Genomic DNA, 55,367 nt, shown 5'->3' on the forward strand with positions numbered 1-55,367 from the left:
CAAGTTCGGCGCAACGTTGACCGAGTTCACCGGAGAAACCGACCACGTCCACCTACTGATCCACTACCCACCCACCGTGCAACTCTCCACCCTGATCAACAGCCTCAAGGGCGTCTCCGCTCGACACCTGCGCCAAGAGTTCCCCGACCACATCCAGAAATACCTGCGGGGCAACCACTTCTGGTCACCGACCTACTTCGCCGCCTCCGCCGGCGGAGCCCCACTCGCCACCATCGCCGACTACATCACCACCCAACAACGACCCGAACCCACACCAGAAACCGACCCCGCTACCCGCGATCGCGCAATACAGAATCAGCTTCCTCCCGGCCCCCAAGGGCCAGGCTTCCTCTGATTAATCCGGTGAACTGATGCAAATTTTCGCATTGCGCCACCGGCATTCCGGGGTAGTTCGGCTGTTTACTGCAGGTGCCGGTAGAGCCGTCCGTGGTTGCTGAACCAGGCGACATTCCCATCCGGTCCCCGAACGAAGTTGGATCGGGTGCCGGTGGGTTCGAGGTCGGGGCCAAGGTCGAGCCCATAGTCGGTCTTGTACAGCGCAAGACCGAGATTCGGGACTGTCTGCTCATCCGGCAGGTAGGTGCCATCCGGGGCGTCGCTCATGTTGCCGACGAGCTGGCCGTCTTTGCTGCGGAAGTGGATCACGACGGTCCCCAGGGTGCCCGATTGATCGATGTCGTCAGTGGCATACGCCCCCTCGTAGGGCGCCAACTCGGCCGTGCTCAACTTCTGGGGCGTCGCGGGCAGGTTACTGATTCCGGCGAAGCGGCGAAGCGACCAGTCCTCGGCGAACAGTTCGTTGAGCAGTTTCCCGCCCCCATCGGAATTGGTGAGCACGGTCATGGCGAAGTTACGGCTGGGCACCATGAAGAACCCGGATCGTTGACCCGCCCAGGTCCCGCCATGCTGGACGATCGCCTCGTTCTCCGCGGACGGCCGCAGCATCCATGACACTCCCATACCGGTGAGTTCGACCTGAAGCGTGCCGCCGACGCCGGGATTCGAACGCATGGCGATGAGCGAGTCCTTGCTCATCAACCGATCTCCCGTGGGTGTCGTGCCGTCGCCGAGGTGGAAGCGCGCGTAGCGCACCTGATCCCGCACGCTGGAAATCAACGATCCGGTCGGGTTGCAACTGCGCGAGAAGAACCAGAAGCCCGGATCCACAACGGCTTTTCCGTCGTCGACGGTGTGCGAGGCGGCGATATTGTGGCCGATTATCTGGTCCGAGAAGAAGCGGGTGTGACGTAACTCGAGCGGGTCCAGCAGCATCTTTTGCACGGCGTCCTCGTAGACCGATCCAGTCACGACCTCGACGATCCGCCCCGCCACCACCAACCCCGCATTGTTGTAGGCGAAGACCGTGCCCGGCGGGGTCTTCTGTGGGAGCCGGGTCATCGACGCCACGAACTTGGTTATCGCGTCGTCACCTCGACCGAAGTCCTGGAGATCGTCACCGAGCCAACCCGACGTGTGGTTGAGCAGTTGTCGCACCGTCGCCGTGGCGCTGGCGTCGGGATCGGCGACCGCGAAATCGGGCAGATACTGGCGTATCGGTGCCTCCAGATCGACCTTGCCCTCGTCGACGAGGCGCATCACGGTCGTTCCGGTGAACGTCTTCGTCGTGGAGCCGATCCGGAACAGGGTGTCGCCGTCCACCGGGGTCGGGTGGTCGACATTCGTGACCCCGTACCCCTTCACGTACTCCTCACCGTCGGCAATGACGCCCACCGCAACCCCGGGGACCGCGTAGTCCCGCATCGCCTTGTCGATCTTGGCGTCGAGCTCGTCGAACGCTTCCTTCGCGTCAGCCGGGACGCTCGTAGCCGTGGTGGTCGACTCCGTCGACGAACATGCCGGCGACACGAGCACCGCCAACCCGGCGACCGCCCCGCCAAGCACCGCCCGGCGCGACAACTCGGTCGTCATCAGCGTGGCGGGAGAATGTCGTATGCCGGCAGTGGTGTCGTGTCCGTGCAGGATGTGTCCGGCTTCTCCGGATTGTCGAAAAACGACGCGATGATCTCGGCTCCGCACGGTGGCTCTGCATACACACCGTGCGCAGCTCCGGGCACTACCGCGACTGTGGATTGCGAGAGATCCTTCGCGATGTAGTCGCCCCACACCGCTCCGGTCTGCCCGTCGTAGGTACCCGACAGCACAAGCGAAGGGATGTCACTGACCGTGATGTCTCGGATCGAGTCAGGGGCCGTCGGCACGTCCCACACCTCGCAGGCGTCGCGCAGGAACGGCAGCTGTGGCGCTTGGGCCCGAACGGACTCCGGGAGTTCAGGGAATTCCTTTTCCGCCTGTTGCATCGACTGCTCGACGGTCTCGAACGGGATCCATTCACGGCACCAAATACTCAGGGTGAGGCCCCACTGGAGGGCACCCCTCTCCGGATGCCCCCACACCTCGGCCCACCGCGACGCAATGGGCTGCGCATTCCCGTGGGCGAGCTCATCGACCGTTGATGGGAACTCTTTCGGTAGATGGGTAGCCACGGGGACAAACCAGTTCAGCAGCATTCCGCCGTCGACGACAACCTTCGTCTCTCCTACACCCTCAACGTTGACCGTCGTGGTGATGGGCTTCGCTTCAAGCTCATTGACCAGCCGGATGAACGTTGCCCCCAGGTCGGGATAGCGCTCGTTGCATGCCGGCTGGTCCTCGCACGCCGTGACCATGTTGTCGAATGCTTGGCGGGCGCTGGCCCAGGTCCACCCCAAGGCACCAGCCGATGGAGGCGTCACTCCGTCGAACACGATCGACTCGACAGCGTCGGCGTCTTGACGCATGTAAATCAGCGCAAGGTCGGTACCGTACGAGTGGGAGAACACATTCCACTTCTCGAGGCCGAGTGCCTTGCGTAAATCAATCAGGTCATAGGTGCTCTCGGTCGAATTGAACGCCGAGAGGTCAACGGTGGGAGCCAGGCGGTCGTGGCACTGCTGCACCGCTTCTACGTACGCATCCCGTGTGGACTCAGCGTTCCACGCCATTCCGATCCTGTGGGCGAAGAACTCGAAAATCTCCGGGCAGGACAACGGCGAGCTGGACGTGATGTTGCCGCGCTGTCCCATCAGGATCAGATCGCGATCACGGTTCAGCGGCACGTCCGGGTTGACCGGGGGATCGGTGACCGCGTCCTGACCGGGCCCGCCCATGAGAAAGACGATCGGAGCCTTGGCCGGCGGCTGCGTTTCCGACGGAACGATCGCAACTGCCAAGCGCAAGGATCCGCTGTCTTCTCTGGTGCGGTTCACCGGTACCACCAATTCCCCGCAGCGAGCATTCTCCAGCAGTGGGACCGGATTTGGCGTCTTCGCGCATGGACCCTCGACAAACTCCGACGGCGGATGAGCCACAGTCGTCGGTGGCGAACCGGACGGATCGGAAGTGCTGCCACACGCCGAGCTGACGAGAATCGAGACAAACGCAATCGCCGTTATCTGGTTCACAAACCGCATGTCAACCACCCTGAATGGCGACCGCCCGAACCTTGTGTCCGGGCTCGGCCGAGGATCTACTCGGATGAATCCTGGCACACACACCCATAGCAATACCGGAAGTTATGAGAACCGATGAAATCCAGCGATCCTTGTGCAGACGCTCGGTGACGAATCGTGCAGACGGCCAAGTAGGTCGAGAACGCATTCCATAGGCGGCGCGGCCGAGTGCGCCCGGTTCGTGATTGAGCCGGTACTCCTCCCGTGTGAACGGATAATGGTCCACATGTCCGGGTTCACCATCCGCCCGATATACCCCTTGTAACCGGACCCGACCAACCGTTTCGTCGACGCATCCCCGGTCTCCACCGACCTTGTGAGGTTGCCCCTCGAGGGTGGACACCTAATTTCATGCGGCGACTGTCCGAGTAGCCGATGCGGTCAATCGGTGTCCGAACTCGATCGGCGCCAGGTACCCCAACGCGGAATGACGCCGCCGCCTGCTGTAGTACGACATCCACTCGAACAAGTCCAGACGCGTTCGCGCCTTCGATACCACGGCACACCCGTGCAACCATTCACACTTCAGATTCTGAAAGAACGACTCGGCCAGCGCATTGTCGTAACTTGACCCCACACGTCCCCGGCTTTGCCGGATCCCATGTGCAGTACAGAACTCCGCGAAAACGGCCGACGTGTACTGACCAGGTTCAACCGGTGGAAGCAACACCTCGAAAATGGAGGGCGGAATGGGACGACCACCAGTGTGGACGGCAGCGTTGACGGGGCGGGCGGTGATGCGGTCACCGGGACGGCCGCCTGTACGCAGGGACCTCGAGCGGGCGTTCTGGGCGCGGATCGCCGAAGGCCTCACCACCGAGGAACCAGCGACCGCGTGCGGCGTGTCGGGGCCGGTGGCGACGCGGTGGTTCCGCCACGCTGGAGGGATGCCACCGATCGAGTTGACCCCCGCCTCGGGGAGGTACCTGTCGTTCACCGAACGTGAGGATATCGCGCTGTTGCGAGCCAAGGGCATGAGTATGCGCGACGTCGCTGCCCGACTCGGACGGTTCCCGTCGACGATCTCGCGGGAGTTGCGGCGCAACGCCGCCACCCGCGGCGGAAAGCTCAGGGGGCAACCTCAGTGCTTCGTCCGACGTATCGAGGCCGCCCCTCCCACTACCCTGGGTGGAGCTACCGGGGCAGTGGGAGGAGTCGAGTCGCCACCTCTTCGGGGCTGTCGCGGCAGCCGATCAGCAAGCGAACCTTCCTGCTCGCGGCCGCGAGCCTCGAATTCAGGTCGGGCACCCAAGCTACTGACAAAGCCGCCCTCCTGATCCAGAGTTTTCGACGTCCCGGAGGACGAAACGTCGCGTCGCGTGTGTCCGGTTAGAGATGCTTTCGGATGCGCCCAAAATGGCAGCTGTACAAAGCATTTTACCGACGAGACCGGATCGGGGAGGGGCGGACGGTCTGAGCCAAGACTGTGCCCGATGACGGAGATCTATAATTTTCCCAATGAGCGCCGTTCGGTTCGTGCACCCGCTCAGGACAGGTATTCGTCGACCTTGCGACTCCATTCCGCGAGCACATCGGCGGGGTACCTCTCCGATTTGAGCATCTCCATGCCCGTCTGCGGGATGACGCCGGGAATGTCGGTGCGCCCGGATATTCCGAGTCCGTCGCCGTTGAGAGCCTGCTGGCCGTGCTGCGACATCATGAAGTCGATGAATACTCGGGCGGCGTTCGGGTGCTCAGAGCCGTCGATGGCGGCTGCACCCCACTCGATTGCATAGGTGTGCGGAGGAATGACGGCGTCGATCGGTGCGCCCAATTCCTGGAGTTCTTTCACGATCGAAGGTGTTGTCGTGTTGGCCACGCCGATCTCGCCGGAGGCTACTGCCTGAGTCATGGGTACGACCGAGGGGTAGAACTTGGGTTCTTGCGCGCCAAGTGCGGGAAGGTACGTAGGCCCCATGGTCCTCTCCAGAAAGTCGAGATAGCCTGCGTAAGAGGGCGTTACGTCGGATCGGGTACCGAATTTCCCCTTGACTGATGGATCCAGTAGATCGTCCCAGTTTTCAAAGCCGACGGGGAAGAGGTCGGTATTCCATACGATCATTCCGAACGGATACGCCGACGGGACGATTGCTCTGCCTTTGACCCTCCACACCTGTTCCGGCCAGCTTTCGGTCTCGGGCCCTTCCAATGTCATCAGATGATCAGCGTTCTTGGTGAACCAGTTCGGGTCGCTGAACAGAAGGACGTCGGCGCCCTTCGAGCTGGATTGAATTTCCGCGGAGACTCGGGACGGTAGCTCACCGCCACCCCTGAGGACCCGCACTTTGATATCCGGATACTCACTGTTGAATTCCTTGACCAATCGCACGTTCTGCAGTTCGGGGGCGACAGAATAGAAGTTCACAACGCCCTCGTCTTCGGCCCCGTCCACGACGGCCTCCCAGGAGCGATCCTCCGGCGTCGTCGTGGGCGGTTCGTCGGTTCCGCATGCCGTGAGACCGACCGTGGCGAGCACGATGGCGGCGACGATGGCGATCCGGCGTCTCCATCGTTGTGCAGCGACGCCCTGGTTCGATGGGGCCGTCACGTTGCTCGGGTCGCCGCTGTAGACGGGTCGCAACGATGCCCGGCGCGCATCTGCTTTGTGCGTCATCACGCGACTCCGACCCGTACATGTTCGGTCGGTGTCAACGCACCGTCTTCGCCGTAACAGTGCGTCGAGGCGTGTGGAAGTCCGACGTCGACAGCACTTCCGATGCGGAAACCGATTCCGCTGACCGGGATTTCGACGTAAAGGACGCTGTCAGCGAGTTCAATGATGTACTCGGTTCGGTCGGCGCCGGGAAGGATCTCCACGACAGTTCCGCCGCTCAACCATGTGATGTGGTCGTCATGCCCGCGGTCGGTCGGTCGCCGCAGTTGGACATGGGCGGGCCGAATCCGCATGAGGTAGTCCCCCGGCAACGACGGAGCGGCGGAATCTGGGATGCGGCAACCCGCCATGGCGGCGCCCGAGCTGTCGACGACCATCGGAATCGAGTTCCGAGCGCCGAGGAAGTCCGCCACTCGTTCGCTTGCCGGATTGCGGTAGACCTCCTGTGGCGCGCCGATCTGTTCGATGCGTCCGTCGTTCATCACGGCCACCCGGGTGCCGAGTGACAGCGCTTCCTCCTGGTCGTGGGTGACGTACACGCCGGTGAAACCCAAGGATCTGTGCAGGCGACGGATTTGCGCGCGCATGTCGAGGCGGAGAAGTGCGTCGAGGTTGCTGAGCGGCTCGTCGAACAAGAGAACGGCCGGTTGCGGGGCGAGAGCACGGGCCAGCGAAACACGCTGCTGCTGACCGCCGCTGAGTTCTGGCGGGTAGCGGTCGGCCAGGTGGCCGCACTGAACGATGTCGAGTACCTCTCCCACTCTGCCACCCGCGAGTGCGCTCTTGAGCTTTCGCGCCTTCAGCGGGTAGGCCACATTCTGCGAGACCTTCATATGCGGCCAGAGTGCGTAGTTCTGGAACACCATGCCGACGTTGCGTCGGTTCGGGGGTGTGAAGATTCCCTTCCCCGGATCGGCGACCAGCTCGCCGCCGAGTTCGATCTGTCCCTCGCCCGGTCGTTCGAGGCCGACCAGGCATCGAAGGAGCGTGGTCTTTCCACATCCGCTCGGTCCGAGGAGGACGAGCAACTCCCCTTTTCGGACTTCGAGGTCGACCTCCTTCAGAACATGGACGTTCTCGCGTCGCCGCTGGAAGGCCTTGCTCAACCCGGAAACGCGCACTTCGACGTCAGGAGCCGAGTGCTTGTGCTCGGATCCGGTCATTTCGGTGGTCACGGTCGATTCGTTCACAGTCGCTCCATAGCTTTGGTTCCGCCGAAGGCAAGCGCCGCGACGACGCCGCCGGCGGTGATGACAGTCATGACGAGGGCCACGACGGCCACCCGTGGGTAGGACCCGGTGCTGAACTCCTCGTACAGCACCACCGACATCACGGTGCTTTCCGGTGACCGGAGAAGCAACGAGACACCGAACTCGTGGATGAGCAAAACAAACATCACCGCTGCCGACGCGGCCATTCCGGCACGGGACAGCGGAAAGACGATCCGGGTGAAGGTGCGCAGCGGTCCGGCGCCGCTCACCCGGGATGACTCCATGGTCTGCGGACCGAGCGCAATCAAGGTCGTCAACTGGTATCGGACGGCGTACGGCAACATAATCGCTAGGTAGGCGATCAGCAGTGCTGTTTTCGTTCCGTACAGTCCGGTATTTGTCGACGAGAACGCGAAGAGGAAGCCGAAACCGATCAGGGCCGCGGGAACGGCGAGCGGTAGCGCTGCCGCCACGTCCAACACGATCGAGACCGGCCGCCAGATGCGGTCCCTATTCGTGACCGCGAGGGCGACGAGCAGGCCGATCGGCATCGCCAGAATGACGCCGGCGAGTGTCACGGTGAGGCTGGTGGTGATCGATTCCTGCACCCGGGCGTCCGAGAGTGTCCGAACAAAGTGGGCTGTGGTGAAGTGTTCTCCGCTCAGTTTTCCGGACCAGTACGGGGACAACGCCACGAACGTCAGCGCGAGCAGCGGCAGTATTGCGGAGATTGCGACAAAGGCAGCGATGAAGGCAGTGGCCGCCGCAGTGGTCCAGGGGCGGGTGGGTGCTTTTGCCATGCTCATTGCGCCTCGGCCCACGTAACGCTTCTGGTCGCCGAGCAGTCGCCGCTGGACGAACATCAGGAAGAACGCGAGGACCAGCAGCGGGGTGCCCAGCGAGGCGACCAGCGCGAAGTGGATCGGATACTCGGTGGTGAGGACGAACATTCTGGTGGTGAGGACGTCGAGCCCTTCGCGCCGCCCCAGGATCAGAGGTCCGGTGAACTGGCCGAGCGCCAGCAGGAACACGATCATTCCCGAGTACACGAAGACCGGCCGCAGCATCGGCAGGGTGACGGTGCGCAGGATCCGGAGGCCACCGGCGCCGTTCGCCTGGGCGGCGAGACCGTAGTCCTCGCCCAGTGCTTGTAGTCCGCTGTAGACGAAGAGGTACACGAATGCGGAGAGGTGGATGCCGGTGTAGACGATGATCCAGAACGGCGTGTAGACCTTGATCGGACCTGACGCATCGTCATCGAACAGGGGTGTAGCCCTCAGCAGGGTGTTCGCGTACCCGTTCTCGGGTGAAAACAGGAACACGAATCCGACGACGTGCGCGACCGCGGGAATGATGATTGGCAGCACCGGAGCGAACGACAGGGCGCTGCGCAGCCTCGGTGGCAGCGAATGGACGGATAACGCCAGGCCCGTGCCGAGCACCAGTCCGACGATCGTCGCTCCGATCCCGAGGTACAGGGTGTTGACCAGTACCGACCCCAGACCTCGCATTTCCCCGAGTTCTTTCAGGCCGGCGCCCCCGTCTGCAAATACCTTGCTTTGCAGGGGGACGATGGGAATGAGCACGAGGATCGCGACCAGTGCGGTCAGAGCGATCCACGGCCCCTGCCGGCCCAGCTCTCTTCGGTGGCGCTGCATCGGAAACGACGCTGTTGATTGTCCGCTCATGTGGGACTCCTTGCGTGAACTCGATCACTGAAAGTCGATAATATATGGTGCGTCACAGAATGAGTTTGGGCAAGGCTTTACCCAAAGATTGGTGGATTTTGTTGCACCGTCAGGCAGACTGTCTTGTGCACCGCGCGACTTATCGCCCTGCTCACCGGGACACCGGCACGTTGTCGAACATTGTTGTCCTACACCATTATTCGGTGTCGAACTGAAGGCGCTCACTCGTGCGCCGCGCCTCTCGACGCTTGTTCCAGTCAGCCCGCATCGTCGGCGCGTCTCGAAGGAATCCTTCTCCGCGGCCGAGCTTTCCACTGAACGCGTCTACGTCGACACGGCTGGCATCACCGCGCATACCGTTTCCCCCGATCGATCGGAACGCGTACGCCGAATCTCCGATCACGCAGGCTGTGTGATCGGAGATTCGACTGGGGCAGAAGACGATGACGTATTGTGACGCAGTGAGCGGCTGGCATTTCCGCTGATTTGTGGGTGCATGTTTGCGCCGTGGTCTGCACCTGGTGGGCCGGACGCAGTCTGGCGCCTGCGCACGTTCAAGGCGACGTGCGTTGCTTGTCCGATCGACTGTCAGGCCTGGCCCGGGAGGCTGGCGTGTTCCGCGTAGAGCGGATCCCTAGTGTCCCGAAGCCCCCAGTACGGACCGTCCGTTCGGATTCCGTCGATCGCCACTGCGGCGAAGCGTGCGTCGATGACGACTCGCCGGTACGCGACCCGCCACACGCCCTCACGACGTTCGAACCGGTCCAGATAGCGTCCCCACGCTTGTCGGCAGAGGGCGTCGCCGGCCGATGTATGAGCAGCAGCGGCGCCGGTCGGCGGGATCAGGCGAGAACTGACGAAGTAGGTCTCCACCGATGCGTAGTCAGCTGCGGTCTGCTCGACAAGACTGTTACCCAGGAAGTGCATCGAGTTGTCGACGCCGGCGAAGCGATCGTCCAACCATTCGAGTAGCCCCTCGATGTTCCCCTGGTAGTCGACATGATCGTCGTACGCGTCGGGGTGGTAGGTCGATCGGACGAGTTCCCAGTCGCCGCGATCGACCCCTCGGGCATAGCGACACAACACGTCGTGAATGTCTTGACGATCAAGGATGCGCTGCAGCGCGGACGCCGCTTCTCTGTCGTTCATGCCATCACTCCTCGGGCGCTTGGGTAACGGGTACATCGTTGCGGTGCTGCGTTCACATCGTAGAAACGGTGGCCGGTAGGCCCGACTCGGTATGACGGAGGTCAATCCGCGTGGCGCCTTCCTCGGCCGATCATTGCCAGCGGGATCAGGCTGAGTGCGGCCGCCGTTGCCACGTAGACAGACACGGAGATGGTGGTGTGTGTGGTTTCGAGGAGGGCGACCATGATCAGGGGGGCGAGACCGCCTCCGACGATGTTCGCGCCCTGGGTTCCCATGGATGCTCCGGCATACCGCACGCTCGGTGGGAACATCTCGGCGAACAATGCAACGACCGGCCCTTGCATGGCGCCGACAGCGAGCAGTCCGACGAGCGCCGCCAGAACGACCAGTCCGAAGCTGCGGGTCTGCACGAGCGGAAAGATCGCGAACGCCCATATACCGGTGAAGATCGCGCCGCCGGCGAAGACCGCGCGCCGACCGACGATGTCTGACAGCCAGGCGAACCCGAGCGTACCGACCGTCCAGCCCACCATGGAGATCAGCACGGCGGTGAGCAGGGCGCTCTTGCTCATTCCGAGATCGCGCGTGCCGTAGTCGAGCATCCCCGTGTTGATGACGTAGAAGGCGATGGTGGCGGGCACAAACGTGCCGGCTGCAAGCAGTAGCTGCCGGGGTCGCCGCAGGACCTCGAAGACCGAGGAGCGCTGGGCTGCGCTCGACCGCGCCGCCAATGCGTCATCTGCTTTCTGGAACGCGGGGGTGTCCTCGATGAATCGGTGGATGTAGTACGCGATGGGGAACATCATGATGCTGAGCAGGAACGGGACCCGCCATCCCCAGGCGGAGAATTGATCGGCGTCGAGGACCTGGTTGAGGACCAGGAACAGCAGGGTGCCGGTGATCATTCCGACCGGGACGCCAAGCTGTGGAATGGCGCCGAAGAGGCCGCGACGGTTCGGCGGCGCGTGTTCGATGGCCATAAGTGCAGCACCGCCCCACTGGCCACCCACTGCAGCACCCTGTGCACACCGCAGAACGGTCAACGCGATCGGTGCTGCGATACCGATCGTCGCGTAGGTCGGCAGGACTCCGATGAGGGTAGAGGCAATCGCCATCAGCAGCATCGCGCCCAGGAGCGCCGGCTTGCGCCCGAACTTGTCACCGAAGTGGCCGAAGACCGCAGCGCCGACCGGGCGTGCCGCGAAGCCGACAGCGAACGTCGCGAAGGACGCCAGGACACCGGCGGTGGGGTTGATCGACGGAAAGAAATGACTGTTGAAGATCAGGGACGCTGCGGTGCCGTAGATCATGAAGTCGTAGTATTCGATCGACGATGCCGCGACCGACGCCACCAACACCTTGCCGGGTCGCGTGCCGGTCGGCTGCGCGGCTCGGGAGGTCAGTCCGTGAGTGCTCATTTCTGTCTCATTTCCGATGATATGACCCGTTGCCAGGCTGGTTCAATGCCGAGCGCGGGAATCGAGTCTGTCGATGTTGAACCGCATACGCAATTGGCGGTCTGCCTGCCGTGGGTGCCGTGTGTGCCACAAGTCGACGCTTGGATGCCACCAAACGGAAAGCACCTCGCTCTGCCCAGCATCGCCACCGCCTTACACCTTACCTCGATGATATATGATCGATCACATTTGGCAATAGGCGTGATGTCGGCCACGAATGGCCGACATCACGGATATGATCCGTCGATTTGTTCTTTCAGCCAGGAGATTTCGCACTCGCAGTGGGTACGTCCATCAACCGGCCAACAAGCTTTGGCCACCGTCGACGACCAATGAGGCTCCGGTGATGAAAGCCGCCTCCTCCGAGGCCAGAAAGAGTGCTGCCTGCGCAACATCCCAGGCGGTTCCCTGCCTGTTACGCAACGGCACACGCGCATTTCGTTCGGCGGCAACCTGCTCGCGGGTTGCGCCCCCTCGCCCGACTCGCTGTTCGATCGCCATCGGCGTATCCATCAGCCCAGGAAGGATGGTGTTGGCCCGGATTCCGTACTGCGCCTCCGTGATTGCGATGTGTTCGGTCAGTGCAACCACGCCCGCCTTGGAGGTCTTGTAGGCAACGTTCGGGTAATTGATCAGCACGGCATTGGAGGAGACGTTCGTGATCACTCCGCCGGCCTGCTCACGCATCACGGGGATGACGTGTTTGCAGGCCACAGTCATGCCCTGCAGATTGATGGCCACGATACGCGCGAAGGCGTCGGCATCGATGTCGCTGACCGCGGCGTCACCGGAGGATCTTCCGCCGATCCCGACGTTGTTGTGCAGGATGTCGATGCGCCCCCACCTTTCCGTGCAGGTGGCCGTCATCTCCGCGATGTCCTTCTCGCGTGTGATATCCGTGCGGACCGCGACCGCCTCGCCACCTTCGGCGACGATCTGGCGCACGGTTTCCTCCGCTGACGCCAGGTCGCGGTCAACGGCGAGCACGTTCGCGCCTTCGCGTGCCAGCAGCAGGGCTGCGGCGCGTCCGTTACCGACGGTGCGTCCCTCGACCTGCCCTGCCCCCACTACGATCGCAACCTTGCCCGCTACGCGCTGCCCCATGACATGACTCCTTCTTCGCACTGCCGCGGACGATACCGCCGTCAGATTCTCTTATCGATATGTGCCCGCGGTCGCGGTCGGCCGCATCGGCGCTGGTTACCCGGCTTCATGGCAGTAGTCCGGGTGTTGGCGCTGTCCGATTCGTCGCTCAGCCGGCCGTTGGTGCCGTCGCGTGTCGGAGACTGTGTTCGACGAGGTAGCTGAGTACCCGGACGGCGCGCCCCGGTTCGGAGTAGGTCGGAATCCCGGACTCGAGCAGTTGCCGACGTGGTCTGCCGCTGCCGCCGGTCCACGCGACGAAGAAGGGTTTCGACGTCTCGGCATAGGCGCGTCGGAGCGCGTCGACCATGGCGTCGGCTCCGGCGTCGGAGTTTCCGAGAACCACGAGCACCGCATCGGTGTCGTCGTTGTCGCAGGCTACTTGCAGGGTCCGGGTCAAGATGCCGACATCGTTGATCAGCGAACCGGTCGCGTCGATCGGGTTCGCTGTGGATGCGAAGTACGGCAGATGTGACGCAAGCAGTTCGCGGTCCTCGGACTGCCACGGTTCCACGACGAGGCCGAGTTCGACGGCTGTGTCAGCGGCGAGGGCGCCGGCGCCGCCACTCTGGGTGACGACGGTCAACCGTCGCCCGGCGGCGGGGCGCCCGGCCACGAAGGCGAGTGCCGCATCGGCCATCGCTTCCATGCTGTGCACCCGCACCGCGCCGTAGGTGGCCGCGGCCCGCTCGAACGCGTCGTCGTCCCCGGCCACACTCGCGGTATGGGCCGCGACGGCCCGTGAGCCCGCCGGTGTGCGTCCGGCCTTGAGCAGGACGAGAGGCTTGCCGCGGTCGGCCGCCGAATGCATCAACTCCTCGAGTGCGGTGAAGTCCTGGACTCCCTCGATGTGGCCGAGCAGCACGCTCACATCCGGTGCATCGACCAGACCGGCCAGCAACTCGACCACTGTCACGTCGGCCTCGTTGCCGGTGTTGGCGAAGTACCGCACCCCGAGTCCGAGCGAATTCATCGTGCTGTAGGTGAAGGTGCCGACCGCGCCGCTCTGCGACACGAGCGCGATCGGTGAGTCGGGCCGTTCGCCCTCGTCGTCGAAGGCGGTGGAAAAGGTTGCGAAGGCCCGGTCCGCCGCTGAGAAACTGCCGAGACAATTCGGGCCGACCACGCGCATGCCGGTGCGCCGCGCGATGGCGGTGATCCGGTCCTGGATCGCCGTGCCCGGGTCACCGATCTCGGCGAACCCGGAGGCGAAGATGATCGCGGCACCGACGCCGGCGTTCGCGCAGCGCTCCACCGCCTCCACCACCGCTGCGGCCGGGACGACGATGATCGCCAGGTCGACGGGTGCGTCGATCTGGGACAGGTCGGCGTAGGCCGGGACACCCTGGACCTGAGTGCGGTGTGGATTGATCGCGTAGATGCCGCCCGCGTATCCGAATTTCGTCAGGTAGGCCAAGGGCCGCCCGGACAGCTTGGCGGGGTCCGACGAGGCCCCGTAGACGACGACATTGCGCGGCCGAAAGAGCAGGTCGGCCACCGCCGCGGTCACGACGACGTCTCCGTCCGGAACGACGGTGCGCGGCGCTCACGGTGTGATGCGACTCCTTCGACGACGTCGGGTCCACCGAAGCCCAGGAATTCGAGGCCCAGCGCGGCGTCGAACAGCGGGCCTTGCTGGCGGTACCACTGATTGAGCGAGTACTTGGTCCAGCGGATCGCTTCCTGGGCGCCGGCGCTCATCTGGCCGGCGATCTCGCGGGCGGTGTCCAGAAGTTCCGCCGGGTCGACGGAGAGCGATACCAGGCCCGCGCGCTCGGCGTCCTCACCGGAGATCTCCCGGCACGTTAACAGCAGGTATTTCGCTTTCGCCATGCCGCACAGCAGCGGCCAGACCATCGACGCGTGGTCGCCGGCGGCGACCCCGAGTCTGGTGTGTCCGTCGATGATGCGCGCGTTCTTCGCGGCGATCGAGATGTCGGCCATCAAGGCGACGACGAGTCCGGCTCCGACGGCCGGGCCGTGGATGGCGGAGATGATCGGCTTGTTGCAGTTGACGATGTTGTAGAACAGGTCACGCGATTCACGCATCACGCGCATCCGCACGTCGTAGTCCCTGATTTGTGCGTCGATGAGGTCGAAACTGCCGCCGGCGGAGAAGGCCTTGCCGGCGCCTCGGACGACGACCGCCCGGACCTCGGGGTCCTGGTCGATCACCGACCAGATTTGCGGGATGTCGCTGTGGGTGGCTTCGTCGACGGCGTTGAGGTTCGGGCCGTCGAAGATCACCTCCAGGACCCCTGGCTGGTTGTTCTCGAAGGAGATGCTGGTGAACTCCTTGTACTTGTCGATCATGACGTTGTCCTTTCCTGGTGGGGCGGATCGGCGGGTGAGGGTGCCGGGGATCGCGTATCCCATGACGCGAGAACGGTCTCGACGTCGACGGTCCCCTCGTTCGGTGTGCTGACAGTTCGTGCGGGGGTTCGGCTGAACCGGGGTGCGGGAGTGGGATGGAGTGCTCCGTCGAGGCGCTGAAAGAGGCCGCGTTCGAGGTTGTGTGGGTGGTTCGCGGCTTCGTCGAAGGTGAGCACGGGGGTGACACAGGCATCGGTGCCCTGGTAGACCGTGGTCCACTGCGCTTGGGTCTTGGATCCGATCTGCGCAGCGATCAGTTCACGCAGTTGGGTCCAGCGCGCCCGATCGTCCTGATCCGGCCACTCGGAGACGTCGGCGTCCAGGCGCGCGACGAACTCGCGGTAGAAGTCCGGTTCGAGCGCGCCTACCGCGAGGTATCGACCGTCGGCGCACCGGTAGGTGTCGTAGAAGGGGGCCCCGGAGTCGATCCAGTTGGTTCCGGGTTCGTCCGAGAAGAGACCGGCGGCGCGTAGACCTTGGATCTTCGCGGTCAGGAGCGCGACCCCGTCGACCATGGCGGCGTCGACGACCTGCCCCTGACCGGATGTGCGGGCTTCGAACAACGCACACACGATGCCAAAGGCGCTGATGGCGGCACCGCCGGCATAGTCACCGAGTAGGTTCATCGGGGGTCGCGGCGCTTCACCGGACCGTGCCAGTGCGTGCAGAACTCCCGACTGCGCAACGTAATTGATGTCGTGCCCGGCGCACTGTGCGAGCGGCCCGGTTTGGCCGTACCCGGTCAGCCGGGCATACACCACCGCCGGGTTCCGGTCGAGGACGACCGCGGGGCCGAGGCCGAGCCTGTCGGCCACCCCCGGCCGGTAGCCCTCGAGGAAGATGTCGGCCGCCGCTGCCAGTCGCAATACGGTCGCGACACCGTCCTCGCTCTTGAGGTCCACGGCCACGGTCTCGACCCCGCGGTTGACCAGGTCGCACCCCTCCCGCAGGCCGTCGGTAGAGCTCAGCGCCCTGGCCGGTCGGTGGGCGGGGCGCGCGACGCGCACCACGCGTGCGCCCATGTCGGCGAGCATCATGGCCGTGACCGGCACCGGTCCCATCCCTGCCAGGACGACGACCCGGACCCCGGCGAGTGGTCCCCTCGATATGCCAACTACAGGTGCTGCCGCGTCCTCACAGCAGTCCGTCGGCGTTGCGGTCACATCCACCTCCTCTACAGCTCTGGATCATTCGCAAATCGGTTGCTGATCAAGCGTTTTCGGGTTGTCGTTCAGGGTCGTTCGAAGATGGCAGTCAGTCCCTGCCCGCCGCCGATGCACATCGTTTCGAGTGCGTAGCGGCCCTGGCGGCGTTCGAGCTCTCGCAGCATCGTGGCGAGAATGCGCACCCCGGTCGCCCCGACGGGGTGGCCCAGCGAAATGCCCGAACCGTTGACGTTGAGCCGGTCGAAGTCGTCCTCCCCGAGCTTCCACGCCGCCGTCACGGCGAGCGCCTGGGCGGCGAACGCCTCGTTGAGCTCGATCAGGTCCATGTCCTTCAGTTCGAGCCCGGCACGAGCGAGCGCGGTCTCCGTCGACGGCACCGGTCCGATTCCCATACGGGCCGGTTCGACCCCGGCCGCCGCCCAGGTCACCAGTCGGGCCAGCGGACGCAGCCCGAGTTCCTCCGCCCGCTCGCGGGTGGTGACGATGCAGGCCGCGGCGCCGTCGTTCTGCCCGGAGGCATTTCCGGCCGTCACGGTCGCGTCGGGATCGGCGGACCGCCGGACCGGCTTCAACGCGGCCAGGCTCTCGAGAGATACATCGGCCCGCGGATGCTCGTCCGTGCCGACCGTCACCTCGCCCCTGCGGGTGGACACGGTGACCGGGACGATCTCGTCGGCGAAACGGCCCTCCTGCTGAGCAGCCACGGCCCGCTGGTGCGAGGCAAAGGCCAGGCGGTCCTGCGCCTGCCGGCTGATGCTGTACTCCTTGCGGAGGTTCTCCGCGGTTTCGAGCATGCCGCCCGGCACCAGATGGTGCTTGCCGCCGGCGGTGACGCGTCCCCGTCCGATGCGGTCCGACAGGGGGGTGGAATCGCCACGGAACCCGAACCGCAATCCCAGTGCGTAGTGCTCGGCCTGGCTCATGCTTTCGGCGCCGCCGGCGATCACGAGGTCACAGATTCCGGTCTGTACGCGCATGGCCGCATCGATCACCGCCTGCAGACCCGAGCCGCAGCGACGGTCGATCTGCAGCCCGGGCACCGTCACCGGAAGTCCGGCGTCGAGCGCAGCGACTCGCCCGATCGCCGGGGCCTCACCGTTCGGATAGCACTGCCCGAACAGAACGTCGTCGACGTCCGAGCCCTCGATGCCGGTTCGCCTGATCAGTTCAGCCAGGACGGTGGCGGCCAGATCGGCAGCAGACACATCCTTGAACGTGCCGCCGTACCGGCCGACCGGGGTGCGTAGCGGTTCGCAGATCACTGCATCGCGCATGTCTTCCTTCTTTCTTCTCTGCTGGCGGTGCCGGGCAGGCTCAGATACCTCGGCCGCCGGTCACCTCGAGCACGGCTCCGTTGACGTAGGACGCGAGCGGGGATGCCAGGAAGATGACCGCTCCGGCAACCTCCTCGGGCAGACCCGCTCGCCCCAGCGGCACTTCTGCTTCCTTGGCCGCGAAGATTTCCGGTTTCATCGCCAAGGTCATTGCGGTGCGCACCAGGCCCGGCTGGATTGCGTTGGCGCGCACCCCGGACGGTCCGAGTTCCTTCGCCGATGCCTTGGTCAGTCCGATCAGCCCTGCCTTGGCCGCGCTGTAATTCGTCTGCCCCGGGTTGCCGATCTTCCCCGACAGCGAGGAGACATTGACGATGGCCCCGCTGCCCTGCGATCGCATGAGTGGGGCGACGGCCCGCGTCCCGAGCCACGCCCCCTTCAGGCTCACGTCGAGGACGAGATCGAAATCGGATTCGCTGAGCTTCGAGATGTACCCGTCTCGGGTGACACCGGCGTTGTTGACGAGGACATCGACCCGGCCGAACCGGTCCAGGCACGCCTGGACCAGCCCGGTTTGCTCTGCCTCGGAGGTGACGTCGCACTGATGCGCTGCGATATCGGCACCGGCGGCCACCAAAGGGGCGATCGCCTCCCGTGCCTTGTCCCCGTCGATATCGGCGACGAGGACCCGCGCGCCGTGGTCCGTCAACGCTTCCCCGATCGCGAGGCCGATGCCTTGACCGCCTCCGGTCACGATAACCACCTGTTTGTCGAGCAACCGTGCCGGGAGAGCGTGATTCAGTGCGCTCATCAGTACGACTTCGGCAGGCCGAGGACCTTGGTGGAGATGTAGTTGAGCACCATCTCCTGCGACACCGGCGCCACCTTGAGGAGCCGGGACTCACGCCAGAACCGCTCGACGTGGTATTCCTTCGCGTAGGAGTAGCCGCCGAGGGTCTGCATCGCCCGGTCACACGCCTGGAAACCCGCCTCGCTGCCCAGGAACTTCGCCGCGTTGGCCTCCGCTCCGCACTTTTGATGCGAGTCGAAGAGCGCGGCCGCGTTCATCGCGGTGAGTTCGGCGGCCTGCAGACGGATCCAGGAGTCGGCCAGCGGGTGAGCCACCGCCTGGTTCTTGCCGATCGGGCGGTCGAAGACCACGCGCTCGTTGGCGTACTTGGTCGCGACCTCCAGGGCGGCACGGCCGAGTCCCACCTGCTCCATGCTGACCACGATGCGCTCGGGGTTGAGGCCGTCGAGCAGGTAGTAGAAGCCCTTTCCGACCTCTCCGACGACCTCGTCCTCGCTGACCTCGAGGTTGTCGATGAACAGCTCGTTCGAGTCGACCGCCGAGCGACCGAGCTTCTCGATCTCTCGGACGGTGATCCGCTCGCGGTTGAGATCGGTGAAGAACAGGGTCATCCCGTCGAGGGGGTTCTCCTCGGTCCGTGGCGACGTGCGGGTGAGCAGCAGGATCTTATGGGCGTTCTGCGCGTTGGTGATCCACACCTTGTGTCCGTTGACGACCCAGCCGTTGTCGGTCTTGGTGGCCTTGGTGGTGATGCGTGAGGTATCAACGCCTGCGGTCGGTTCGGTGACACCGAACGCCATCAGCAGCTCACCCGCGGCGATCTTCGGCAGGAACTTGCGCTTCATCTGTTCCGACCCGTGGCGCAGGATCGGGCCCGGCGGGAAGATGTAGAAGTGGATCGCCGACGCGCCGGCCGTGCCGGCGCCCGAGGCTGCCACCTCGTGAAGCATGATCGCCGATTCGGTCAGCCCCAGTCCGAGTCCGCCGTATTCTTCCGGGATCATCGCGCCGAGCCAACCGCCGTCGGCGAACGCCTTGACGAATTCCCAAGGGTATTCGCCCTTCTTGTCCTTCTCCCGCCAGTATTCGAGATCGAATTTGCGGGCCAGTTCCCGAGTTGTCTGGCGAATCAGTTCCAGATCGCTCTGCTCGGTTGCGGTTGCGGTTGCGGTTGCGGTTGCGGTCATGCCTGCACTCCTGCTTGTTGATGGGTGGGGATGTCGTCGATGGGGGTGGCCGGATCCAGTGAGGAGAGGTCACCCTGCGATTCGCCGAGGTGACGGGCGCGTATGGCACGCCGCATCACTTTGCCGTTCTTGGTTTTCGGTACTGTGGCCACGACGTGCAGGGTGGGCGCGAACGAGCGGCCCACGTGGTGCACTGCCGTCTGTGTCAGGTCGTCGAGATCGAGGTCCCCGGGGCGGGCGACGACGAACGCGACCACCCGTTGGCCGCGCTGTTCGTCGGGCGCCCCGATGACCGCGGCTTCTACGATGCGGGGGTCTTTGAGCACCGCTGCTTCGATCTCGGCGGGACCGACGCGCCGCCCGGACACCTTGATGGTGTCATCAGACCGGCCGTGGATCCGCCAGTTGCCCTGGGTGTCGACGCTGGCCAAATCTCCGTGCAACCAGACTCCCTCCCAGCGCTTCCAGTACGTCTGCAGATACCGTTCGCGGTCATGCCAGAAGGCGTGGGTCATCCCTGGCCAGGTGTTGTGCACCGTCAACTCGCCCACCTCACCGGTCACCGGGTCGCCGGCAGCGTTGCGCACGGCCACATCCATACCGGGCAGTGGGCCGTTGAAGCAGGCCGGTTCCATGGGCAGGAACGGGTAGCTGACCAGGATTCCTCCACCGGTTTCGGTGCCGCCGCTGTAGTTCACGATCGGTCGCCGGGATCGGCCCACCGTCTCGAAGAGCCACCGCCACGTCGGCTCGTCCCATGCCTCGCCGGTCGACGCGAAAGCGCGGATCGAACCGAGATCACCGAAATCACCATCGCTACTTGACATCACCGCGCGCGCGGCGGTCGGGGCGATGCCTTGGAAGGTGACTCCGTTGCGTTCGGCGATGTCCCACAATCGGCGCGAGGACGGGTAGTCCGGTACTCCCTCGGTGAGCACGATCGTCGCACCCAACTGAAGGCCGCCCATGATCAGCAACGGCCCCAGCATCCATCCCATGTCGGCAATCCAGGCGATGACGTCGTCCTCGTGGATGTCGAAGCCGTATGCGAAGTCGACGGCAGCCTTGACTGCGAAGCCCGCATGAGAGTGGACGATGCCCTTCGGCGCACCCGTCGTGCCGGAGGTGTAGATGATTGTGAGTGGGTCGTTGGCGTCGGTGGCGACGGTGGCGGCCGGTTCGGGATCATGGTCGAGTTGATCCCAGTAGATGTCGCGCCCGCTGTGTATGTCGACGCCGTCGGCGAGGTGTCGCACGACGACGACGTGGCGGACCGACGGTGCGGATTCGAGTGCCTCGTCCGCGGTCTGCTTGAGGGGGATCCGCTTGCCGCGCCGTGTCGTGCCGTCGGCGGTGACCAGGACGACCGCTTCGGCGTCGCGCAGTCGGGTGGCGAGGGCTTCGGCGCCGTAGCCGGTGAAGGCAGGGACCGAGATGGCTCCGATCATGGCGCACCCGAGGTATGCGATCACCGCCTCGGGCACCACCGGGAGGAACAGGACCACCCGGTCTCCCCGCACGACCCCGAGCCGGAGCAGGTTGGCGGCGAATCGCCGCACCTCGCGGTCGAGCTCGGTATAGGTCAGAGATCGTCGCTGGCCGCTGTCGCCCTCGTAGACCACGGCCTCTTTGCCGGCGATCGGGCCGCCGGCGTGGCGGTGTGCGCACAGCATGGCCGCATTGAGCGAGCCTCCGACGAACCAGCGGGGGAAGGGTTTGCCCTCGCTGTCGTCGCGGACCCGTTCGAACGGTGTGTCGAAGGTGATGTCGAGGTCGTCGACCACGGCGCGCCAGAACCATTCCGGGTCGTCGACCGAGGTCCTGTGCAGTGCGTCGAGATCCGTAGATCCCCACCGCTGCATCGCCGCAAGCAGTCGACTGCGCTTGCGGTCGACCTCCTCCGGCACCCACGCGGGGGCGCCCGAATCACCGACCGGGCCGGCTTCACGCATCGCTACTCCTCCATCTCGTGTAGTGCCGGACCGTCAGGAGACGGCGACGGGCTTCTCGGCGGCCGAGCGCTTGAGCATCAGTCCGGCGCGGGCACAGTCGCAGACCACCTCGTCGCGCTGGTTGATGCCGTAGTGGCGGAAGAAGACGATGCCGGAGTCGTCGCGGCTCTTGGACTCGCGCTTGCTCACGATTTCGGTGCGCACTCGGATGGTGTCGCCGTGGAAGACCGGCTTGGGGAAGGTGACTTCCTGGAAGCCGAGGTTGCCCAGGGTGGTGCCCTGGGTGGTGTCGGGCACCGTGATCCCGGTGACCAGTCCGAGGATGAAGAGGCTGTTGACGAGCCGCTGCCCGTAGATGCTGTCCTTGCTGTATTCCGCGTCGAGATGCAGGGGTGCGAGGTTCAGCGTCATGGAGCAGAAGAGGACGTTGTCGGTTTCGGTGACGGTGCGCCGGGTGGCGTGTTCGATTACCGCACCGGGTTCGAGTTCTTCGAAGTAGAGACCAGGCATGAGAAGGGCCTTCCGGGGTTTACTTGGCGACGGCCAGGTCGGCCTGGCTGTCGGAACGGTTGTCGAGGAGGCGGCTGTACTCGAGCACCTCACGTGCGGTTTTGATGTGCGCGTAGTCGATGTGCATGCCCTCGTACAGGACGGCGGCCGCCCCGGCGGCTTCGGCTTCTTCGAAGGCGGTGATCATGCCGGCGTAGAAGTCGACTTCGAACTTCGAGGGGCTGAACACCTCGTTCGCGACCGCGACGTGGGAGGGGTGGATGAGGACCTGTCCGCGGAAGCCGAGCTCGCGGTTCTGTATTGCGAAGGTGCGTGCCCCTTCCGGATCGGCGAGATCCTGCCACACACCCACCAGTGGGAATTCGAGACCGTGGGCGCGGGCCGCCAGCAGCGCCCGGCTCCGCAGGTACAGGGTCTCCTGACCGCCGGGAGTGAACTGGAAGCCGATCGAGCGGGACACGTCCGCATCGCGGGCGGTCCCGGCGAACAGGGTCGCCACCCGCGGTGATGCGACCGCGATCTTCTCGCAGTTCTCATATGCTTCGGCGGTTTCCAATGAGCAGATGAACTCGATGGTCCCGGCATCGACGCCGTTGCGCGCCTCGAAATGCGTGACCAATGCATCGAATCGAACAATGTCATCGGGGCCGAACGTCTTGGGCAGCACGAATCCGTCGAGCCCGGGAATGGCGACGGCCTCGATGTCGTCTCCGGTCAGTCCGGTGTCCAGCGAGTTGAGCCGGACGTACACCGCCGGCCGATCACCGGACTCGGCAAGACGGGTGATCGATCGGGAGGCCGCCGCCCGACCCTCCGCCTTCAGATGAGACGGAACGGAATCCTCCAGGTCCAAGATCAGCCCGTCCACACCGGACGCCACCGCCTTGTCCACCCAGTTTTCCCGGTGACCGGGCACGAACAGCAGAGAACGTAGTGGTCTCATGAATCCTCCTCAGTGACTGAGCAAACCATATATTATGTGAGAACCTAATGCAAGGATTTACGATAATCGATAATCGTGCTACTTCCTGTTCATGACATCGCTTCACGAGATGCTCTCAATCGCTAGTGCACCTTGGCTTTTCGGACGCCATCCGACTCTTGGCACTGAAGCAGCCATCGGCGCCGGCGCGGATCAGTCCACCATCCAGCTCCGCGTACGCCTGTCAGACGAGGCCGGCCGGCCAGTCGGGAAGATGGACACCCGAGTGTCCAATGGATTGAACACCGGCAAACGCCACGGGAAGCGTTGCGCTATCCGAAGAGAGGTGGGGGACGCGGCGGCTGGGCGTCTCGATTGCTCCACTGATGGCCACCGTGTGTAGGCCGCCGTTCAATTACGGCTCCGGGCACCGGAAACCCGGTCAAGGGCGACGTGACTCGAGGGTGCCTCGATCGGTGCGGCGCCGTGCGATAACGCGCGACCGCAGCCGTCGGCGGTCGTAGGTGCCGATCCCCCACCGGCCATCACCGCCCGGCGTCCGCAGTCCCGGTGAGAACTGCTGCGTCGACGAGGCCCGAGCGCCCCATTTGCTGCTCGACGGCTGACCGCGCCGGTACAGAAGCCTGGCCGGAAGCGACAACGTCACTCCACAACCAAGCCGAACACGCCGGCGGCCGCGCAGTGGGTCGCACCTCCGGCGGGAGATCGACTGGTTGCGGACTCTCGTCGCGCAGCGCGATAGAGGGGCGCAGGACGGGCCGCCGTCGCCCCCGCTACCCCGTCAGGACACCGGCGCCTCGCTCAGGCTGTGCGGCGAATGCGATGCGGGGGAACCGGCCCCGGGCTGTAAGAGCACGGTGAGATCGGCAACCTCGGAGGCCGGGTCCAGCGTATCGACAAGCTCGAAAAGCCGCGCGGCCTGATCGCGCCCGATCACCTCGCCGGTCAGCTCATCCAGCTTGTCCTGAAATTCGGCCTCGGTGAACGGCTTCACCGGCGATCCCTTGGCGCGCTCCTGGAAATAGTGCGCGGCGGTCCCATCCTTGAAGTGGACGGTCACATCCGAGACAAAGAACTCGTACTTCTCGTCGAGATCCGTCGCGATCTCCAGCGTGATCCGACGGGCGAACTGCATGACCTCGGAGTCGGGTGACAGGTCCAGCCGCCCTTCCAAAAACGCACGGTGGGTCGCGTAGCCATTACCCTTGCCCAGAGCCGACAGGGCCATCTGCGTAGGCAGCGAGTACTGCAGTTCTTCGATATTTCGTGGGTTGTACAGCTGCGCGTTTCGGGTTCCCACGACGCTGTTGGTCATCGTCTGGATGCGGGCCACGACACTGTCGATCTCGCCCGCGCGGTCTCGGAAATGCTCCATGGCCTCGATGTAGCAGAAGGTCAGAGCGCAGCAGCAATAGGGCTTGAACGACAGGCCCGGCAGCATATTGGGTGCGCCGGGAAGGAAGCCGTCGCGGGCCTGCTCGGTGACGTCCGCATGGGCGAACATTCGATAGAGACCACGGTCCCCGCTCAGAAAGCGACGTGGACCGGTCACGCCCGCACGGGCAAGTTGGGCGGCCTCGATGCCGTTGCGCACGGCGATTCCGGCATGGACCCGCTTGATGGAACCCCCCGTCGAGGCATATTCTGTCGTCCCGCTTGCATGGCTGAGCGCAATGGCGAGGGCGTGGAAGGTCTTGTCCTCGTCAAGGCCGTACAGCTTTGCCGCAATCGCGGCGGCGCCGAAGTTCGCGAATACCGCATGCGGCTGCCAGCCCACGTTGAGGATCGCAGGCGAGGCCAGCGCTCCGATCCGGACGTAGGTCTCATAGCCCACGACCATCGCCACAATCGTCTCGTGCAGCGAAGCGCCTACCTCTTCGCCGATGGCGAATGCCGTTGGCACGACACAACATCCGGGATGCGCGTTGCCGAGGAAGTCATCGTATTCGAAGCCGTGGCCGAAGGTCGCGTTCAGGTATGCAGCATCGACCGCACCAGCCCGCGTCGTTTCACCGACGATCCGCGCCTTTCCGGGGCGCGGGTCTCGAAACTCACGCGTCATCTTCGACCACGGCAGCTGCGAGGCGCCGATCTGGATTGCGAACTGATCCTTGATCAGCGCCTTTGCCGCGGCGAGCGTGGCGGGGTCAATGTCGTTCCAACTGTAACGCGTCACGAACTGCGCAACGGCGCGTTCCAGAGTTGGAGCTGCGTCTGTCATGAAACCTCCCGATACTCGTGGCCTTCGCGGTGGAACCGCATGGGGCAGGATCGCCCTCGGAGGCATCCGATCCGCGTTTCCCGGGTCTCCTGCTGTGAGGAAATCGTGAAACGGCACCTTCTGTAAGATTATACATAATTGTAAATACAGGATCAGGGTCTTGCTGGGAAATGTCCCTCGGTAGACATTCAACTCTGCCGGGCGACGGCGATCCACAAACTCAGATCAGCAGACGTAGTGCCCCACCCACGCCGCCAAGTCCACGTTCGTTCCCGAAAGGAACTCCGATGCCACAGTCAGTCACCGAGATCGTCGACCTTCTCGACCTCGATACGATCGGCCCGAACACCTTCCGAGGAAGACCGGCCCGATCGACCGAGTTGGTCAAGGTCTACGGAGGGCAGGTCGTCGCACAGGCGCTGATGGCCGCAGGTAGGACCGTGCCAGGAGACCGGAAGGTGCATTCCTTGCACGCCCATTTCCTGCTCGGTGGCAACACGCAGATCCCCATCGTGTACGAGGTCGAGAATCTTCGCGACGGCCGGTCCTTCAGTTCACGACGAGTGACAGCCCGCCAACATGGTGACTTGATCTTCCACGCCACCACCTCGTTCCATAAGGAGGAACTGGGGTTCGAACATCGGCCGTCGTGCCCCGCAGCGCCGTCGTACGACGACGCGCCACCCCTTGCCGACCTCATGGAAGCGACGGACGTGCACACGGCGGCATTCTGGCGGCGCGAGTGGGAGGCTCTCGACATCAGGTATGCCGGCGACACTCGACCGCAGGATCAGCGCGCGGAGACTCCCGGCCTGCAACATGTTTGGATACGCGCGAACGGCCCGCTGCCGACGGACCCGTTCCTGCACACCTGTGTGCTCGCCTACGTGAGTGATCTCGGCTTGCTCTCGGCGTCCCTCGTTCCGCACGGCTTCCTCGTCTGGGCCCCAGGTGTGCCGCGGGCCTCCCTCGACCATTCCATGTGGTTCCACGACTCGGTGCAGGCCGACGAGTGGATGCGCTTCGATCAGTCGTCGGCCTGGGCCGGCGGAGCCCGAGGGCTGTCCCACGGGAAGGTGTTCGATACGCATGGACGGTTGCTGGCATCCGTGGCGCAGGAGGGGCTCATCCGACCACACGGTGCGGTGCGGGCCCGACTCGACGGAAACGGGTCTGCCCTGCGCACGCACACCGGATAGGCCACCAGGGCGCGCCGCGGGGTCCGGGTGCTCGTACCCCGAACCCCTCGGTTCACCGTGTGTCAGAGCGTGGTTGCCGTACCGCCGTCGACCGGCAGGACCGCACCGGTGACGTAGGCGCCCGCCCGGGACGCGAGGTATATGGCCGTGCCGGCCATGTCCGACTCGGCGACGAACCGCTTGAGCGGGACCGGGGCCAGGACCGCCTCCTCGCCACGTTGTTCCAGCGTGCCCTCGAGCATCTTGCTCTTGAACATGCCGGGGGCGATCACGTTCACCGTGATGGACCGGGGTGCCAACTGCGCGGCGAGGTGACGGCTCAGGTGATGGACCGCCGCCTTCGAGGACGAGTACGCATAGGTTTCGTGCTTGGGGACATGGAACGCGTCGATCGATCCGATGTTGATGATGCGGGCAGGATCCTCCGGGGACGCGGCCGCCTCGAGCAGTGGGGTGAGGGCCTGGATCAGGAAGAAGGAACCCTTGACGTTCAGGTCGAAGACTTTGTCCCACCCCGATTCCGGGTACTCGGCGAGCGTTTCGGCCCAGATCGCACCGGCATTGTTGACGAGCACGTCAAGGTGGTCCTCTTTCTCGCCCAGCGCGTGGGCGAGCGAGCGGCACCCGTCGACGCTGCCGAGATTGGCCGGCAGGGCAATGGCCTCGCCGTACTGTGAAAGTTCCTTCACCGCCAAGGTGCAGGCCTCGGCGTTCCGTGCGCAGATGTAGACCCGTGCGCCGGACCTGACGAATCCCTCGGCGATCGCGAGACCGATTCCTCTACTGCCACCCGTCACCAGGACCACTTTGCCGCTGACGTCGAAGAGCTTCTCGAACATCCCGCTGTCGGTCATGCTTGTTCCTTCCCACTGATTGTTTGTACGGATCGGAGCCGACTTCGATCGGCCACACGTTCGAGCGTGCGCACAGCGCCGGCCAGGTCGGGCTCGTACGGCAACTCGAGAATCGCCTCGTGGAACCCCATCTCCGCATAGGCCTCGAGGTTGTCGGCGTTGATGGCCCCGGACTCCGGGTCGGGACCGGGACCAGGTTTGACGATCAGTTTCAACTCGGTGAAGTCGCGGTCGGCAGCGTTGCACGCTGCCCGCAGTCGCACCAGATGACCCTCCAAGGACCCCAGACTCTGTTTCGCAGGCAGCCAGCCGTCGCAGACCGAGGCGATCAGGCGCATCGCCAGCGGACTGTGTCCACCCCACAGAAATTCGACCGGTGCCGGCGACGCGGGCAACATGGTGAAGGTCTTCGCCACCGGTTCATCGTCGCCGCCACGCACGGTGTACTCGCGCCTTCCCCGGGTCAGTAGTTCCCTGATCAGGGCGATGTCCGTCTGGGCGCGGCTCCCCCTCCTCTCGAAGGGCATCCCGACCGCGTCGTATTCCTCACGCAGCCATCCGGTACCCACCCCGAGAGAGAGGGGACGATCCGTCAGCCACGACATGGTCGAGAGTTGCTTGGCGAGCAGCGTCGGGTTGCGCAACGTCATGATCAGCACGCTCGTTCCGAACGTGGCCTCCGGCAGTTGACCGGCCAGCCAGGCGAGCTGAACGAGAGGGTCGAGCCACGGCGTGTCTGCCCGGAAGGGCTGCCGTCCGTCGCCAGAGTGCGGATAGACCGATGTAGTGGACTCCGGCAGCACCACGTGGTCCCCGACCCAGAACGAGCTGAATCCCAGTTCGAGCGCTGACCGGCTTATGGTCAGCAACCCCTCCGGTGTCACCCCGGGGCCCACCAAGGGCAATCGAACCCCGACGGGGATAGCGAACGCGCACACCATAAATCCTCGGTTCCTCGGGCGCGGCCGCCCGCTTCTCCACGAAGCCTACACTTATCATGCATTATCGATCTAGAGTTCTTCGCAGCGGAGTGACACACGTTCCGGGGTGAGGCGTGTACCCCAGAGGCGCGAAATCGCCCCTGCGTCGACCAGTCAGTCCGCAGCTCATCGCCGACCGCACGCGTACACAGTGGCATCACCATCTTGCGAAGCTGAGTGGATATCGATGCAGACAATGCATCGACCCAGCGCAGCGATCCCGATCGCGATCCGATCTCGGCGATCGAGATCCCTAGAGGCGGAATAGGAATCACGAATGGCACCCTTGCCCACAGTCGGACCGAACGGTTTGGTCGTTACACGGCATGAACCGGCCCGCCGCCCGTCGCCAACCGACAGCTCGCGGCGCGTGCCGAAACAGTGGCTGAACTGGGAGTTCCTATTCGACGGCGCACTATAGCCAGATCGACTTACGATAATATATAATGTGACTCCTATATGGTGATGTGACCGGAGCGAGGTTCCACCGTCGGTGAGACCCGTATTGAACGAGGTGACGAATGCAGCACAAGCCGCTCGAGAACATCCGCGTCCTGGAGCTCGGAGGCTACATTTCCGCGCCCTACGCCAGCTCACTTCTGTGCGCGTTGGGCGCAGATGTGGTCAAGGTCGAGAACGCGGGCGGCGGGGACGCCTACCGTTTCCAGCAAAACGACCGGAGCCCATTCTTCCGGCAGTACAACGCCGGCAAGCGCAGCCTCGGGGTGAACCTGAAAAATCCTGCTGGGCTGGAGCTGGTCGAGGCCCTGGTCCCGCGATTCGACGTCGTCCTCGAGAACATGCGACCGGGAAAGGCCACCGCGCTCGGCTTGGGTCCCGACCACTGTGCCGCACTCGCTCCCGCGCTGGTGTATGCCTCCGTCACCGGGTTCGGCCCTGGCGGGCCTCTCGCGCAGCGCCCGGCCTACGACACGATCGGTCAGGCGGTCGGCGGACTGTATTCGGTGCTGAGCGATGCGGGCTCGCCGCAACTGTCCGGTACCTGTGTGGCGGACCTGATCACCGGTCTGACGACGGCAACAGGGATCCTGGCGGCGCTCGTCGGGCGCGGGAGCACGGGCGCGGGTCAGCGCGTGGAGACCTCGCTCATGGAAGCGGTGAGCACGCTGACCATCGAGGCTCTCACCCAGTATTTCGACAAGGACCATCAGGAGCCGACCCGGCAGAGCCGACACCCCCAGGCCCAAAACTTCTGCCTCGCGTCCTCGACCGGGGAGAACATCGCCATCCATCTTTCGTCCTCTCAGAAGTTCTGGCTGTGCTTCCTCGAAGCGTTGGATCGGCAGGACCTCGCAGACGACCCCCGCTTCGTCACGTTCGCGCTCCGCGTCCAGCATTATTTCGACCTCGTCGAGATCGTCGAAGCGGAATTCATCGGCAAGCCCGCGCAGTATTGGGAGCAGCGCCTCACGGCGGCCGACGTTCCCTTCTCCCCGGTGCTGACAATGGGAGGGTTCATCGAGCACCCGCAAGTGGGCTGGCTCGACCTGATCGAACCGGAGAAGGACGGAGTCGCCTTGGTCAGGCCCCCGTGGAGGTTCGGTGGGCAGCGACCCGAGCGGCCCGGGCCCGCCCCCAAGATTGGCCAGCACACCCGCGAAGTCGCCGCAGAAGTGTACGACGAGGTTCGCATCAAGCAGCTGTTCGCCGACGAGGTCATCTTCGAGGAACTCGAGGCGTAGCAGCGCTACCGCCTCCACTCAACTCTGTCTCGGCTCCCCCGCCACGCATGACGCTTCGGATTCCGCGGCACCCCTATCGACAACACGGTCACTGCCCTTCCTCGCGAGCGCCCGCGTCCCCGAGGAAGGGCCAAAGTGAATACACGGAAGGACCCACCCATGCCGAAACTCTGTGAGACCGATGATCTCACCGATGTCCAGGAGCAGATCCTCGACACCGTTCGACGATTTGTCCGGGACAAGATCCTGCCGGTCGCCACCGAACTCGAGCACAAGGACGAATACCCCACCGCCATTGTCGAAGAGATGAAAGAACTCGGCATCTTCGGCCTCACCATCCCAGAGGAATACGGCGGCCTCGGCGAGTCGCTTCTCACCTACGCACTGGTGGTCGAAGAAATCGCCCGCGGGTGGATGAGTGTGTCCGGGATCGTCAACACCCACTTCATCGTGGCCTACATGCTGCAGCAACACGGAACCGAGGAGCAGAAGAAGAGATACCTGCCCCAGATGGCGACCGGCGAGATCCGAGGCGCCTTCTCGATGTCCGAGCCAGGCCTCGGTTCGGACGTCGCCGCCATCAAGACCAAGGCCACCAGGCAGGACGACGACACCTACCTCATCAACGGCCAGAAGATGTGGCTGACCAACGGCGGTTCTGCGAACCTCGTCGCCGTTCTCGTCCGCACCGACGAGGGGCGACCGAAGCCCCACCAGAACCTGACCACCTTCCTGATCGAGAAGGAACCCGGATTCGGTGAAACAGCGCCCGGCGTCACCATCCCCGGAAAGATCGAGAAGATGGGATACAAGGGCGTTGACACCACCGAACTCATTTTCGACAACCACAAAGTCGCCGCCACGCAGATCCTCGGCAAGGAACCCGGCAACGGCTTCTACCAGATGATGGACGGGGTCGAGGTAGGCCGGGTCAACGTCGCCGCCCGCGCCGTCGGTGTGGCCAACCGGGCATTCGAGCTCGGGATCGGCTACGCACAGCAACGCGAGACGTTCGGCAAGCGGATCGCCGACCACCAGGCAGTGTTGTTCCGCCTGGCCGAGATGGGCACAAAAGTCCAGGCCGCCCACCAGATGGTGGTGCGCGCGGCGCGGATCAAGGATCTCGGGAACCGCAACGATCTGGAGGCAGGGATGGCGAAGTACCTCGCCGCCGAGTCCTGCAAGGAGGTGGTCGAGGATGCCTTCCGGATCCACGGCGGTTACGGGTTCGCCAAGGAGTACGAGATCGAGCGACTGTACCGCGAAGCCCCGATGCTCCTCATCGGTGAAGGCACCGCGGACATTCAAAGGATGATCATCGGCCGGCGGCTTCTCGAGGAGTACCGACAAAAATGACCAGAACGCCACGGTGCCATCCGTTCGAATCGCCTTGCAGCGTCGTCGACCACGGGCGTGCAGACGCACCGTACGGCAGCTCGTCCGACCGGAAGGTGCGATGATGATCGATCTCGGTGAGACAACGATGTCCGAGGAGGAGATCGACACCTACCTGCGGACCCCCGGCCGGTTCGCCGCGGTCGCCTCCATGCGCAAGAACGGCACGCCGTTCGTCATCCCCATGGGCTACTACTACGACGGCAGCTCGCTGTACTTCTCCTCGACACCCACCCGAGGTCTCACATTGCGTCTGCGGCGCGATCCCTCTGTGTCCGTGTCGATTTTCGACCACGAACCGATTCACGGTTACGTCCTCGTCAACGGAATGGCACAGGAAGTTCCCGACCCGGACAACGTACTGAGCATGAAGATGCACCGCCGATACCCCAAACCGGGAATCGAGGACCAGGGCGAACACGACCGGATCTGGTTGTCTGCCGGCCGGGTGGTCTTCAAACTCTCCACAGCCGGCGCGTTCGGAATGGACCAGCGCAAAGCCGCAACCTCCCCGTATGCGCTCGCTATGCCCGACCGCACTCCTCACTCGGGGTAACAACCCGACGCTACAACTACCCCACTGGCACAGCATCGAGCAGTGGACTGCGGCGCCACGGTCGCGGTCCACTGCACATCTTCTCCGTCGACTGGTATCCCGTTCCCGGACACACGCCCGTACCCTGGGGGTGAAGCCTACGCACATCGAGTATTGTTTATACATAATGTATAAAGCCAGGAGGGCTAGGATGACCGAGACATTCGCCGTGACCAACCGCCGGGGCAAGCGGCAGCAGATTCCCGACGAGGTGGCGACCTACGCCCGCGAGCTGATCATCTCGGGTGCAATACGCCCGGGCGAATTCCTGCGCATGGACCCTATCGCCGAAACCATGGGAGTCAGCTACACACCGGTACGCGAAGGCCTTCTCATCCTCGAAAGGGAAGGTTTCGTCAAGATGCTTCCCCGCCGCGGCTTCGTCGTCGAATCCTTCACACAGCAGGACGTGCGCGACCTGTTCTTCGCTCAGGCGCACCTCGCCGGCGAACTGGCCGCCCGCACCGCCCAGAAGATCACCCCGGAGCAGGTCACCACACTCCAGGCGCTGGTCGAGCAATACGAGAAAGCGGCCGAGACCGGCGACGAGGAACTCTTGGCCTCCCTCGGACACGCCTTCCACCGCGAAATCAATCTGGCTGCGGACTCACCTCGCCTCACCTCACTGCTCGGCTACATGGTCAAGAATCTGCCGAACCGCTTCTACACCATGATCGCCGGCGGTGTGGACTCCAGCCGGATCGAACATCCCCTCCTCCTCGAGGCCCTCCGTAAGCACCACGCCCGGAAGGCGCGGACGTTGATGGAGCAACACATCCTCGCCCGCGGCGACCAACTGGTCGCGATCCTGGAGGAACGTGGCATTTGGAACAGGGACGAACCGGCCTCGTGAATTCTCTCAGCCCTGTGCCGCGGCCCCGATTCGGCCGCGGCAGAGTTCCGAGAGCCGATCAGCGCTCCCCGGTGGCGCCACCCATACCAGCTACAGACCGGCACTGGGCGTAATTTCGCGCTCCACCCCCGACGCCGCGACACCGCCCGAGCCCTCCTGCGGACGGCTCACCGTATACCCGGAATACAACGCATGGGCTCCACCGTCCGCCTCGGCGATCAACCCAGAAATATAGGACGCTTCCTCGGAGTTCAAGAACAGCGCAGCGGCTGCCTGTTCGGCCGAGGTCCCCGCACGCCGCAGGGGCACCACGGCCTCACGTTTCGCCCAGTAGTCCGGCGCTTCTCTTCTGAGCCGCTCGCTCATTGCCGTCTCGGTCAAGCCCGGGCACAGGGCGTTGACGCGCACTCCGTGGACTCCCCATTCGACAGCCAACGCCCGCGTCAGTCCCACGACGGCGTGTTTGGACACCACATAAGGAACGCGGCCCGGTAGGCCCATCGTCCCAGCCACCGAGGCCGTGTTGAGGATGGCACCGCCGCCTCGACGGATCATCACCCGCCCGACTGAAGCGGCGAGTTGGAACGCGGCATCAATGTTGATCGCCATGACACGACGCCATTCCTCGGCGCCGATATCGACGGCCGGCCCGGCCGAGCCGATTCCGGCGTTGTTGAACAGAGCATCGATCCTGCCTCCGCGCATCGTCAGGGCCTCTGCAGTCAGTCGACCGGCCGCCGACGCCTCACTCACGTCAGCGGCAATCACGGTGACCCGTTCACTCTCGAGTGACTCGATCCGATCGCGTGAAATATCGTTCGCGACAACATAAGCCCCTTCGACGACCAAACCCTCCACGATCGCGCGGCCGATACCCGACCCGGCGCCCGTCACGATCGCAACCTTGTCCCGATAACGGCGCCGCAGCCCCTCCTGGTCGACACTTTCCATTGACCCCACCTCGGTTCGTTTGAATTGTTCGGGACGCCCACCGATATTCGGGCCGGGTTGCAGAACTCCAGAGCCGCCCCGATCGTTCATCGATTATATATCATCGTTCGCGACGGGATGTCACGTGATGGCCGCACGGCGATCACCTCCTGCCTCGTCCCCGCACCTGAACCGTCAACAGCTGCCAACTCGATGATCGATTGTGTATTATGTCGATACGTATTTCTCTGGAAGGACGGACTGACCAATGACCGGTACCGCACTAACACTTCCCCTGAGCAGAGGTACGAAGCGGACCCAACTCCCCGAAGAGGTTGCAACTTACGTCCGCGAGTTGATCATCTCGGGCGGCGTGCGCCCGGGAGAGTTTCTGCGAATCGAGCCGATTGCGGAAGCAGTCGGGGTGAGCAGCACCCCGGTCCGAGAAGGGCTCCTTGCTCTGCGCAGCGAAGGGTTTGTTCAACTTGTGCCGCGGCGCGGTTTCGTCGTCGCACCGATCACCCAGCAGGATATTCGAGACATCTTCTGGGCCCAAGCACAGTACGCCGGCCAGTTGGCTACGCGCGCCGCGGAGCGAATGGACGCGGAACAGATCGAGCGGCTGGAAGTGAACATCGAGAAGTACCAGCGCGCCATCGCCGATGACGATCAGCCGGCAATCGCCTATCTCGGGCATTCCTTTCACCGAGAGATCAACCTGGCGGCCGACTCTCCCCGCCTTGCCTTACTGCTCGGTTCAGTCGTGAAGCAACTGCCGAACTCCTTCTACGCCACCATCGAAGGCCACGTCGAAGGCGCTCGCGGCGAGCATGTCAAGATGCTGCGGGCTCTCGAGAAGCGTGATTCCGTCAAAGTATGCAATCTCATGCAGCGGCACATTCTCGAAGGTGCGGACCGGCTGATTGAAACCCTCGAGAAGCGTGGGCTTTGGACTGCGAACCCGTAGAACACCGCGGGAAAGCGCATCGCACGGCGCCGACGACGCGCGACACTCGCCCACCACTACCCACCGCGGCTGCCATCCAGCGATAAGTGTGTGACGATTCGACCGCACCGCACGCTCGGTGTCATCCCCGACGTCAACGCGATCCGCGAAGTCATCGTCGGCCCCGGACCCACAAGGAAGCCGGGCCCACCGCAGCACCCCTGAACCAGCCCAGACCGACCCCACCGCGACCGGACCCGTCCGTCTTCGAGGACTCGTGGCGATGCGGACGCTCGTGTCGACGGCATGGCGGTCCAGCACCGAAGGGTATCCTTGACACGGTCTCCCGTCCTTGCCACTCAGACAAAGTGCCACTCAGACAGAGTCTCCCGTGCAGACGACCGGCGATTCTCCGCTTCGGCACCCAGGGGTGATCCTTTCGCACCCCAAGGGGGATGTTCGCGGCCGCGCCGGGAACAGAGAATTGGCTGTGTACCCCAGCCGCCCGAGGAGTCCGCATGTTCAGTCGCACCCCCGTCCAACGCGCCGTCGACACGGCCCTGAAGAACGGGACGCTCCCCCCGTACGCACCGACGCAAGTATGGGGGCCGCTGCTGGCCGACAAACGCGCCGCACTCGCCCGCATGCGCACGATCACACTGATACTCGCCGCGACGATCTGGCTCGGGCTCGGTCTCGCCACGATCGTCTCCGCCGCCGAGGGCTCCGCCACTCCGGCCACCTACCTGCGGTCCGCCGTCTCGATGATCACCATCGCGGCGCTCCCGCTCGCGTTTCACTATCACCTCAGCAGGGTGGACCGGCTCGCCTCACAACTGCGGCCCGTATAGGCCCGCCGCACGGCCACCACCACCGTCATCGGAATCCGTCTCCTCGTACACCCTTCGTTCCGATGCTCGTTCTCGGAGACCGGGATCGTCAGGAAGGGCGAAGGTCCCCGACAGCTGACCGGTGCACTGTGGGGCATCCGATTCAGCCGAACTACTGCGCGCCGGCCTCCCAGTTCGCGGACGGCCAGTCCCCTCGCTCGACGGCCTCGTGCATGTGGCGGACCAGCAGATCGGCGATCGCGTGCACGGCGGGCGGAATCCGCGGGGTGCTCGGCAGCGCGAGCACGACGGTGCGCTCGACGGCCGGGGAATGGAGGGGCGCCGCACTGAGCAGACCGCCGGCCACATCACTCGCAACGGCGATGCCCGGCAATATCGTCCAGCCGTGGCCGGCGCGGACGAGCCGTTTCTGGATGCTCACCTCGTTGGTCTCGACGACGATGTTCAGATCGATATCGAGTTTCGCGCACGCCTCCGCGACCAACGTCCGAATCCCGTGGGGCGCACTGGGCATCACGACGGGGTGGGTGGCCACCTCGTCGAGCGTGACCGGTCGTCCGGCGTCCAGACCGCCGTCGGGCGGAGCGACCGCCCACAGGTTCTCAGCGAGCAGGGCCCGCACGTCGAGCGAGGACGTCGACTTCAGGTTGTAGAGCAGCCCCAGATCGATGTCGCCGGCGTCCAGCCACTGCCACAGGTGCCCGGCGTAACCGGACACGATTCGCAAACGGACCGCGGGATGCTCCCGCAATACCGTGGCGACCAGTTGTTCGGCGAGCAGTTCGGACGTGGAGGCCAGCAGCCCGACCGTCACGATTCCTTGCAGCACTCCGGGATTCGGGCGGATCTCGGCCCGGGCACGCTCGAGTTCGGCCAGCACTCTCCGCGCGCGTTCGAGCATGAGCCGGCCGGGCTCGGTCAATTCCATTCCGGCACGGCTGCGCTCGAACAGGGGAACACCCAGTTCCTGCTCCAGCGTGCGGATTTGGCGTGTCACCGCCGGCTGAACGAGATGGAGGAGTTCGGCCGCCCGGGTCACGCTCCCGGCGTCGGCCACCGCAACGAGTGCGGTCAACTGCTTGACGTCCACCGGATGACCCACCTTCCCGGGCTACTCGCCGTCCCGCGCCATCAGCACGCGATATATGACGGCGAGTTCGATCACAAGGAAGAATATCAATGTTCGGTGAGGAAGCTGATCGCCGCGGCACTCGCGACTTCGCGTTCTTCGTCGAAGTAGGCGTGCCGTGCGCCGGGGAACAATTGCATGCGTGCGTCCGGGATCCGTTCGGCGAGAAGCGGCGCGTTGTCGACCGGGGAGAGCAGGTCGTCGGTCCCGTGCAGGACCAGGGTCGGTGCGCTGATCGACGGCAGCGCGTCCCACGCGTCGTGCCCGTTGCTTGCCCGCAGGTGTGCGAGCCTGGCGTGCGCGGGCATGTCGGCATCCCCGAGGGTGTTGTAGGGGGCGGGATTTCGACGGAGCCACTCCCGGGTGTACATCAACTCCGGCAGGGCGCCGCGCGACCGTTCGGGATCGGGGTGCGCCAGGTTCGCGCGCACTTCGCGGCTTCGCTCCACCGCATGGGTTCCGCCCGGGGAGGTGCAGCCGAGGATCAGGGCGCGGACACGCCGGGGATGACGTGCCGCGACCCACTGCGCCACCCGCCCACCCATCGAGGTGCCGTAGACGTGCGCCGTCTCGATGCCGAGCGCGTCCAGCACGCACATCGCGTCCTCGGCGAACAGTTCTGTGCTGTAATCGGTCTCGGGTTTTCCGCTGGATCCGGTTCCGCGGTAGTCGATCGTGACGGTGTGGAAATGCCTGTCGAAGTCCGTGCGGATGCGGTCCCACCAGTGATGGTTGTTGGCCTGACCGGCGAGCAGCAGCAGCGACGGTCCGGTGCCGGACTCCTGGTACGCGATCGGCGTTCCGTCGGACGCCACGGCATGGGGCACTGCGGACCTCAGACCGTCTCTGCCGTGCGGAGTTCGGAGATCGCGGCATCGGTGTAGCCGAGTTCTCCCAGGATGGCATCGGTGTGCGCGCCCAGGGCCGGGACCGGGTCGAATCGCGGTTCCACACCACTGAGGTTCGCCGGCGGCAGCAGCGCCCGAACCGGGCCACCCGGGGTGTCCACCCCACGCCAACGATCCCGGCCGGCCAGGGACGGGTGCGACAGGAAGTCCGACACGGTGCCCAGTCGGCCGTTGGCGATCGACACCTTGTCGAGCAACGCGAGGGCGTCGTCGGTGCTGAGCAGGCGAGTCCGCTCCGAGATCAGCGCGTTGCACTCCTCGCGGTGCTCCACCCGCGCGGAGTTGCGGCAGAAGCGCGGGTCGGTGGCGATCGACGCGTCGCCGAGCACCTCCGCGCAGAACGCGGACCATTCGCGGTCGTTCTGGATCGACAGCAGGACCGTGCCGTCGGCGGTGGGGAACGGACCGTACGGGGCGATCGTCGCGTGTTCCGCTCCGACGCGGCTCGGCTGCCGGCCCCCGTATTCAGTGTAGTAGGCGGGCGAGCCCATCCATTCGCCGAGCGCCTCGAACAAGGCGACCTCGACGGCGCGGGCCGTGCCGGTGGTGGCGCGCGTGTACAGCGCGGACAGGATCCCGCTGTACGCGTACATGCCGGCCGCGATGTCGGCGATCGACACGCCGGCCTTGGACGGGCACTCGTCGGGGCCGGTCAGCGACATCAGGCCGGACTCGCCCTGGACGAGCATGTCGTAGGCCTTGCGATCGGACCAGGGGCCGGTGTTGCCGTAGCCGGACACGTCGCACGGAATCAGCGTGGGGTACCGCTGCTGGAGCGACTGCGCGTCGAGGTTCATCCGGGCCGCGGCGCCGGGGGCCAGATTCTGCACGAAGACGTCCGCTGTGGACAACAGCTTTTCGAGGATGTCGCGGCCCTCGCCGGATTTCAGGTCCAGTGTCAGGGACTCCTTGGAGCGGTTGAGCCAGACGAAGTAACTCGATTCGCCGTGCACGGTCTCGTCGTACCGTCGTGCGAAGTCGCCGGCATCGGGACGTTCCACCTTGATCACGCGGGCACCGAGGTCGGCCAGTTGCCGGGTCGCGAAGGGCGCGGCGACGGCTTGTTCGATGCTCACGACGGTGATCCCTGCGAGCGGTAGAGCGGTCTGCGATCCCATCGAACCAGCCTTCCTAGAAATGTACGGCCATTTTGCAGGCCGATGCGGGCAGTAGTCAACCGCGTGGGCCCGGAGTTTTACATGCAGTTGAGGTTGGCGGCGGTGCCGACCCGCGACCGCCGGCCGTTTATGGCCGTACATGACGACCGTCAGCCGTGGTGGCGGCGGTACGCCGCGACCGCACCCGGGTGACGCGGGACGCCCGCCGTCTGGATCAGCGACCGGACGTCGAGGAACTGGGCTCCGACGGTGTCGGGTGGAATCAGGTCCTGCGCGCGGTCGACGAGAAGGTCCACGAGCGCACCGGCCACGACGTCGGGTAGTTGGGGGGACGCGACGAGCAGGCTGGGGACGCCCACCGTCGCGGTCTCGGCGGTGTCACCGTACGCCCCAGCAGGAACCGAAACCGGTTCGTACATAGGCCCGTAGACCCTGCGCATCTCCACGTACTCGGCGGACAGGTCGAGTAGCCGGATCCCCCCGTCCGGACCGTGCCCGGGCCGCGGCACCGCCGCCGGAGTCGGCACACCCCCGGCCCACAGCGCGGCCGCGACGGTGCCGTCGGCGAGGGAGTCGAGAACGGTGGTGAGCGAGACCGGGCGCACCGTCACGTCGTCGACGGTCAGCCCGCTCGCCTCGAGCACCCGCCGCCCGGTCTGCGCGGTCCCCGAACCCGGGGAACCGAGGCTGATCGTCTGCTCGCGAAGATCTTTCATCGACCGGAACGGTGAGCGCGCGGGCACCGCGCACTGGAGATAGTTCTCGTACACCCGGCCGATGGCCAGCATCGGGGTGTCCGACAGCACGGCCGAATCGGCCAACGTCAGCCCGATCAGGACCTCCCCCGACGCCAGCAGTGACAGATTCTCCAGCGAACCGGTGGTGTACCGCACCGTGAACCGCAGATCCCCGCTTTCGGTGGCCGCGGTGTCCGCGAGCAACTCCGCGAATTCGGACTGGAATCCGTCGCGCTCACCGGACGCGATCTCGTACGTCCCCGACGGCTGGGTCCGGGCACACCCGGACAGCGCGACCGCCGCGGCCACACCGCCGAGGAACTGTCGCCGGTTAATCATCGTCGGGCGTCTCCACGTGCGGTTCGAGCCACAAGCGTACGCGCAGACCACCGGCCGGGGCCTCGTCGATGGCGAGTCGGCCACCGTACGCGGCGGCGACCACCTCGACGATGGACAGGCCGAGTCCCGTCCCGGCCTGGTCGCTGGCCCGGAAGAAGCGGTCGGTGAGCTTGCCGCGCAGCTCTTCCGGGACGCCCTGGCCGTCGTCGGCCACCCACACGCATACCTGCGGGTGGTCCTCTGAGCGCTCCACGCCGACGCCGATCTCGATGGTGGGGTGGGGTCCCGCGTGCCGGGAGGCGTTGTCGATCAGCACGTCGAGCACCTGGGACAGATCGTTCTCGGCGATCGCGACCGGAACGCGGTCGACGCCGGGTGCCGCGACGGTGGTCAGGCGCGCGCCCCGTTCCCTGGCCGTCACCGACCAGAAGTCGACCCGGTCGGCGACCACCGACAGGGCGTCGCAGGCCGCCTCGGCTCCGAACCGCGGCGTCTCGGCCGAGGCGAGCGAGAGCAAGCTGTCGAGGATCGTCTGCAGACGTTTGGCCTCCTCGGTCACGCTGTGGTAGTCCTCCCGCGCGTCGTCCGGTATTCCCTCGTCGAGGAGGTCGAGGCGAAACTGCAACGCCGCGAGTGGGTTCCGCAGCTGGTGTGCGGTGTCCGCGATGAGACGCTGTTGCGCGTCCGCGGCCCGCAGCACCGCCGAGGACATCACGTCGAACGAATGCGCAAGCCGGCGCACCTCGGGAGGTCCGCCCGCGGCCGTGGCGGGCAAAACGGACGGCGGAGGCTCGGACGCCGGGGGCGTCCTCGCGTCGGGCATGCGGCGGATGAGTTGCACGATTCCGGTGGACAGGTTCGCGAGCGGTCCGAGTACCCACCGGCTCAAGGCGATCGCGAGCACACCGAACGCGACCAATGCCAGCACCGCGCCTGCCGCGATCACGGCCCATTGCCGGAGGATGTCGGCGCGCGCCTCGGCCGTCGAGGCGCGCAGCACGATGGTGCCGTTCACCTGCGCGCCCGATCCCACGGGTTTGACGAACAGGGCCTCGTCGTCGCTCCACGGCAACAGCCGGTCGACGGTGGAGACCCGCTCGTTGCGCAGTCCGCTGCGAATCGCGGCCTCGATGCCGGGTTCGCTGCCGTCGAGGCCCACACCGAGGGTGGGCACTCCGCGGGTCGAGACCACCAGAACGCCCTCACCGTACACGTCGTCGTACGCGTCCACCTCGCCTTCGATTCTGGCGGGGTCGCCGGTGCGGACGTATTCCTCGGCGAGGACTGCGAACCGTTGGATGTCGCCCTCGCGGCCCAGGGTGAACTCCTGAGTCCGTGCGTCGGCGGTCGCGATCGCCAGAGGGATCGCGAAACTCGCGACCGCGCACGATCCGAGGATCGCGAGAATGAGCAGTAGCCGTCGGCGCATATCGTTTCGACCTCCGGTCAGCACACCCAGCGGTAGCCGAAACCACGGATGGTGCTGATCAGCCCGGGCCGGTCCAGCTTGGCCCGCAGGGTACCGATGTGGACGTCGAGCGAGCGTGAGACCGCGACGAACGCGTCACCCCAGACCCGGTCCATCAATTGCTGACGACTGACCGCGGCACCCGGGTTCTCGAGCAGAATCTCCAGGAGGGCGAACTCCTTCGACGTCAGGTCCACGTCCGCGTCCGCCACGGTGACGGTGCGGGAGTCGAGGTCGACGCGCACATCCCCGGTGACCACTTCCCGCGGTGCGCCGCCTTCGACGGCCAGACTTCGCCGGCGCACCACCTCGATGCGCGCGAAGAGCTCCGACATCCGGGCCGGCTTGACCAGGTAGTCGTCGGCGCCGCCCCGCAGCCCGCGCACCACCGACCGTTCGTCGTCGCGGGCGGTCAGGATGATGACGGGGACGCCGCTGACCTGGCGCAGCTGGCGAAGCACCTCGAGGCCGTCGCGGTCCGGTAACCCGAGATCGAGCAGGACGAAGTCCACCTCGCCGTGGTGCAGCAGCAGCTCCGACCCGAACTTCATCCGCACAGGCTGGTGCGCCTGCCGGGTCAGCCCCGCGACGAGTGCGTTGCCGACGCCGTCGTCGTCCTCGACCACCGCGATGCGCATAACCGGCATTGTCCCCCGGCCACGGTGGGCCGGGGGAACAATGCCGGAGGCGCAGGGATCAGACACGCTCGAGTTCGCGGCCGTCGCGGTCGTCGCGGGCGGGGGTGTCCGTCGCGGGATCGAGGGTGGTGCCGCCCTTGCCCTTGGGCATGAACAGTGCCGCGACGAGGGTCAGCGCGGAGCAGCCGACGACGTAGTAGAAGAACGCCGATTCGTGTCCGGCCTGCTTGAGAGCGAGCGCGAGCGGCTCGGCGGTACCGCTGAACAGGGCTGCGGTGATCGCGTGCGGCAGGCCGACACCGAGTGCGCGCACCTTCGTCGGGAACAGTTCCGCCTTGACGATCGCGCTCAGCGCGCTGTAGGCGGTGACGATGACCAGTCCGGTCATCATCAGGCCGAACGCGACGAACGCGTTGGTGGTGTTGCCGAGAACGGTGAGGATCGGCACGGTCAGCACCGTCGAGCCGATACCGAAGAACAGCATGACCTTGCGGCGGCCGATGCGGTCGGAGATCAAGCCGGCCACGGGCTGCAGCAGCATGTACACGAACAGTGCGGCGAAGTTGATCCACGCCACCGTTTCCGGGGCGATGCCGGAGGTGTTGATCATGTACTTCTGCAGGTAGGTGGTGTACGTGTAGAACGCGACCGTGCCGCCGATCGCGAGGCCGAAGACCATCGCGAGCTGCTGCGGGTACTGCAGCAGCAGACGCAGGGTGCCACGTTTGGCCGACGGCGTCGTGCCGGACGCCTTCTCGGCCGCGATCCGGGCGGCCTCGTCCTTGTACTGGTCCGACTCGTCCATGCCACGCCGGAACAGCATCACCGTCACTGCGGCGATCGCGCCGATCACGAATGGAACACGCCAGCCCCAGGCGTGCATCTGATCGAGGGTGAGAAGCTGCAGCAGAATGATCTGGACGCCGAGAGCGGCGAGCTGACCCAGAATGATCGACACGTACTGGAAGCTCGAGTAGAAGCCGCGCCGGCCGGGAGTCGCGACCTCGGACAGATACGTGGCGCTGGAAGCGAATTCACCTCCCACGGACAGTCCCTGGATCAGTCGCGCCGTCACCAGCAGCGCCGGGGCGAGCATGCCGATGGCCTCGAAACTCGGTGTCGCGGCGATGATCAGCGAGCCTGCGGCCATCATGAGCACCGACAGCGTCAGCGCGTTCTTGCGCCCGTAGCGGTCCGCGTACCGGCCCAGAATGTAGCCACCGATCGGGCGCATGAGGAATCCGACAGCGAAAACCAGTGCCGTGGAGAGTAGCTGGGCGGTCGTGCTGCTCTTCGGGAAGAACGATGCCGCGAAGAACACACTGAACGCTGCATAGACGAACCAGTCGTACCACTCCACGAGGTTGCCGATGCAGCCGCGAACCACGTTCGCTACAACCCGCCTCTCGCCGGTCGACGACGCTGGGTTCGAAGTCGTGTGTCGCATGATGTCCCTTCCTCGACTGCTGTGATCGTGCGTAGCCACTGGAACCAATGTGGCCGTCACCACAGCGCGAGGGAAGGGATGAGCGGCTTTCCTTACATTCGCTTTAGACGACACCGCGGCGCGTGCCGCAGAACGGTGCCGCGCGCGCATTCGCCCCGGTCGTAGCCGTTTCCCGGCCGAGGCCCGAGCAGAATGCCACGGCCCGAGGGCGCATGCCGGATCGTCATGGTCCCATCAAAAAACAGCATTGTTCAGCGGCATCAATCACGTATCAGAATGTTGGCGACCGACTTCCCAAGGAGGAGCCACCATGCACACCGTCGAGAAAGAGACTCCGGTATGGCAGAAGGAGATCTTCGAGATCCTGAAGTCCGGAGCCGTCGAACAGATCGCCTACGTCCCCGATGCCGGACATTCCCACGTCATCCGTGAAGCACACCGCGACCCGGACATCCGAGATGTCGTGCTGACCACGGAGGAAGAGGGGGTCGCCGTCGTCAGCGGCGCCTGGCTCGGCGGCCAACGGTCCGTTCTGCTCATGCAGAGCAGCGGAGTGGGCAACTGCGTCAACATGTTCTCGCTGCTAGAAATGTGCAAGTTCCCGTTTCTGACGCTGGTCACCATGCGCGGCGAATACGCCGAGTTCAACCCGTGGCAGAGCCCGATGGGGCAGGCCACCCAGTCCGCCCTGGAGATCATGGGGATCACCGTTCACCGCGCAGACCATCCCGACGAAGTCGCCGACGTCGTCGCGGCCGCCTTCGACTCCGCCTTCCTGGCCGGTGAACGCGTCGCGGTACTCCTCGGCCAGAGTCTGATCGGGCGCAAGAAGTGGGAGAACATCTGATGAGTGCCGACACCGCAACCAAGGTCGACCGACGTCCTTTCGTCGCGGACCTGCTGTCCGAGGTGCCGGACGCGCTCGTCGTCACCGGCCTGGGCTCGCCCTCCTACGACGTGTGCGCGGCCGGCGCCCGGCCACGCAACTTCTACCTGTGGGGCGCCATGGGCGCAGCAGCACCGCTCGGACTCGGTCTCGCGCTGGCACAGCCCGACGAATCCGTCGTGGTGATCACCGGGGACGGCGAGCAACTGATGGGAATCGGCGCGCTCGGGTCGATCGCGGTCCAGTCTCCGCCCAACCTCACCATCGTGGTGCTCGACAACGGCCACTTCGGGGAGACCGGGATGCAGCCGAGCCACTCCGGCCTCGGAACCGACCTTTGCGCGGTGGCACAGGGATTCGGAATCGGAACCACCCTGAAGATCGACTCGCAAGACGGGTACACGCAGATCGCCGACCACATCCGCGCGCGCCGCGGGACGACGTTCGCGCAGGTGCTCATTTCGAGTGCCGAGGCCCCGCGTGTCCTCCCCCCACGCGACGGCACCCACGTGAAGAACACGTTCCGAGCCGAACTCGGATTCGCCACCTTCTGACGAGAGCGAGGCAACGATGCAGCAATACCCGCTTCACATCGACGGCACCCAGCGGCGCCCCCGCGAAGATCGCTGGATCAGCAGCGACAACCCGTACACCGGCACACCGTGGGCCGAGGTCGCGCGGGGTGACGACCGCGACGTCGACGAGGCCGTCCGGGCCGCCCACCGCGCGTTCACCGAAGGTCCCTGGTCCACCATGACCGCGACGGACCGCGGGCGGGTGTTGCGCGACCTCGGCGACCGCATCGCCCAGGACGCCGATCGGCTCGCCCGAATCGAAGTGCAGGACAACGGGAAACTGCTCTCGGAGATGCGCGGGCAGGTCGACTACCTCCCGCAGTGGTTCTACTACTACGGAGGATTGGCCGACAAGGTCGAGGGCACGGTCCCCCCGCTCGACAAGAAGGGCTACTTCACGTTCACCCGGCGTGAGCCCGTCGGGGTCGTCGCCATCATCACCCCGTGGAACTCGCCGCTGATGCTCCTGGCGTGGAAACTCGCGCCGGCCCTGGCGGCGGGGTGCACGGTGGTGATCAAACCCTCCGAGTTCACGTCGGCCTCCACCCTCGAACTGGTGCGACTGCTCGAAGAAGCGGGCCTGCCGCCGGGAGTGGTCAACGTGGTCACCGGATTCGGTAACGAGGTCGGCGGCCCCCTCGTCGAGCACCCGCTGGTCACGAAGGTCAGCTTCACCGGGGCGGACACCACCGGGCGTCGGATCAACGAGCAGGCCGCGCGCAGCCTCAAGCATGTGAGCCTCGAACTCGGCGGCAAGTCGCCGAACATCGTGTTCGGCGACGCCGATCTGGACTCGGCCGTCAACGGGGTCGTGTCGGGCATCTTCGCGGCGACCGGCCAGACGTGCATCGCCGGATCCCGGCTCCTGGTGCAGCGATCGATTCACGACAGCTTCGTCGACAAGGTCGTCGACCTGGCACGCACCGCGCGGATGGGCGACCCCCTCGACCCGCACACGCAGGTCGGCCCGATCACCACCCGGCCGCAGTTCGCGAAGGTACTCGAATACATCGACCTGGCCGAGCAGGACGGTGCCCGCGCGGTGCTCGGCGGCTCGGCGGCGGAGCGACCCGAATGCGGCAACGGCTGGTTCGTCGAACCGACGATCTTCACCGGCGTCGCCAACGACCATCGCCTCGCGCAGGAAGAGGTTTTCGGCCCGGTACTCGCGGTCATCCCGTTCGACGACGAGCACGACGCGATCCGTCTCGCCAACGACGTCCGGTTCGGCCTCGGCGCCGGCGTGTGGACGAGTGACGTTGCCCGGGCATTCCGCATGGCCGAGGCGATCCAGTCGGGAACCGTGTGGGTCAACACCTACCGGGCGGTGAGCTTCATGGCTCCCTTCGGCGGTGTCAAGGACTCGGGACTCGGACGGGAGAACGGAATCGGAGCGCTGGACGAGTACCTGCAGACCAAGAGCGTCTGGATCAACACCGGTGCCCCGTCCGGCAACCCGTTCGTCATGCGCTGACGTCGACCAGCCGGTGAGCTTCCGCACAGGGGGTGGGCAATGAGCACCCTTGGGTGGCTGTCGACCGGCTCGCTCCGGGGGCAATGTTGGTGTGGTCAAGGAACACTCGACCCCACACCAGCAAGGACTCCGCATGTTTCGCCACACCGCCATTCGCGCCGGCCTGATGTTCGCCGCAGTCGCATTCTCCGTCACCGGCGCGGCCGGAATCGCACACGCCATGCCCGCCTCGACGGGCGGTGACGTCGCCGTCACCTCGCAGTCGGACCGCGACAACCGCGACCGGGATCGGCGCGACCGTTTCGACGACGACGCGCAGGGCGCAATGTGCGAGGGTCAAGCCGTCGTCAACCACCCCAGCTGCTCCTCGCTGCCGTACTGACCCCGATCGAGGTGACACAACGCCGCTGCCGCAATCACTGCGGCAGCGGCGTATCGTCTGCGGCAAGGTAACCCCGCGGCACTACCGGTTGTGCAGGGCCACCGATTCGATACCGTTCGTGTCGACCCGCGAGCGCGGGTCATGAGATCGGCACACATCCGAACTGTGGGAGGTTTTTCGTGGCTGGTGGACTCGTCGCCCTGTTGGACGACGTCGCGGCACTCGCGAAAGCGGCCGCGGCATCCATCGACGACATCGGAGCCGCAGCCGGCAAGGCCAGCGTCAAGGCAGCGGGAGTGGTCGTCGACGACACCGCCGTCACCCCCCGCTACGTGCACGGGTTCTCCCCCAATCGCGAACTGCCCATCATCCGCAAGATCGCAATCGGGTCGATCCGCAACAAACTCCTGATCATCCTGCCGGTGGCGATGATCCTGAGCGAGTTCCTGCCCCAGGCACTGCCGTACCTGCTGATCGCCGGTGGCCTGTTCCTGTGCTACGAGGGAGCCGAGAAGGTCTACGAAGCACTCACCGGCAATCACCACGAGGCCGCGGGCGAGGCCGAAGGGCAGAGCGGACCCGAATTCGAGAAGACCATGGTCAGCGGCGCGATCCGCACCGACCTGATCCTGTCCGCCGAGATCATGGTGATCTCACTGTCCTCGGTCGAGGACGAACCGTTCCTCACCCGGCTGCTGGTGCTCGTCGTCGTCGCGATCCTCATCACCGTCCTGGTGTACGGAGTGGTCGCCCTGATCGTGAAGATGGACGACGTAGGCCTGGCGCTCGCCCAACGCGAGTCCGCGTTCAGTCAGCGGATCGGTCGAGGACTCGTCGCGGCGATGCCGAAGGTGATGGCAGTGCTCACCGTGGTCGGGATCGCCGCGATGCTCTGGGTCGGCGGCCACATCCTGCTCGTCAACATCGGCGAGGCCGGATTCCACTGGCCCGCCGATCGCCTCCACGATCTCGAACACTGGTTCGGCGATCTCGTGCACGGCGGCCTCGGCGGTGTTCTGTCCTGGACTGCCGGGACCGTGGTATCCGCACTCGTCGGGCTCGTCGTCGGCGCGATCGTCGTCCTGATCATGCACCTGATCCCGAAACGGAAGACACGCGCCGACTGACCGAGGTGGCCGGCACCGCCCCAGCTGCTCCTCGCTGCCGTACCAACCCCCGGACACAACGCCGCTGCCGCAATCACTGCGGCAGCGGCGTATCGTCCGCGCAAGGTAACCCCGCGCCCGATCGCTTCGTCTATCGGCCCGCCTACTGCGCGGGGAACGACTACGCCGATTCCTCCCGGCCGGCCACGGCCGAGCTGAGGGCTCCGAGAACCGGGGTCCACTGCACGATGCGCTGAGCGGGTACGAGTCCGTGGACGACGAACGGGTCTTCGGTGAGGAGTTGCCGGACCGTGTCAGCGGTGTCGGCGGCGGCGATGATGAAGGCACCGGAGTCGTCGCCGTAGGGTCCGCAGGTGAGAACGGTGCCGGTGTCGACGAGATCACCGAGCCAAGCCCGGTGCGCGGCGCGGTGGGTGTCGCGGCCTGAGGCGGTCTCGGCCGTGTACGTGTAGTCGACGACGAAGTAGGTCATGTTTCCGCGTCCTTCTGGGGGTCGGTTCGGATGTGCCGCGCTCGCAGGGAAGCGGGCCGGCGCACCGTGGGATGCGCCGACCCGTTGACGGTGACCCGTCAAACCCGGTGATGTGTGTCGAGGTCAGACAGTGTCAGCCGACCAGTTCGTAGATGAGTAGGCCGGACAGAGACAGGATCGAGACGAAGCCGAGGGCTCCGATGATGTTCTTCCACCAGGTGTTCCGAAGGTTGCCCATCAGTGCGGTGTTGTTGCTCATCACGAAGAGCAGCAATCCCAGGAAGGGGGCGATCAGCACGGTCAGGGCCTGGGCGAAGATGATCAGCTGGACCGGTGACTTCGTGAACAGAATGGTGATCGCGAGTCCGAAGGTGAGAATCGCGGCGCTGGTGCGTTTGGCCGTCGGGGTGCTAGGGGAGGGTCCCTTACCGAGGCCGTCGGAGAGCATGGTGCCACCGGCGGTGGCGTTGGCGACCATCGCGGAGAAGGCGGCTCCGGAGAGACCGAGGGCGAAGATCGTCGATCCGACCGGCCCTGCGATGGGCTCGAAGATCTTGGCCAAGCCGGCGAGGGTGGTGGCTTCGGCGTTCTGGCGGCCGAGGACGGCGGCGGCAACGACGATGACGAGAGACGTCATGATGCCCGGCGCCACGATGCCCGGCACGGTGTCGGCGATGGTGGTCTGCCGATATTCAGCGGCGGTGCGGCGTCGTTCGTGGGTCCCGTAGGAGGTGAAGAACGCGGCGTTGAGGGAGAAGTTGGTTCCGACCAGGGCGACGACGAGAAGCTGTCCGCCTGGCGGGATGGAGGGGATAAGTCCGTTCGCTGCCTGCAGCCAGTCGGGTTGGGCGATCACAGCGCTGAAGATGAAGGTGGCCGCCAGTAGCGCGACGATCACGAGGAGGACGCGTTCGACTGTGCGGTAGACGTTGTTGAACAACAGGATCAGACCGACGAATGCGGTGCAGACCACGGACCACAGCACCGGGGAACCGCCGAAGACCATCGACAGACCCAGGCCGGCGCCGACGGCGTTGCCGACCGAGAAACACAACGTGATGATGAAAACACCTATCCCGGCGGCGGTTCCCACGCGCCGGCCCAGGATGTCCTTGACCGAGCTGATCATGGACACCGGGGTGCGGATACCCAGTCGCACACTCATATCCGCGTAGACGAGCATGAAGATCGTCGACAGCGCGATCACCCAGATCAGCGAGTAGCTGTACTCACTGCCCGCCTGCACGGCGCTGGCCAGGTTGCCGGGACCGAACTGCCATGCCCCGGCGATGAACGCAGGTCCGGCCATCGCGAGGGTACGCACCCAAGGGCGTTGCGACCACTGTGAGCCGGCGGGTGGTCGGGGGGTGTTGGCGACCACGGCATCGTCTCCGACCGATTCGGCTGATATGCGAGATTGCTGACTCATCGATGAGCCTACTTTCTGGTGTTCGAACCGCTGTGCGGGACTGCGGCACCGGTGAGTGCTGGCCGCCGCCGTGTTCGACGGGAAGGTACGCCCGACCACGGGGCGCGGTGTGGGGCTGGGACTGCTGTGGTGGTGCCGCCCGGACCGGAATGTCCGGCCGGCACCACCGGCGCACGAGCAAACCTCGTGCGGCGGATTCCGCGAGAAATTCGGTGGAGCCGACCCGGCAGGAGTGGGGCCGGTCAGGCAGGGACGGTGACCGAGGTCAGACCGGCCGACTGTACGGCGGCGGCGATTTCGGCGTGGGCGCCGTCGGCGAGCGGCAGCAGCGGCGAGCGGACGGTGGCGTGCTCGAGGATTCCGCGGGCGACGAGGCCTTCCTTGAGGGCGACGGTGCCTTCCATGTGCGAGCCGCGGTGGTAGACGTTCGCCGTCACCGGCAGGAGGCGGTCGTGGATCGCCCGAGCTGCGGGGTAATCCTTGGCCTTACCGGCCGCGATGAGTTCGACCAGCGGCTCGGGCGCGAGTCCGCCGTAGCCGACCAGCAGTCCGTCGACGTCGAAGATGGTGTGCAGCAGGTACTCGTCGTGGCAGCTCAGGATCTGCAGGTCGGGGTTCTCGCGGCGCAGGACCGGGATCTCGCGGTCCCAGCGGCGCATGTTCCGCACGCCGTTCTTGGTGGCGAACACCCCGGGCTGGGCGGCGATCTCGAGCTGCGTGTCCAGGTTGTACGTGGCCTTGGTGACGTCGGGGTACTGGAACAGGATCAGCGGCAGGCCCGACCCTTCGTAGATTGCCTTGTACCGATCCTGCGGGGCACCGTCCTGGTATCCGAACCGGAGCCACCCGTGCGACGGATATACCAGGCCTGCGGCGGCCCCGGCGTCCACGGCGCGCTGGGCTTCCTCCACCGAAACGGCGGTGCCTTCGCCGGTGATGCCGGCGATGATCGGCAGCCGGCCGTCGACGGACTCCTTGAAGGCGGCGATGACGCGAACCTGCTCGTCCTGGGTGAGGAAGGTGCCCTCGCCGGCGTGGCCGAGGACGACCAGGCCCTTGACGCCGTCGACACTGCCGAGCCACGAACCGAGACGCTGGATTGCGTCGTAGTCGACGGCGCCGTCACGGGTGAAGGGCGTCACCGGTGCCGGAGTGAGGCCACGGAGGTCGAGAGTGCTCATGGTTGCTCTTTTCGATCGAGGAATTGATTTGCAAACGATCCCGGGAACGTTCCCGTGAACGATTTCATCGTGCAGTAGGATGGGTGACTGTGTCAAGGGTCACTGGCCGGACCGTGGTGTGATCAGGGCAGGCCGGGTCGCCGGACAGCGCGTCCGGGGCGGTGAGACGAGGAAGAGCATGGAAGCAAACGCAAACGCACCGCAGCAGGTGCGGGACAGCAGAAACCGCGTGGTGACCCTGAGGGAGGTCGCCGAAGCCGCCGGTGTGAGCACCTCGACGGTCAGCCGCGTGCTCGACGACCGCGTCCCGCCGTCCCGGTCGGCGACCGCCGAACGCGTGCGCGCCGTCGCCGACCAGCTCGGCTACCGCCGCAACACCTTCGCTTCCAGCCTGCGGCGCGGGCAGACCGCCACCATCGGCGTGCTGGTCCCCCGGCTCAGCGACACCGTGATGGCCCTGATGTACGAGGCGATCGGCCGAGCCGCCCACCGGCTCGGCTACTTCACGATCGTCGCCACCACCGGGGACGACCCGGTCGACGAACAGCAGGCAGCACAGACCCTCCTCGGTCGCAACGTCGACGGTCTCGTCGTCGCCTCCAGCCGCCGCGAGGACCCACTCCCGCGGCAACTGCGGGAACAGGGCGTGCCGCACGCGCTCGTACTCCGCACCGACGGAATCAGCCCGTCCTCGATCGGCGACGACGAGGCCGGTGGCTACCTCGCGACTCGGCACCTGATCGATCTCGGGCACACCGACATCGCGGTATTGTCGGGCCCGTTGTTCACCTCGACCGCCACCGGGCGACTCGCCGGCGCAATGAAGGCGCTCCGCGAGGCACGGATCACGGTCGATCCGAGCTGGATCGTCGAGTCCGACTTCGGGATCGAAAGTGGCGAAGAGGCCGGCCGGCGGCTCTTCGCGTCGTCGACCCGGCCGACCGCCGTCTTCGCCGCCAACGACAACCTGGCCCTCGGTGTCATGGCCGCAGCGCACCAACGCTTGCTCACGATCGGCGACGACATAGCCCTCGTCGGCTACAACGACATCCCGCTGTCGCAGCGGCTTCCGATTCCTCTCACCTCCGTGCGCACCCCATTCGACCAGATCGCCGCCACCGCACTGGATCTGATGTTCGCACCCTCCTCAACCGGAGACCTCATCCGACGTGCAATGCCCACCCTGATCCCGAGACGTTCCTCAGGACCGCACAAGCCCCCGAATTCTCCGTCCTGAAAGAGCAGTTTCGCGACTTGACATTTCAGGCATCCGGCTGACGTCGGCGTGGACTACTGCACCCCGCGCCGATCGCGCGTCGAAGCTCGCCCGGGTGGACAGCGCTTACCTCCTCGCGGATCAGGGACGACGGGACGAGCGGATCGCGTAGATCACGGCCCCGAGCCCGAGGACGATCACACCCGGAATCACCGAGGCCAGGGGAAGGAACGCGGCGAGGACGATGCATCCGACGGCGCCGACGACCGCCACCAGGCGCGGCCACGGTTTCGCGGACAGGGTCCAGGCGGACGCGTTGGCGATCAGGTAATAGAACAGCACCGCGAACGAGGAGAACCCGATGACGCCGCGCAGGTCCGCCGTCGCGGCGAGGAACGCCACCACCGCCCCCACCGCCAACTCGGCCCGGTAGGGCACCGCGAACCGGGGGTGGACGGCGTCGAGCAGACGTGGCAGGTGGCCGTCGCGCGCCATCGCGAACGTCGTCCGCGAGACCCCGAGGATCAAGGCGAGCAACGAGCCGAGCGCGGCGATCACCGCGGCCACCCGGACGACCGGCTCGAGACCCTCGAATCCCGCAGCGGCAACCGCCTGCGCGAGCGGATCCGTCGCGGCCGCGAGAGTGTCGGCACCGAGCGCGTTCAGGACTGCGACCGCGACGCACAGGTACACGACGAGTGTGATGGCCAGAGCGAGGGGAATCGCCCGGGAGATTGTCCGAGCCGGGTCCTTCACCTCCTCGCCGAGCGTGGCGATCCTGGCGTACCCGGCGAACGCGAAGAACAGCAGACCGGCGGCCTGCAGGACCCCGGTCGCGCCGTGGCCGGAGGCGATCTCCAGGCCACCGAACCCGGTGTCGGGGCCGGTCAGGCACACGATGACGACCACGGCGAGGACGGCGAGGACCGTGAACACGATGATCCGGGTGACCAGGGCCGACTTCTGCACACCGAAGTAGTTCACGGCGGTGATGGCGACGACGGCGACCACCGCGACGAGATGCTCACGGCCGGGCCAGGCGTAGGCGCCGACCGTTAGGGCCATCGCAGCACACGAGGCGGTCTTGCCGACCACGAATCCCCAGCCCGCCAGATACCCGAAGAATGGTCCCAGGCGTTCACGCCCGTAGACATAGGTGCCACCGGATTGCGGATACAACGCGGCAAGCCGGGCGGAGGAGTTGGCATTGCAGTAGGCGATCACCGAGGCCACGGCCAACCCGACGAGCAATGCATCGCCCGCGGCGGACGCCGCAGGCCCCAGCGCGGCGAAGATCCCCGCCCCGATCATGGACCCGAGGCCGATCATCACCGAGTCGAACACCCCCAGCCGCCGGCGCAACTGCGGCGTCGCGGCCGGGTGCGCGTTCTCGCCATCCGAAATCTCGTCACCGGCCATGCGAGGCAGTTTCCCCTTCGAACGTGCGGATGTCGGGCAGCCCAACGCTAGCGCCCTCCGGTACACAGACGTGAACTCCACGGGGTCAAACGGTTTCGACACTGTGGCATGCTCACGGCTGCGAGCAGGGCCGCGACGGCCGGTGTGGACTGCGCATTCGAATTGCCGGTAACCCCGCGAAGGGGTGATTTTCGCCGACGGCTCGGACCATAATTGTTCCATCGGGATAGATAGCCCGAAGATTGCTTGTAACCCGAGAATCATCGCCCGGTGAAGGCCGGGCGACAATCGAATCAAAGGTGACATCAGATGAACACGTTCGCATTGCGCACGGCGGTTACATCGGCCGCGATCGCCGCGGCTTTTGCACTCGGCTCCGGCATCGCGGCGTCGGCACCGGCATTTCATGGAGACCCGAGCACACCCGGCACGCAACTCCACGTCCACAACGACACCCCCAGCGACATGAACAGCTACCAGTGCGGGGCGATCGGCGTCGGCGGTGCAGGTGTCGGATCGAACGCTCCTGGAGGCAGCGGGCAACTCAATGGCGTCTTCTTCGGCAGCGGCCCGGTGCAGGGCGGTTGCATCGGCAACGACGGCTCGGTGCATTTCCCGTCCGGACGCTCCGAGTAATAAGAACCCGGCCTGAGGCCCCGACGAGGATAAGCGACAGGGCCCCGGGTCCCGTAGGCGAGCACATCACTGCTATCGAGTCGAGTGGTGACCTCGTCCGATGGTGACCGTGCCGCACCTGCACGGTCAGGGTCGTCTTCGCGCCACCATCGAACTCACCGGAGCGCTATATCATCATTTCACTGCAACCGATAGAGTCGCATGGATGCAAATACGACTCCGCGCTCATCGAGCGCAACAGACCGGACAACCCTCCCGTGACCGCTGACAGCGCTGATGCCATCTTCGATGGCGACCAGACCGACGATCGCCTCGCCCGCGCAGTGGTCGAGGCCCTCCGGGCGGGCAGGTCGTGGGCGCACATCGCCACGGATCTCGGGGTTCCACCTCCAGCCGTCCGCGACCGGCTCGGCGTGACCGATCGGGACTGGCAGGAGGCAATCGTCGCCCATGAGAATGCCCGCGCGGCCCGGCTCGACGATCTGTCCCGGTCCCGGCTCTCGTAGACGAGACACGCCGACCGCAGTACCGGACGGTCCCACGGGGGAAGTGTCGACCCGCCCGTCAGAGTTCGGCGAGAGACACCAGACCGTCCTGAAGTGCCCGGACCAACAGTCCGGACTTGTCGGTGACAGGGCGTCCGACAGCGGCGTACTTCGCTCGGATCCGGGCCAGGTGGGTGTTGATCGTGCCCAGGCTGATTCCCAGGTCTGATGCGGCAGCCGTTTTCGATTCACTCCGCAGCCACAGACGAAGGATCTCCAGCTCCCGCGGCGACAGCGCGGGCATCCGCTGCGGCCCAGCGACGGAGTCGGGCAGCGGGCCCGTGCCGGAAGTCATAGCCATCTCACCTTCTCCAGTCGCAGTGGGCGCTACCTGTCGTCCAACGCAGCACGCACGCTGTTTACCGCGGTGAACAAACCGTACCTGAAGCCGGTTTTGTGGACGTGCCGACGCGAACGCACCTGGTGGATATTGGACAGGTCACCGGCGAAAATGTGGCAGCGGCGCTCGCTCCCGACAGCTCTCCGACCGGGACCGCAGTCCGAGCCGGCAGTGTCCGCGACGAGCCCCTCCGGCGAGTCGTATCCCGGACTGTCAAATCTCGACCCGACGGGATACGGCCCGCACCTTCCAGATTAAGTCGTCGCCGGACGGACCTCAACGGTCTATTCGATACCAAACACACGCCGCTTTGTCAAGGGACATTGGTTTCTGCCCACGGGCGGACACGAAACCTGCCCGTAGGCG

The 55,367-nt window shown here is 65.4% G+C and carries 48 protein-coding genes and 3 pseudogenes; 17 read left to right on the plus strand and 34 right to left on the minus strand.

Features of this window, described 5'->3' with window-relative positions:
- Nucleotides 1–226 (plus strand): annotated as a pseudogene (gene tnpA, locus P3H15_RS37870) (IS200/IS605 family transposase); the annotation flags it as partial.
- A gap of 194 nt (nucleotides 227–420) precedes the next feature.
- Here the strand turns inward: tnpA and P3H15_RS37875 are convergent.
- From P3H15_RS37875 to P3H15_RS37885, 3 genes and pseudogenes are all read right to left on the minus strand, one after another.
- Entirely contained in the window at nucleotides 421–1,950 is a 1,530-nt protein-coding gene (locus P3H15_RS37875) for a serine hydrolase (RefSeq protein WP_276141948.1), read from the minus strand.
- The gene (locus P3H15_RS37880; RefSeq protein WP_276141949.1) at nucleotides 1,950–3,491 is read right to left on the minus strand and encodes an alpha/beta hydrolase; all 1,542 of its coding nucleotides are present in this window, start codon (nucleotides 3,489–3,491) and stop codon (nucleotides 1,950–1,952) included. Before P3H15_RS37880 ends, P3H15_RS37875 begins: the two co-directional genes overlap by 1 nt.
- 388 nt (nucleotides 3,492–3,879) lie before the next feature.
- Nucleotides 3,880–4,173: pseudogene (locus P3H15_RS37885) on the minus strand (integrase core domain-containing protein); the annotation flags it as partial.
- A gap of 46 nt (nucleotides 4,174–4,219) precedes the next feature.
- On the opposite strand from P3H15_RS37885, the pseudogene P3H15_RS37890 reads away from it, so the two are divergent.
- Nucleotides 4,220–4,600, plus strand: a pseudogene (locus tag P3H15_RS37890) (helix-turn-helix domain-containing protein); the annotation flags it as partial.
- A gap of 416 nt (nucleotides 4,601–5,016) precedes the next feature.
- On the opposite strand, the gene P3H15_RS37895 reads toward P3H15_RS37890, so the two are convergent.
- The 16 genes from P3H15_RS37895 to P3H15_RS37970 form a co-directional block, all read right to left on the minus strand.
- Nucleotides 5,017–6,144: an ABC transporter substrate-binding protein gene (locus P3H15_RS37895; protein WP_276141950.1), complete on the minus strand. Its 1,128-nt coding sequence runs from the start codon at nucleotides 6,142–6,144 to the stop codon at nucleotides 5,017–5,019.
- Entirely contained in the window at nucleotides 6,144–7,334 is a 1,191-nt protein-coding gene (locus tag P3H15_RS37900) for an ABC transporter ATP-binding protein (RefSeq protein WP_276141951.1), read from the minus strand. The genes P3H15_RS37895 and P3H15_RS37900 overlap by 1 nt, the downstream gene beginning before the upstream one ends.
- Entirely contained in the window at nucleotides 7,331–9,043 is a 1,713-nt protein-coding gene (locus P3H15_RS37905) for an iron ABC transporter permease (protein ID WP_276141952.1), read from the minus strand. The genes P3H15_RS37900 and P3H15_RS37905 overlap by 4 nt, the downstream gene beginning before the upstream one ends.
- Nucleotides 9,044–9,631: 588 nt before the next feature.
- Entirely contained in the window at nucleotides 9,632–10,192 is a 561-nt protein-coding gene (locus tag P3H15_RS37910; protein WP_276141953.1) for a nuclear transport factor 2 family protein, read from the minus strand.
- A 101-nt stretch (nucleotides 10,193–10,293) separates the two neighbouring features.
- Nucleotides 10,294–11,610 carry an MFS transporter gene (locus tag P3H15_RS37915; RefSeq protein ID WP_276141954.1) on the minus strand — a complete coding sequence of 439 codons (1,317 nt, stop codon included), beginning with the start codon at nucleotides 11,608–11,610 and terminating at the stop codon, nucleotides 10,294–10,296.
- Nucleotides 11,611–11,943: 333 nt separating this feature from the next.
- The gene (locus P3H15_RS37920) at nucleotides 11,944–12,753 is read right to left on the minus strand and encodes an SDR family NAD(P)-dependent oxidoreductase (RefSeq protein ID WP_276141955.1); all 810 of its coding nucleotides are present in this window, start codon (nucleotides 12,751–12,753) and stop codon (nucleotides 11,944–11,946) included.
- A 148-nt stretch (nucleotides 12,754–12,901) separates the two neighbouring features.
- Nucleotides 12,902–14,302 (minus strand): acetate--CoA ligase family protein, encoded by a 1,401-nt coding sequence (locus P3H15_RS37925; protein WP_276141956.1) that lies wholly within the window; start codon nucleotides 14,300–14,302, stop codon nucleotides 12,902–12,904.
- On the minus strand, nucleotides 14,299–15,105 hold the full coding sequence (locus P3H15_RS37930; protein ID WP_276141957.1) for an enoyl-CoA hydratase/isomerase family protein: 807 nt from the start codon (nucleotides 15,103–15,105) through the stop codon (nucleotides 14,299–14,301). The genes P3H15_RS37925 and P3H15_RS37930 overlap by 4 nt, the downstream gene beginning before the upstream one ends.
- Complete coding sequence (locus P3H15_RS37935) at nucleotides 15,102–16,274, minus strand: CaiB/BaiF CoA-transferase family protein (protein WP_276141998.1); 1,173 nt, start codon at nucleotides 16,272–16,274, stop codon at nucleotides 15,102–15,104. The genes P3H15_RS37930 and P3H15_RS37935 overlap by 4 nt, the downstream gene beginning before the upstream one ends.
- A gap of 122 nt (nucleotides 16,275–16,396) precedes the next feature.
- Complete coding sequence (locus tag P3H15_RS37940; protein WP_276141958.1) at nucleotides 16,397–17,605, minus strand: acetyl-CoA C-acetyltransferase; 1,209 nt, start codon at nucleotides 17,603–17,605, stop codon at nucleotides 16,397–16,399.
- 40 nt (nucleotides 17,606–17,645) lie between these two features.
- Entirely contained in the window at nucleotides 17,646–18,416 is a 771-nt protein-coding gene (gene fabG / locus P3H15_RS37945; protein ID WP_276141959.1) for a 3-oxoacyl-ACP reductase FabG, read from the minus strand.
- On the minus strand, nucleotides 18,416–19,603 hold the full coding sequence (locus P3H15_RS37950) for an acyl-CoA dehydrogenase family protein (protein ID WP_276141960.1): 1,188 nt from the start codon (nucleotides 19,601–19,603) through the stop codon (nucleotides 18,416–18,418). The genes fabG and P3H15_RS37950 overlap by 1 nt, the downstream gene beginning before the upstream one ends.
- A complete protein-coding gene (locus P3H15_RS37955; RefSeq protein WP_276141961.1) occupies nucleotides 19,600–21,555 on the minus strand; it encodes an AMP-binding protein in 1,956 nt (651 codons plus the stop codon). The genes P3H15_RS37950 and P3H15_RS37955 overlap by 4 nt, the downstream gene beginning before the upstream one ends.
- 33 nt (nucleotides 21,556–21,588) lie before the next feature.
- Complete coding sequence (locus P3H15_RS37960; RefSeq protein WP_276141962.1) at nucleotides 21,589–22,065, minus strand: MaoC family dehydratase; 477 nt, start codon at nucleotides 22,063–22,065, stop codon at nucleotides 21,589–21,591.
- Nucleotides 22,066–22,084: 19 nt separating this feature from the next.
- Nucleotides 22,085–23,008, minus strand: a complete 924-nt coding sequence (locus P3H15_RS37965) for a CoA ester lyase (RefSeq protein WP_276141964.1) — start codon at nucleotides 23,006–23,008, stop codon at nucleotides 22,085–22,087.
- 781 nt (nucleotides 23,009–23,789) lie between these two features.
- Nucleotides 23,790–25,229, minus strand: a complete 1,440-nt coding sequence (locus P3H15_RS37970; protein WP_276141965.1) for an MmgE/PrpD family protein — start codon at nucleotides 25,227–25,229, stop codon at nucleotides 23,790–23,792.
- 287 nt (nucleotides 25,230–25,516) lie between these two features.
- Here P3H15_RS37970 and P3H15_RS37975 point away from each other — a divergent pair, with 287 nt between their 5' ends.
- Entirely contained in the window at nucleotides 25,517–26,428 is a 912-nt protein-coding gene (locus P3H15_RS37975; protein ID WP_276141967.1) for an acyl-CoA thioesterase II, read from the plus strand.
- Between the two features lie 62 nt (nucleotides 26,429–26,490).
- Here P3H15_RS37975 and P3H15_RS37980 read toward each other — a convergent pair whose 3' ends face one another.
- Both P3H15_RS37980 and P3H15_RS37985 read right to left on the minus strand, forming a co-directional pair.
- Complete coding sequence (locus P3H15_RS37980) at nucleotides 26,491–27,282, minus strand: SDR family oxidoreductase (protein WP_276141968.1); 792 nt, start codon at nucleotides 27,280–27,282, stop codon at nucleotides 26,491–26,493.
- The gene (locus tag P3H15_RS37985; protein WP_276141969.1) at nucleotides 27,279–28,223 is read right to left on the minus strand and encodes an LLM class flavin-dependent oxidoreductase; all 945 of its coding nucleotides are present in this window, start codon (nucleotides 28,221–28,223) and stop codon (nucleotides 27,279–27,281) included. Before P3H15_RS37985 ends, P3H15_RS37980 begins: the two co-directional genes overlap by 4 nt.
- Nucleotides 28,224–28,783: 560 nt before the next feature.
- Here P3H15_RS37985 and P3H15_RS37990 point away from each other — a divergent pair.
- From P3H15_RS37990 to P3H15_RS38005, 4 genes are all read left to right on the plus strand, one after another.
- Entirely contained in the window at nucleotides 28,784–29,965 is a 1,182-nt protein-coding gene (locus P3H15_RS37990; protein ID WP_276141970.1) for a CaiB/BaiF CoA-transferase family protein, read from the plus strand.
- A 159-nt stretch (nucleotides 29,966–30,124) separates the two neighbouring features.
- A complete protein-coding gene (locus tag P3H15_RS37995) occupies nucleotides 30,125–31,321 on the plus strand; it encodes an acyl-CoA dehydrogenase family protein (RefSeq protein WP_276141971.1) in 1,197 nt (398 codons plus the stop codon).
- A gap of 100 nt (nucleotides 31,322–31,421) precedes the next feature.
- Nucleotides 31,422–31,916 (plus strand): pyridoxamine 5'-phosphate oxidase family protein, encoded by a 495-nt coding sequence (locus tag P3H15_RS38000; protein ID WP_276141972.1) that lies wholly within the window; start codon nucleotides 31,422–31,424, stop codon nucleotides 31,914–31,916.
- Nucleotides 31,917–32,106: 190 nt separating this feature from the next.
- Nucleotides 32,107–32,808 (plus strand): GntR family transcriptional regulator, encoded by a 702-nt coding sequence (locus P3H15_RS38005; RefSeq protein WP_276141973.1) that lies wholly within the window; start codon nucleotides 32,107–32,109, stop codon nucleotides 32,806–32,808.
- 90 nt (nucleotides 32,809–32,898) lie between these two features.
- On the opposite strand, the gene P3H15_RS38010 is transcribed toward P3H15_RS38005, so the two are convergent.
- Nucleotides 32,899–33,759 (minus strand): SDR family NAD(P)-dependent oxidoreductase, encoded by an 861-nt coding sequence (locus tag P3H15_RS38010; protein ID WP_276141974.1) that lies wholly within the window; start codon nucleotides 33,757–33,759, stop codon nucleotides 32,899–32,901.
- Nucleotides 33,760–34,006: 247 nt separating this feature from the next.
- On the opposite strand from P3H15_RS38010, the gene P3H15_RS38015 reads away from it, so the two are divergent.
- Nucleotides 34,007–34,705, plus strand: a complete 699-nt coding sequence (locus P3H15_RS38015) for a GntR family transcriptional regulator (protein WP_276141975.1) — start codon at nucleotides 34,007–34,009, stop codon at nucleotides 34,703–34,705.
- 497 nt (nucleotides 34,706–35,202) lie between these two features.
- Entirely contained in the window at nucleotides 35,203–35,535 is a 333-nt protein-coding gene (locus P3H15_RS38020) for a hypothetical protein (RefSeq protein ID WP_276141976.1), read from the plus strand.
- Nucleotides 35,536–35,686: 151 nt separating this feature from the next.
- On the opposite strand, the gene P3H15_RS38025 is transcribed toward P3H15_RS38020, so the two are convergent.
- The 7 genes from P3H15_RS38025 to P3H15_RS38055 form a co-directional block, all read right to left on the minus strand.
- Complete coding sequence (locus P3H15_RS38025) at nucleotides 35,687–36,625, minus strand: LysR substrate-binding domain-containing protein (RefSeq protein ID WP_276141977.1); 939 nt, start codon at nucleotides 36,623–36,625, stop codon at nucleotides 35,687–35,689.
- Nucleotides 36,626–36,711: 86 nt separating this feature from the next.
- On the minus strand, nucleotides 36,712–37,491 hold the full coding sequence (locus tag P3H15_RS38030; protein ID WP_276141978.1) for an alpha/beta fold hydrolase: 780 nt from the start codon (nucleotides 37,489–37,491) through the stop codon (nucleotides 36,712–36,714).
- A gap of 8 nt (nucleotides 37,492–37,499) precedes the next feature.
- The gene (locus tag P3H15_RS38035; protein WP_276141979.1) at nucleotides 37,500–38,690 is read right to left on the minus strand and encodes a CaiB/BaiF CoA-transferase family protein; all 1,191 of its coding nucleotides are present in this window, start codon (nucleotides 38,688–38,690) and stop codon (nucleotides 37,500–37,502) included.
- A 149-nt stretch (nucleotides 38,691–38,839) separates the two neighbouring features.
- Nucleotides 38,840–39,766 (minus strand): TAXI family TRAP transporter solute-binding subunit, encoded by a 927-nt coding sequence (locus P3H15_RS38040; RefSeq protein ID WP_276141980.1) that lies wholly within the window; start codon nucleotides 39,764–39,766, stop codon nucleotides 38,840–38,842.
- Nucleotides 39,759–41,195 (minus strand): HAMP domain-containing sensor histidine kinase, encoded by a 1,437-nt coding sequence (locus tag P3H15_RS38045; protein ID WP_276141982.1) that lies wholly within the window; start codon nucleotides 41,193–41,195, stop codon nucleotides 39,759–39,761. Before P3H15_RS38045 ends, P3H15_RS38040 begins: the two co-directional genes overlap by 8 nt.
- Nucleotides 41,196–41,212: 17 nt before the next feature.
- Nucleotides 41,213–41,872 (minus strand): response regulator transcription factor, encoded by a 660-nt coding sequence (locus P3H15_RS38050; RefSeq protein WP_276141983.1) that lies wholly within the window; start codon nucleotides 41,870–41,872, stop codon nucleotides 41,213–41,215.
- A gap of 58 nt (nucleotides 41,873–41,930) precedes the next feature.
- A complete protein-coding gene (locus tag P3H15_RS38055; RefSeq protein WP_276141984.1) occupies nucleotides 41,931–43,319 on the minus strand; it encodes an MFS transporter in 1,389 nt (462 codons plus the stop codon).
- 310 nt (nucleotides 43,320–43,629) lie between these two features.
- Between P3H15_RS38055 and P3H15_RS38060 the strand changes: the two genes are divergently transcribed.
- The 5 genes from P3H15_RS38060 to P3H15_RS38080 all read left to right on the plus strand — a co-directional run bounded on the left by P3H15_RS38060 (nucleotide 43,630) and on the right by P3H15_RS38080 (nucleotide 47,763).
- Entirely contained in the window at nucleotides 43,630–44,166 is a 537-nt protein-coding gene (locus P3H15_RS38060) for a thiamine pyrophosphate-binding protein (RefSeq protein WP_276141985.1), read from the plus strand.
- Nucleotides 44,166–44,759 (plus strand): thiamine pyrophosphate-dependent enzyme, encoded by a 594-nt coding sequence (locus tag P3H15_RS38065; protein WP_276141986.1) that lies wholly within the window; start codon nucleotides 44,166–44,168, stop codon nucleotides 44,757–44,759. The genes P3H15_RS38060 and P3H15_RS38065 overlap by 1 nt, the downstream gene beginning before the upstream one ends.
- Before the next feature lie 16 nt (nucleotides 44,760–44,775).
- Nucleotides 44,776–46,254, plus strand: a complete 1,479-nt coding sequence (locus tag P3H15_RS38070; RefSeq protein ID WP_276141987.1) for an aldehyde dehydrogenase — start codon at nucleotides 44,776–44,778, stop codon at nucleotides 46,252–46,254.
- A 133-nt stretch (nucleotides 46,255–46,387) separates the two neighbouring features.
- Nucleotides 46,388–46,636, plus strand: coding sequence for a hypothetical protein (locus P3H15_RS38075; protein WP_072946696.1), 249 nt, complete (start codon nucleotides 46,388–46,390; stop codon nucleotides 46,634–46,636).
- Between the two features lie 179 nt (nucleotides 46,637–46,815).
- Nucleotides 46,816–47,763 carry a DUF808 domain-containing protein gene (locus tag P3H15_RS38080; protein ID WP_276141988.1) on the plus strand — a complete coding sequence of 316 codons (948 nt, stop codon included), beginning with the start codon at nucleotides 46,816–46,818 and terminating at the stop codon, nucleotides 47,761–47,763.
- Between the two features lie 160 nt (nucleotides 47,764–47,923).
- Here the strand turns inward: P3H15_RS38080 and P3H15_RS38085 are convergent, their stop codons facing one another.
- From P3H15_RS38085 to P3H15_RS38095, 3 genes are all read right to left on the minus strand, one after another.
- Nucleotides 47,924–48,235 (minus strand): YciI family protein, encoded by a 312-nt coding sequence (locus tag P3H15_RS38085; protein WP_276141989.1) that lies wholly within the window; start codon nucleotides 48,233–48,235, stop codon nucleotides 47,924–47,926.
- Nucleotides 48,236–48,368: 133 nt separating this feature from the next.
- On the minus strand, nucleotides 48,369–49,544 hold the full coding sequence (locus P3H15_RS38090; RefSeq protein ID WP_276141990.1) for an Nramp family divalent metal transporter: 1,176 nt from the start codon (nucleotides 49,542–49,544) through the stop codon (nucleotides 48,369–48,371).
- A gap of 362 nt (nucleotides 49,545–49,906) precedes the next feature.
- Nucleotides 49,907–50,845: a dihydrodipicolinate synthase family protein gene (locus P3H15_RS38095; protein ID WP_276141992.1), complete on the minus strand. Its 939-nt coding sequence runs from the start codon at nucleotides 50,843–50,845 to the stop codon at nucleotides 49,907–49,909.
- 178 nt (nucleotides 50,846–51,023) lie between these two features.
- On the opposite strand from P3H15_RS38095, the gene P3H15_RS38100 reads away from it, so the two are divergent.
- Entirely contained in the window at nucleotides 51,024–52,082 is a 1,059-nt protein-coding gene (locus P3H15_RS38100; RefSeq protein WP_276141993.1) for a LacI family DNA-binding transcriptional regulator, read from the plus strand.
- 120 nt (nucleotides 52,083–52,202) lie between these two features.
- Here P3H15_RS38100 and P3H15_RS38105 read toward each other — a convergent pair whose 3' ends face one another.
- Nucleotides 52,203–53,480 carry an APC family permease gene (locus tag P3H15_RS38105; protein WP_276141994.1) on the minus strand — a complete coding sequence of 426 codons (1,278 nt, stop codon included), beginning with the start codon at nucleotides 53,478–53,480 and terminating at the stop codon, nucleotides 52,203–52,205.
- A gap of 309 nt (nucleotides 53,481–53,789) precedes the next feature.
- Here P3H15_RS38105 and P3H15_RS38110 point away from each other — a divergent pair, with 309 nt between their 5' ends.
- Together P3H15_RS38110 and P3H15_RS38115 are read left to right on the plus strand one after the other, a co-directional pair.
- Entirely contained in the window at nucleotides 53,790–54,116 is a 327-nt protein-coding gene (locus P3H15_RS38110; protein WP_276141995.1) for a hypothetical protein, read from the plus strand.
- 257 nt (nucleotides 54,117–54,373) lie between these two features.
- The gene (locus P3H15_RS38115; protein WP_276141996.1) at nucleotides 54,374–54,622 is read left to right on the plus strand and encodes a hypothetical protein; all 249 of its coding nucleotides are present in this window, start codon (nucleotides 54,374–54,376) and stop codon (nucleotides 54,620–54,622) included.
- Nucleotides 54,623–54,680: 58 nt separating this feature from the next.
- On the opposite strand, the gene P3H15_RS38120 is transcribed toward P3H15_RS38115, so the two are convergent.
- The gene (locus tag P3H15_RS38120) at nucleotides 54,681–54,956 is read right to left on the minus strand and encodes a response regulator transcription factor (RefSeq protein ID WP_276141997.1); all 276 of its coding nucleotides are present in this window, start codon (nucleotides 54,954–54,956) and stop codon (nucleotides 54,681–54,683) included.
- Between the last annotated feature and the right edge of the window lie 411 nt (nucleotides 54,957–55,367).

It is taken from the genome of Rhodococcus sp. T2V (assembly GCF_029269925.1).
GTDB classification, from domain to species: Bacteria; Actinomycetota; Actinomycetes; order Mycobacteriales; family Mycobacteriaceae; genus Rhodococcus_F; species Rhodococcus_F koreensis.

Coding starts and splice junctions, on each gene's coding strand:
- P3H15_RS37875 (WP_276141948.1), bottom strand. CDS start 1,950: ATGACGACCGAGTTGTCGCGCCGGGCGGTGCTTGGCGGGGCGGTCGCC.
- P3H15_RS37880 (WP_276141949.1), bottom strand. CDS start 3,491: ATGCGGTTTGTGAACCAGATAACGGCGATTGCGTTTGTCTCGATTCTC.
- P3H15_RS37895 (WP_276141950.1), bottom strand. CDS start 6,144: ATGACGCACAAAGCAGATGCGCGCCGGGCATCGTTGCGACCCGTCTAC.
- P3H15_RS37905 (WP_276141952.1), bottom strand. CDS start 9,043: ATGAGCGGACAATCAACAGCGTCGTTTCCGATGCAGCGCCACCGAAGA.
- P3H15_RS37910 (WP_276141953.1), bottom strand. CDS start 10,192: ATGAACGACAGAGAAGCGGCGTCCGCGCTGCAGCGCATCCTTGATCGT.
- P3H15_RS37915 (WP_276141954.1), bottom strand. CDS start 11,610: ATGAGCACTCACGGACTGACCTCCCGAGCCGCGCAGCCGACCGGCACG.
- P3H15_RS37920 (WP_276141955.1), bottom strand. CDS start 12,753: ATGGGGCAGCGCGTAGCGGGCAAGGTTGCGATCGTAGTGGGGGCAGGG.
- P3H15_RS37930 (WP_276141957.1), bottom strand. CDS start 15,105: ATGATCGACAAGTACAAGGAGTTCACCAGCATCTCCTTCGAGAACAAC.
- P3H15_RS37940 (WP_276141958.1), bottom strand. CDS start 17,605: ATGCGCGATGCAGTGATCTGCGAACCGCTACGCACCCCGGTCGGCCGG.
- fabG (WP_276141959.1), bottom strand. CDS start 18,416: ATGAGCGCACTGAATCACGCTCTCCCGGCACGGTTGCTCGACAAACAG.
- P3H15_RS37950 (WP_276141960.1), bottom strand. CDS start 19,603: ATGACCGCAACCGCAACCGCAACCGCAACCGCAACCGAGCAGAGCGAT.
- P3H15_RS37955 (WP_276141961.1), bottom strand. CDS start 21,555: ATGCGTGAAGCCGGCCCGGTCGGTGATTCGGGCGCCCCCGCGTGGGTG.
- P3H15_RS37960 (WP_276141962.1), bottom strand. CDS start 22,065: ATGCCTGGTCTCTACTTCGAAGAACTCGAACCCGGTGCGGTAATCGAA.
- P3H15_RS37965 (WP_276141964.1), bottom strand. CDS start 23,008: ATGAGACCACTACGTTCTCTGCTGTTCGTGCCCGGTCACCGGGAAAAC.
- P3H15_RS37970 (WP_276141965.1), bottom strand. CDS start 25,229: ATGACAGACGCAGCTCCAACTCTGGAACGCGCCGTTGCGCAGTTCGTG.
- P3H15_RS37975 (WP_276141967.1), top strand. CDS start 25,517: ATGCCACAGTCAGTCACCGAGATCGTCGACCTTCTCGACCTCGATACG.
- P3H15_RS37980 (WP_276141968.1), bottom strand. CDS start 27,282: ATGACCGACAGCGGGATGTTCGAGAAGCTCTTCGACGTCAGCGGCAAA.
- P3H15_RS37985 (WP_276141969.1), bottom strand. CDS start 28,223: ATGGTGTGCGCGTTCGCTATCCCCGTCGGGGTTCGATTGCCCTTGGTG.
- P3H15_RS37990 (WP_276141970.1), top strand. CDS start 28,784: ATGCAGCACAAGCCGCTCGAGAACATCCGCGTCCTGGAGCTCGGAGGC.
- P3H15_RS37995 (WP_276141971.1), top strand. CDS start 30,125: ATGCCGAAACTCTGTGAGACCGATGATCTCACCGATGTCCAGGAGCAG.
- P3H15_RS38000 (WP_276141972.1), top strand. CDS start 31,422: ATGATGATCGATCTCGGTGAGACAACGATGTCCGAGGAGGAGATCGAC.
- P3H15_RS38005 (WP_276141973.1), top strand. CDS start 32,107: ATGACCGAGACATTCGCCGTGACCAACCGCCGGGGCAAGCGGCAGCAG.
- P3H15_RS38010 (WP_276141974.1), bottom strand. CDS start 33,759: ATGGAAAGTGTCGACCAGGAGGGGCTGCGGCGCCGTTATCGGGACAAG.
- P3H15_RS38015 (WP_276141975.1), top strand. CDS start 34,007: ATGACCGGTACCGCACTAACACTTCCCCTGAGCAGAGGTACGAAGCGG.
- P3H15_RS38020 (WP_276141976.1), top strand. CDS start 35,203: ATGTTCAGTCGCACCCCCGTCCAACGCGCCGTCGACACGGCCCTGAAG.
- P3H15_RS38035 (WP_276141979.1), bottom strand. CDS start 38,690: ATGGGATCGCAGACCGCTCTACCGCTCGCAGGGATCACCGTCGTGAGC.
- P3H15_RS38040 (WP_276141980.1), bottom strand. CDS start 39,766: ATGATTAACCGGCGACAGTTCCTCGGCGGTGTGGCCGCGGCGGTCGCG.
- P3H15_RS38045 (WP_276141982.1), bottom strand. CDS start 41,195: ATGCGCCGACGGCTACTGCTCATTCTCGCGATCCTCGGATCGTGCGCG.
- P3H15_RS38050 (WP_276141983.1), bottom strand. CDS start 41,872: ATGCGCATCGCGGTGGTCGAGGACGACGACGGCGTCGGCAACGCACTC.
- P3H15_RS38055 (WP_276141984.1), bottom strand. CDS start 43,319: ATGCGACACACGACTTCGAACCCAGCGTCGTCGACCGGCGAGAGGCGG.
- P3H15_RS38060 (WP_276141985.1), top strand. CDS start 43,630: ATGCACACCGTCGAGAAAGAGACTCCGGTATGGCAGAAGGAGATCTTC.
- P3H15_RS38065 (WP_276141986.1), top strand. CDS start 44,166: ATGAGTGCCGACACCGCAACCAAGGTCGACCGACGTCCTTTCGTCGCG.
- P3H15_RS38070 (WP_276141987.1), top strand. CDS start 44,776: ATGCAGCAATACCCGCTTCACATCGACGGCACCCAGCGGCGCCCCCGC.
- P3H15_RS38075 (WP_072946696.1), top strand. CDS start 46,388: ATGTTTCGCCACACCGCCATTCGCGCCGGCCTGATGTTCGCCGCAGTC.
- P3H15_RS38085 (WP_276141989.1), bottom strand. CDS start 48,235: ATGACCTACTTCGTCGTCGACTACACGTACACGGCCGAGACCGCCTCA.
- P3H15_RS38090 (WP_276141990.1), bottom strand. CDS start 49,544: ATGGCCGGACCTGCGTTCATCGCCGGGGCATGGCAGTTCGGTCCCGGC.
- P3H15_RS38095 (WP_276141992.1), bottom strand. CDS start 50,845: ATGAGCACTCTCGACCTCCGTGGCCTCACTCCGGCACCGGTGACGCCC.
- P3H15_RS38100 (WP_276141993.1), top strand. CDS start 51,024: ATGGAAGCAAACGCAAACGCACCGCAGCAGGTGCGGGACAGCAGAAAC.
- P3H15_RS38105 (WP_276141994.1), bottom strand. CDS start 53,480: ATGGCCGGTGACGAGATTTCGGATGGCGAGAACGCGCACCCGGCCGCG.
- P3H15_RS38110 (WP_276141995.1), top strand. CDS start 53,790: ATGAACACGTTCGCATTGCGCACGGCGGTTACATCGGCCGCGATCGCC.
- P3H15_RS38120 (WP_276141997.1), bottom strand. CDS start 54,956: ATGACTTCCGGCACGGGCCCGCTGCCCGACTCCGTCGCTGGGCCGCAG.